This is a genomic window from Streptomyces apocyni, from assembly GCF_009739465.1.
Lineage (GTDB): Bacteria > Actinomycetota > Actinomycetes > Streptomycetales > Streptomycetaceae > Streptomyces > Streptomyces apocyni.
In genome coordinates this window covers 54872-96677 of sequence record NZ_WHOM01000061.1, presented here as the reverse complement: position 1 = coordinate 96677, position 41806 = coordinate 54872, and the positions used below count along the sequence as shown (strand labels likewise).

Genomic DNA, 41806 nt, shown 5'->3' with positions numbered 1-41806 from the left:
ACCGATCCCCGGCCCCCGGTGCCTGATGCGTCTCTTGCGCCTCGCGCCTGGCGTACGGAAACACCGCGGCACCCGCGGGAAGATCGGGGTCGGAAGTCATGCAGCACGGTAAGTACCGTTTCATCGCGGGGTTCTTGGTCGCCCCCCTGTCGCTTTACCTCCTCTTCGTCATCTGGCCGTTCATCCAGTCCATCTACTACTCGTTCACGGACTGGACCGGACTGAGCCCCGACTTCAAGATGGTCGGCGTCGACAACTACACCAAGATGCTCGACGACGACGTCTTCTGGAAGTCGCTCCAGCACAGCCTTACCTTCGCGCTGCTGCTCCCCCTGATCACGGTCAGCCTGGCGCTGTTCTTCGCGTTCATGATCAACGTCGGTGGGCGGCGCCGTAAGGGCGCGGCGATCGCCGGTGTGCGCGGGTCGGGGTTCTACAAGATCGTGTACTTCTTCCCGCAGGTGCTGTCGATCGCGATCGTGGCGCTGCTGTTCCAGTTCGCGTACAACCCCAACAGCGGCGCGCTCAACTCCGCACTGCAGGCAGTGGGGTTGGATAGCATTCAGCCCGACTGGCTTGGTGACCCGGACCTCGCGCTGTGGTGCGTGATGGCGGTGCTGATCTGGTCCACCGTCGGCTTCTTCGTGGTGCTGTTCTCGGCGGGCATGGCGTCCATCCCCAAGGACTTCTACGAGGCCGCGCTACTGGACGGCGCGAGCCGCTTCACCACGTTCTTCAAGATCACCCTGCCGCTGCTCTGGGACACCGTGCAGTCCGGCTGGATCTATATGGGCATCCTGGCGCTGGGCGCCGAGTCGTTCGCGGTCGTTCAGATCATGACCGTGGGGCCGAGCGGGGGCGGACCCGACTACTCCACCATCGTGATGCCGCTGTACGTCTACCAAAAGGCCTTCCGGGACGGTCAGGCCGCCTACGCGACAACGATCGGCGTCGCCCTGCTCCTCGTGACGCTGCTCTTCGCGGCGATCGTGATGCGGCTGGGTCGGCGCGAGCGGCTGGAGTACTGATGAAGACCACCAACATCGAGCCCACCGACGCTGACTCGGACGCCGACGCTGACGCCGGTGCCACCAGGGGTGATGATCCGATGGGGAAGCAGGGAGCCGACGCGTCGCCCAAGCCGGTGAAGAGCAGGGAAGGCACGGTCCTCAACGTCTTCTCGCACGGCGTCCTCATCCTCTGGGCGTTCATGGTGGTGATGCCGCTGCTCTGGGCGGTGATGACCTCCTTCAAGACCGACCGGGACATCTTCATCTCGCCCTGGTCGCTGCCGGACAAGCTGCACTTCGAGAACTGGTCGCGCGCCTGGAGCTCGGCGCACATGAGCGACTACTTCGCCAACACGCTCATCGTGGTGGGCTTCTCGCTGGTCGGGACGCTGCTGCTCGGCTCGATGGCGGCCTATGTGCTGGCCCGGTTTGAGTTCCCGGGCAACCGCTTCATCTACTTTCTCTTCATCGGCGGAATGAGCTTCCCGATCATCCTGGCGCTGGTGCCGCTGTTCTACGTGATGCAGAACCTCAGCCTGCTGAACACGCTGCCTGGACTGATCCTCGTCTACATCGCGTACTCGCTGCCCTTCACCGTCTTCTTCCTCACCGGCTTCTTCCGTACGTTGCCCACCTCCATCGCCGAGGCGGCCTTCGTGGACGGCGCCTCGCACACCCGGACGTTCTTCCAGGTGATGCTGCCGATGGCGAAGCCGGGCCTGGTCAGCGTCGCGATCTTCAACTTCCTGGGGCAGTGGAACCAGTACCTGCTGCCCACCGTGCTCAACACCGAGCAGGACAACAAGGTGCTCTCCCAGGGCCTGGTCCAACTCGCCGTCAGTCAGGGGTACAAGGGCGACTGGTCCGGGCTCTTCGCCGGTCTGGTGATGGCGATGCTGCCGGTGCTCGCCGCGTACATCATCTTCCAGCGGCAGGTCGTCACCGGTCTCACCGCGGGGGCGCTGAAGTAGCGACCAAGGCGGCGGCAGCCCCTACGACAGCCGCAGCGCGATCCCCGTATGCGGCCGCTTCCCGAGCCGTACGAGTGCGGCTGGCCAGTCCACAAGCCGGAACTGCCAGCCGTACTTACGCGCCAAAAGCTTGCGCAGCCGCGGCAGCTCCGTCGCGTCGAGCAGCCGACCTGTGCCCTCCGCACTCGGTGCGCCTTCCCTCACCCGGCCGCGTACGTCGCAGGCGGTGACGGCGATCCGGTTGTCCCGCCGTAGCCGCTTGACCTTCCAGGAGTCGCTCTTGGTCCATACGTAGAGCTCGTCGCCCTCGCGCACGACCCACACCGGGGTGGCGACCCCCGTACCGTCCCTGCGGTACGTGGTGAGGCTGACGTACCGGGAACGGCCGAGCTCGTCAAGGATCATGGGTAGTGATCCTAGGTGGTGATCCTGCGCGCGTGCTTTCTCTCAAGGACTTGACTGCGCTCGCCCCGCCAGCTCTGCTTGGACTTCATAACTTGTATGGTCCATAACGGCAGAGGTGGATGGGTCAATGGAGACTCCAGGGTCGCAGTCGTCGCTGCATCGGGCCAATCTCGAGCGCGTGGTCCGCGCGGTGCGGATGGCCGGGTCGCTCACCCAGGCGGAGATCGCCCGGACGACGGGCCTGTCGGCGGCCACCGTCTCGAACATCGTGCGTGAGCTGAAGGACGGCGGCACGGTCGAGGTCACCCCCACGTCCGCGGGCGGGCGCCGGGCGCGCAGTGTGTCGCTCAGCGGGGACGCGGGGCTGGTCGTGGGCGTTGACTTCGGGCACACGCACCTGCGCGTCGCGATCGGCAACCTGGCGCACCAGGTGCTCGCCGAAGAGGCCGAGCCGCTGGATGTGGACGCCTCCGCGGCACAGGGCCTGGACCGGGCCCAGGAACTGGTCGGCAGGCTGATCGACGCGTCGGGGGCGGACCGTTCCAAGATCGCCGGGGTGGGGCTCGGGGTGCCGGGGCCGATCGACGTGGAGTCCGGCACGCTGGGGTCGACGGCGATTCTGCCCGGCTGGTCGGGGACGAACCCGGCCGAGGAGTTGACGGCGCGGCTCGGGGTGCCGGTGTACGTCGACAACGACGCCAACCTGGGCGCGCTCGGTGAGCTGGTGTGGGGCGGCGGACGGGGCGTGAAGGACCTCGCGTACATCAAGGTCGCCAGCGGTGTCGGCGCGGGCCTCGTGATCAACGGCCGGATCTATCGTGGGCCCGGTGGCACCGCGGGGGAGATCGGGCACATCACCCTGGACGAGTCGGGGCCGGTGTGCCGCTGTGGCAATCGCGGCTGCCTGGAGACCTTCACCGCCGCGCGCTATGTGCTGCCGCTGCTGGAGTCCAGCCACGGGGCGGGGCTGACCATGGAGAAGGTGGTCCGGCTCGCGCGTGAGGGCGATCCGGGCTGTCGCCGGGTGATCGCCGACGTCGGACGCCATATCGGCAGCGGTGTCGCCAACCTCTGCAACCTCCTCAACCCCAGTTGTGTGGTGCTCGGCGGCGATCTCGCCGAGTCGGGTGAGCTGGTGCTCGGACCGATCCGGGAGTCGGTGTCCCGGTACGCGATTCCCAGTGCGGCACGGCGGTTGTCGGTGCTGCCGGGGGCACTCGGCGGGCGCGCGGAGGTGCTGGGCGCGCTGGCCCTGGCGCTGAGCGAGATGGGCGATTCGACACTTCTTGACGGCACACTCACCACCGCAACTCCTGTCTTCACTTAGCTAACGGATGGCACCGTTGTCATCTCGTTAAGTTTTTACTCCTTGACGGCAATGGTGCGGCCGAGTTGACTTCGAGCCACCTCGGCCGCAACGACGCGGCCACGTCAGGGAGGCTCCCCACATGAACGTAGTGACGCGTCGCGTCGTGATAGGTACGGCCGCGGTTTCCATGGCGCTGGCCATGACCGCCTGTGGCAAGGCGGGCGGTGACGACGACGGCGACAAGGGCAGCGGCAACGGCAGCGGCAGCAAGTCCATCGGCCTGTTGCTCCCGGAGAGCAAGACGACCCGGTACGAGTCCTTCGACCGGCCGCTGATCGAGAAGAAGGTCAAGGAGCTCTGCTCCGACTGCAAGGTCGACTACAAGAACGCCAGTGAAGACGTCGCGGTCCAGAAGCAGCAGTTCGACGACCTGGTCGCCTCCGGCACCAAGGTGATCATCCTGGACCCGGTGGACTCCGGCGCCACCAAGACCTGGGTGAACGCGGCCGTTGACAAGGGCATCAAGGTCATCGCGTACGACCGGCTCGCCGAGGGCAAGGTCTCGGCCTACGTCTCGTTCGACAACGAGAAGGTCGGCCAGCTCCAGGGCGAGGGCATCGTCTCCGCGCTCGGCGACAAGGCCGCCGACGCCAACGTCGTGATGATCAACGGCAAGGAGAGCGACCCCAACGCCGCGCTGTTCAAGAAGGGCGCGCACTCCGTCCTGGACAAGCAGGTCGGCAAGATCGTCTACGAGCAGACCGGCGAGTGGGACCCGAAGATCGCCGGTGAGAAGATGGGCGGCGCCATCACCTCGCTCGGCAAGGACGGCTTCGACGCGGTCTACTCCGCCAACGACGGCATGGCGGGCGGCATCGTCGCGGCCCTGCAGTCGGCCGGTGTCAAGGGCGTGCCGGTCGGCGGCCAGGACGCCGAACTCGCGGGCATCCAGCGCATCCTGAAGGGCACTCAGGCCTTCAGCATCTACAAGCCGTACAAGCCTGAGGCCGACCTCACCGCCGAGATCGCGGTCAAGCTGCTGAACGGCGAGAAGATCGACTCGCTGACCACCGGCACCATCGACAGCCCCAGCGACAAGGGCATCCCGGCGGCGCTGATCGAGGCGAAGGTCGTCACCAAGGACGACATCAAGGACACGGTCGTCGCGGACAAGCTCTACAAGGTCAGCGAGATCTGCACCAAGGAGTTCGCCAAGGCCTGCGCGGACGCCGGTATCAAGTAGCCAGCGTCCCGTAACGGACCCGCACGGCGCCCCGGCCGGGGGCTCAAGCCCCCGCCGTCCCCGGCCGGGGCGCCGTGCGCCACGTACTTGGCGATGCCCCCCGGCGTCGGCCACCCGCGTGTACGACCCCTGTGCACGCCCTCCGTGCACGACCCCGCACGACCGTGCACGCCCCCTATGCACGCCCCTCATCGCTCGATTCATCCGACCGTACGGCGTCCCGCACGACGTTCCACGTACGCGTCGAAGGAGATGGTTCACATGTCCGCTGCGCCCGTACTGGCGTTGCGCGGCGTCTCCAAGCGCTTCGGTGCTGTTCAGGCGCTCACCGATGTCGACCTGGAGGTGCACGCCGGTCAGGTCGTCGCCCTGGTCGGCGACAACGGAGCCGGTAAGTCCACCCTCGTCAAGACGATCGCCGGGGTCCACCCCGTCGACGACGGCGTCATCGAGTGGAGCGGCGCCCCCGTCTCCATCAGCCGCCCGCACGACGCCCAGGACCTCGGCATCGCCACCGTCTACCAGGACCTCGCGCTCTGCGACAACCTGGACGTGGTGGCCAACCTGTTCCTCGGCCGCGAGCTCGGCAAGGCCACCGTCCTGGACGAGGTCGCGATGGAGAAGCGCGCCAAGGAACTCCTCGACACGCTGTCCATTCGCATCCCCAGCGTCCGCATCCCGATCGCCTCGCTCTCCGGCGGGCAGCGCCAGGTCGTGGCGATCGCCCGCGCCCTGGTCGGCGACCCCAAGCTGGTGATCCTCGACGAGCCCACCGCGGCCCTCGGCGTCGAGCAGACCGCCCAGGTGCTCGACCTGGTCGAACGGCTGCGGGAGCGCGGCCACGCGGTCATCCTCATCAGCCACAACATGGCGGACGTCAAGGCCGTGGCCGACGAGGTGGCCGTCCTGCGCCTCGGCCGCAACAACGGCGTCTTCAGCGTCCGTGACACCAGCCACGAAGAGATCATCGCCGCGATCACCGGAGCCACGGAGAACGCCGTGACCCGACGCCAGGCGCGCAACGGGGAGGTCGCGAAGTGAGCGACATGCAGAAGGCGGCCGAGAACGCCGAGACGGTCGACGCGCAGAAGACGATCGGCGCCCAGAAGACCGCCGGTCTTGTCGACGCCGAAGGCCCCGCTGCCGAAGCCCCCGCGGCCGACGCGGGCCCCGCCGTCGACCCCCGCCTGCTCGTGCGCGAGCAGGGCTTCGCCGGTTACCTCACCGAGTTCAAGCGGAAGATCAAGGGCGGCGAGCTCGGCTCGATCCCCGTGGTGCTCGGCCTGATCGTCATCTGGGCGATCTTCGAGATCACCACCGGGCGGTTCCTCGACCCGGCGAACCTGTCCAACATCGCGCAGTACATCGTCGGGCCCGGCCTGATCGCCACCGGCATCGTCTTCGTCCTGCTGCTCGGCGAGATCGACCTCTCGGTCGGCTCGGTGGCCGGACTCACGGCCGCGCTCACCTCCGTACTCGCCATCAAGCAGGACGTGAACGAGGCCCTCGCGGTCCTCATCGGGCTCCTCGCGGCCGCTGCCATCGGCGCCCTGCACGGCTTCTTCTTCGCGAAGATCGGCGTGCCCGCGTTCGTGGTGACGCTGGCGGGCTTCCTCGGCTGGAGCGGCCTCCAGCTGTCCGTACTCGGCAACACGCTCAGCCTCAACAACATCTCCGACGGTGTCGTCTACTCCCTGAACAACACCTACTTCGACGACATCGCGGCCGCCTACGGACTCGCGACCGTCTGCGTCGTGGGCTACGCGCTCGCCCAGCTCGCCGAGCGTCGCCGTCGCCAGGCCGTGGACCTGCCGCACCGCCCGATCAGTGAGCTGTCCCTGCGCACCGGAGCTGTGGCGGCGCTGGCCTTCACCGCCGCGTACGTCCTGAACCAGTCGCGCGGTCTGCCACTCGGCCTGACGATCTTCCTCGGTACGGTGATGCTGGCCAGCTTCGTCCTGCGCCGCACCCGGTACGGGCGCACGGTCTTCGCGGTCGGCGGCAACGCCGAGGCGGCCCGCCGGGCCGGTATCAGCGTGGTGACCGTCCGGATCTCGGTGTTCGCGATCTCCGGGTTCCTCGGCGGCCTCGGCGGACTGTTCATCGCCTCGCAGTCGGGCGTCGCCGACTCCAACCTCGGCGGCGGCAACATGCTGATGATCGCGATCGCCGCCGCGGTGATCGGCGGCACCAGCCTCTTCGGCGGCCGCGGCACGCCGTGGTCGGCGCTGCTCGGCATCCTGGTGATCCAGTCGATCATGACCGGTCTGTACATGCAGGGCAGCTCCAGCCAGGCCGCGCAGTACATGATCACCGGCGCGGTACTGCTGGCCGCAGTGGTGCTCGACTCGGTCTCCCGCCGCACGCAGAAGTCCGCGGGTCGCACGTAACCCCGGCGCCTGAGGCGCCACCCCGTGCCCGGCACCGGCCACCCGCCCGGTGCCGGGCACCGGTGTGCGCGGGGGCGTGCGCGCCCTACGTTCCGCCGATCGAGTGACGTACCCGGCGTCCACCGCTCCGCGCGGAACATTAGACTCGACAGACCCGGCAAGGCTTGAACAGCTCTACCGCTGATAGAAACGCTAGGAGGCACGGGTGGGCTTGCTGACCCGCATCAAGGGGCCGCGCGATCTGGACCGGCTCAGCCATGAGCAGCTGGACCAGCTGGCCGCTGAGATCCGGACCTTCCTCGTCGACGCCGTCTCCAAGACCGGCGGCCACCTCGGGCCCAACCTCGGAGTGGTCGAGCTCACCATCGCCCTGCACCGGGTCTTCGAGTCACCGAAGGACAAGGTGCTCCTGGACACCGGCCACCAGAGCTATGTGCACAAGCTGCTCACCGGACGCCAGGACTTCTCCCGGCTGCGCGCCAAGGACGGCCTGTCCGGCTACCCCTCGCGCGCCGAGTCCGACCACGACGTGATCGAGAACTCCCACGCCTCCACGGTCCTCGGCTGGGCCGACGGCCTCGCCAAGGCCAACGAAGTCCTGAACAAGGAAGCGCATGTCGCCGCCGTCATCGGCGACGGCGCCCTCACCGGCGGCATGGCCTGGGAGGCGCTGAACAACATCGCCGCCGCCAAGGACCGCCCCCTGGTGATCGTCGTCAACGACAACGAGCGCTCCTACGCCCCCACCATCGGCGGCCTGGCGAACCACCTGGCCACCCTGCGCACCACCGACGGCTACGAGCGCTTCCTGACCCGCACCAAAGAGGTCCTGGAGAAGACCCCGGTCGTCGGCAGGCCCCTGTACGAGACCCTGCACGGCGCCAAGAAGGGCCTGAAGGACTTCATCACGCCGCAGGGCATGTTCGAGGACCTCGGCCTGAAGTACGTCGGCCCCATCGACGGCCACGACATCGAGGCCCTGGAGTCCGCGCTCACCCGGGCCAAGCGCTTCGGCGGCCCGGTCATCGTGCACTGCCTCACCGAGAAGGGCCGCGGCTACCAGCCCGCCGTCCAGGACGAGGCGGACCGCTTTCACGCAGTCGGCGTGATCCACCCGGACACGGGGCTGCCGGTCGCCGCCTCGGGCGCCGACTGGACCTCCGTCTTCGGCGACGAAATGGTCAAGCTGGGCAAGGACCGCGCGGACGTCGTCGCGATCACCGCCGCGATGCTCCAGCCGGTCGGCCTCAAGCGCTTCGCCGAGACCTTCCCGGACCGGGTGTACGACGTCGGGATCGCCGAACAGCACGCCGCGGTATCGGCGGCCGGGCTGGCCACCGGCGGCCTGCACCCGGTCTTCGCGGTCTACGCGACGTTCCTGAACCGCGCCTTCGACCAGCTCCTGATGGACGTGGCCCTGCACAAGTGCGGCGTCACCTTTGTGCTGGACCGCGCGGGTGTCACCGGCACCGACGGTGCCTCGCACAACGGCATGTGGGACATGTCGATCCTGCAGTGCGTGCCCGGGCTCCGGCTCGCCGCGCCGCGTGACGCCGAGCAGCTGCGGCTCCAGCTGCGCGAGGCGGTCGACGTGGACGACGCCCCGACCGTGGTGCGCTACTCCAAGGGCATGGTCGGCCCGGCCGTGCCCGCGGTGGGCAAGATCGGCGGCATGGACGTCCTGCGCAAGGCGGACGCCCCCCGGCCCGACGTCCTGCTGGTTTCGGTCGGCGCGCTCGCCCCGATGTGCCTGGAGATCGCCTCGCTCCTCGACAAGCAAGGCATCTCCACCACCGTGATCGACCCGCGCTGGGTCAAGCCGGTCGACGAGGCGCTCGCCCCGCTGGCCGAGCAGCACCGCGTCGTCGTCACCGTCGAGGACAACAGCCGCGCGGGCGGCGTGGGCAGCGCCATCGCCCAGGCGCTGCGGGACGCGGGCGTGGACGTCCCGCTGCGTGACTTCGGCATCCCGCCGCGCTTCCTGGACCACGCCTCCCGTAAGGAGGTCATGGCCGAGATCGGGCTGACCGCTCCGGACATCGCACGCCAGGTCACCGGTCTTGTCTCCAAGCTGGACGGCCGGTACGGGCGTGGCGCGGCCGATGCGGTCACCCTCGCGGACTCCGTGGAGCCCGCCCGCGACTGACCTCGCCCGTCTGCTTCACCCCGGCCCCACCCCGGCCCCACGGTCCCGCGTCAGCGCGGACCGCGGGGCCGGTTCTCGTTCACGGCTCCCCGCGTACCGTCCGCGGACCCACCGACTCCGCGCCCAACGCGCCTACCCGGCGCCGTAGTTCACGGTCGGCGGTGACCACGACACACGGCCCGTTCGCCGCCGCCGCCAGCTCCACGATGCGGTCATCCCCGCTCCCCGCCGCCGCCTCGACCCGTACGCCAGGCACGGACTCCACGCCCCGGGCGGCCCCCTCGACGACCAGGACGACCTCGCACGGACCCGGGTGACCCGGCAGCCCCTCGGCCGCGTACGCCACCAGCCGGTCCCGCAGCCGCTCGGCGGCCCCGTGGCGGTCCCGCCACCAGCCGTCCGGGACGGATCCGACGACGTTCGCACCGTCCACGATCACCAGCAAGGTGGCACCAACTTTCCTCTGAAGTTGCTTGAATATAGATCTAGTTAAGGTGTTGCTCCGATACTGATCCGGTTCCCCAACGCAATAGGTGGACTCAACGGATCCGTATCTGGAGGCAATTGATGAATCGTCAGGTCAAGAGAGGTCTCGGCGTGTCCGCCGTGGCCCTGACAGCCGTCGCCACCCTCGCGTCCCCCGCCAGCGCCGCTCCCGCGAACAAGAGCCAGGTGCTCGCCTCCTGGACCCAGACCAGCGCCAGCAGCTACAACGCGTACCTCTCCGCCCGCAACAACAAGGGTGCCTGGTCCGCCTACGGCTTCGACTGGTCCACGGACTACTGCTCGTACTCACCGGACAACCCGTTCGGCTTCAAGTTCAACCTCTCCTGCGCCCGCCATGACTTCGGCTACCGCAACTACAAGAAGGCCGGGACGTTCTCCGCCAACAAGGCCCGCCTCGACAACGCCTTCTACGCGGACATGAAGCGGGTCTGCGCCCCACTGAGCAGCGCGAATAAGTCCGCGTGCAACGCGACGGCGTGGACGTACTACCAGGCGGTCAAGGCCTTCGGCTAGCCGCCCCCGACCAGCCGCCCGACCAGCCGGACGACTAGTCGGACACCAGCAGGCCCAGGCACTACAGGGCCAGGGCGGTGCGCGCCTCGTCGGCGCGCACCGTACCGCTGAACTCAAGGTGCAGGAACGGCACTCGGGCAGCGGCCGCGGCGCGGCCCCGCACATTGGTGCGGCCCGCGAGGGGACATCCCTCCGCAGCGCCAAGCGGCTCTAACCCTCAAGCTCTCCGAGCGCCCCCCGAGTTCCCCACACGTCAGTGGCCCCGGCACACAAAGTGCCGGGGCCACTGACGGTTCAGTTCTGCGCAGGTGTTACGCGGGCACGCTCGCCACGCCCTGCTCCAGGAACTTCTTCCCGTTCACGCGCTCCGAGACGCCCTCGCGGTCCAGGTACGGCGTGATGCCGCCCAGGTGGAAGGGCCAGCCCGCGCCCGTGATCAGGCAGAGGTCGATGTCCTGTGCCTCGGCGACGACACCCTCGTCGAGCATCAGGCCGATCTCCTGGGCGACCGCGTCCAGGACGCGGTCGCGCACCTGCTCCTCCGTCAGGACGCTGTCGCCCTGCTTCAGCAGCGCCGCGACCTCCGGGTCCAGCTCGGGCTTGCCCGAGTCGTACACGTAGAAGCCGCGCTTGCCCGCCTCGACGACGGCCTTCAGGTTCGGGGACACCTTGAAGCGGTCCGGGAAGGAGCGGTTCAGGGTCTCCGAGACGTGCAGACCGATGGCCGGGCCGACCAGCTCGAGGAGGACCAGCGGGGACATCGGCAGGCCGAGCGGCTCGATGCCCTTCTCGGCGACGGCGACCGGGGTGCCCTCGTCGATGATGTTCTGGATCTCGCCCATGAAGCGGGTCAGGATGCGGTTCACGACGAACGCCGGGGCGTCCTTCACCAGGACCGCGGTCTTCTTCAGCTTCTTGGCGACACCGAACGCGGTGGCCAGCGAGGCGTCGTCGGTCTGCTCGCCGCGCACGATCTCCAGGAGCGGCAGCACGGCGACCGGGTTGAAGAAGTGGAAGCCGACGACCCGCTCGGGGTTCTTCAGCTTCGACGCCATCTCGGTGACCGAGAGCGAGGAGGTGTTGGTGGCGAGGATCGCGTGTGCCGGGGCGACGGCCTCGACCTCGGCGAACACCTGCTGCTTGACGCCCATCTCCTCGAAGACGGCCTCGATGACGAAGTCCGCGTCCGAGAAGCCCGCGGCCTTGTCCAGGCTGCCGGTCACCAGGGCCTTGAGGCGGTTGGCCTTGTCCTGGTTGATACGGCCCTTGCCGAGCAGCTTCTCGATCTCGGCGTGGACATAGCCGACGCCCTTGTCGATGCGCTCCTGGTCGATGTCGGTCAGTACGACCGGCACCTCGAGGCGGCGCAGGAACAGCAGCGCCAGCTGCGAGGCCATCAGACCGGCGCCGACCACACCGACCTTGGTGACCGGGCGCGCCAGGTCCTTGGACGGGGCGCCCGCGGGGCGCTTGCCGCGCTTCTGGACCAGGTTGAACGCGTAGATGCCGGAGCGCAGTTCGCCACCCATGATGAGGTCGGCGAGCGCGGTGTCCTCGGCGTCGAAGCCCGCCTGCAGGTCACCGCTCTTGGCGGCGGCGATGATGTCCAGCGCGCGGTAGGCGGCCGGGGCGGCGCCGTGCACCTTGCTGTCGGCGATCGTACGGCCGCGCTCGACGGCCGCGTCCCAGGCCTCGCCGCGGTCGACGTCGGCGCGGGTGACCGTGGTCTCGCCGCGCAGCACCGACGACGTCCAGATGAGCGACTGCTCCAGGAAGTCGGCGCCCTCGAAGATCGCGTCGGCGATGCCGAGCTCGAAGACCTGCTTGCCCTTGAGCTGACGGTTCTGGTTCAGCGAGTTCTCGATGATGACCGAGACCGCGCGGTCCGCGCCGATCAGGTTCGGCAACAGCGCGCAGCCGCCCCAGCCGGGAACCAGACCGAGGAAGACCTCAGGCAGCGAGAAGGCCGGGATGGCCTGCGAGACGGTGCGGTAGGAGCAGTGCAGACCGACCTCGACACCGCCGCCCATCGCCGCGCCGTTGTAGTACGCGAAGGTGGGGACGGCCAGCGCGGCGAGGCGCTTGAAGACGTCGTGACCGCCCTTGCCGATGGCGAGCGCGTCGGAGTGCTGCTTCAGCAGCTCCACGCCCTTGAGGTCGGCGCCGACCGCGAAGATGAACGGCTTACCGGTGAGGCCCACACCGACGATGGAGCCCTCGGACGCCTCCTTCTCGACCTGGTCGATGGCGGCGTTCAGGTTCGCCAGCGACTGCGGTCCGAAGGTGGTCGGCTTGGTGTGGTCCAGGCCGTTGTCCAGGGTGATCAGCGCGAACCGGCCACCGCCCGACGGCAGGTCGAGATGGCGTACGTGCGCCTGGGTGACGACCTCACCCGGGAACAGCTCGGCCGCGCCCTTCAGAAGCTCTGTGGTGGTGGTGCTCACTTGGTGCCTCCGGCGTTCTCGGCGCTTGCGAAGTGGGGGTTCTCCCAGATGGTCGTGGCACCCATACCGAAGCCGACGCACATGGTGGTCAGGCCGTAGCGGACCTCGGGCTGCTCCTCGAACTGCCGCGCCAGCTGCGTCATCAGGCGTACGCCGGAGGAGGCCAGCGGGTGGCCGTAGGCGATCGCGCCGCCGTACTGGTTGACGCGCGCGTCGTCGTCCGCGATGCCGTAGTGCTCCAGGAAGGCCAGCACCTGCACGGCGAAGGCCTCGTTGATCTCGAACAGGCCGATGTCGGAGATCGACAGGCCCGCCTGGGCGAGGGCCTTCTCGGTCGCCGGGATCGGGCCGTAGCCCATCACCTCGGGCTCGACGCCCGCGAAGGCATAGGAGACCAGGCGCATCTTGACCGGCAGGCCGTTCTCGCGCGCGAAGTCCTCGGAGGCGATGATCGCGGCGGTGGCGCCGTCGTTCAGACCGGCGGCGTTGCCCGCCGTCACCCGGCCGTGGGTACGGAACGGGGTCTTCAGACCCGCGAGGTTCTCCAGCGTGGTGCCGGGACGCATCGGCTCGTCGGCGGTGGCCAGGCCCCAGCCCGTCTCGCCCGCCTCAGCGTTCGTCCGGCGTACCGAGACCGGCACCAGGTCCTGCTGGATCTTGCCGTCGGCGTACGCCTTGGCGGCCTTCTCCTGCGAGCGCACCGCGTACTCGTCGGCGCGCAGCTTGGTGATCGTGGGGTAGCGGTCGTGCAGGTTCTCCGCGGTCATGCCCATGAACAGGGCGGACTCGTCGACCAGCTTCTCGCTCACGAAGCGCGGGTTCGGGTCCACGCCCTCACCCATGGGGTGGCGGCCCATGTGCTCGACACCACCCGCGATGACGGCGTCGTACGCGCCGAACGCGATGGAACCGGCGGTGGAGGTCACGGCGGTCAGCGCGCCCGCGCACATCCGGTCGATCGAGTAACCGGGGACGGACTGCGGCAGCCCGGCCAGAATCCCGGCGGTACGGCCCAGGGTGAGGCCCTGGTCACCGATCTGCGTGGTGGCGGCGATGGCCACCTCGTCGATCTTGGCGGGGTCAAGCTTCGGGTTGCGGCGGAGCAGCTCCCGGATGGCCTTCACCACGAGATCGTCGGCGCGGGTCTCGTGGTAGATGCCCTTCGGGCCCGCCTTGCCGAACGGGGTGCGGACGCCGTCGACGAAGACGACGTCCTTGACGGTACGAGGCACGATGGCTCTCCTCCAAGGGTGCGGGATCGCTGCCGCTGGGCGTGCTCCGGCGGCTACTCCGTTCATGCTACTTGCCGGTAACCAAGTCCGACAGGCCCCCCGCCCAAGGCGGCGAAGGTCACACTCCACGACGCCCCTGAGCAGCGGAAAACCCCCGGCCACCGGACCGGGGGTTTCTCGTACGGCGCACGCCACTCGCACGCGGACACCTCTCGTACGCGCACGCCACGCGTACGGCTCAGTCCTCGGCGGGGACCAGCGCTCCAGCCAGGGCGGGGGCGACCTGCTCGATCTGCCACCGCCGCGCGCCATACCCGGCGAGCGCCGTGGCGACCGCGTCCACGCTGGCCTCGGCGGGCGGCTCCCAGCACAGGCGGCGCACCGTGTCCGGAGTGATCAGGTTCTCCTGCGGCATGTTCAGCCGCTCGGCGATCGCGGAGACGGCCGTACGGGCCGCGGCGAGCCGCGCGGCCGCCTGCGGATCGCGGTCCGCCCAGGCGCGCGGCGGGGGCGGTCCGGCCACCGCCTGGCCCGGCTGCGGCAGCTCCGCCTCCGGCAGCGCCTTGGCGCGGTCCACCGCGGCCTGCCACTGCTCCAGCTGGCGCTTGCTCGTACGGTGGCCGAAGCCGTTCAGCGCGGACAGCGCCTCCACGCCCGGCGGCAGGGCCAGGGCCGCCTCCACGATCGCGGCGTCACCGAGCACCTTGCCGGGGGAAACGTCACGCCGCTGCGCGATCCGGTCCCGGGCGGTCCACAGCTCCCGTACGACCGCCATCTGACGGCGGCGGCGCACCTTGTGCATCCCGGAGGTGCGTCGCCAGGGGTCCTTGCGCGGCGGCGCGGGCGGCGCCGCGGCGATCGCGTCGAACTCCTCGCGGGCCCACTCCAGCTTGCCCTGCCGGTCGAGCTCCTTCTCCAGCGCGTCCCGCAGGTCGACCAGGAGCTCCACGTCGAGCGTGGCGTAACGCAACCAGGGCTCAGGGAGTGGCCGGGTCGACCAGTCCACCGCGGAGTGCCCCTTCTCCAGTACGTAACCGAGCACCGACTCGACCATGGCGCCGAGCCCGACACGCGGGAACCCGGCGAGGCGCCCGGCGAGCTCCGTGTCGAAGATCCGGGTCGGCACCATGCCTATGTCGCGCAGGCAGGGAAGGTCCTGGGTCGCGGCGTGCAGCACCCACTCCGCGTCGCCGATGGCCGCCTGGAGACCTGACAGGTCAGGGCAGGCGATGGGGTCGATCAGGGCCGATCCGGCACCTTCGCGGCGCAGCTGCACCAGGTAGGCGCGCTGTCCGTAGCGGTAGCCGGAGGCACGCTCGGCATCGACGGCGACGGGCCCGGTGCCCGCGGCGAAGGCGGCGACCACGTCGGCGAGCGCGGTCGCGTCGGAGATGACCTCCGGAATGCCGTCCTGCGGCTCAAGCAAAGGGATCGGCGCCGATGCGACATCATCCGGAGGGGTGGACACCGGCGGTTGCTGCCGCGGGGCTCCGGCGGTTCGCAGTGAGCTGTCTGCTGCGGTCTCTTGGGCGTCGGTCACCTGTAAAGGGTATCTGTGTATGAGCCGCGCCCGTCGACGGAACGTTACGTCGACGGGCGCCGGGGGGTGTGTCAGCGGTCAGTGGATGATGCCGGTACGCAGCGCGACGGCGACCATTCCGGCCCGGTCGCCCGTGCCCAGCTTGCGCGCGATCCGGGCGAGGTGGCTCTTGACGGTGAGTGCGGACAGGCCCATCGAGACGCCGATGGCCTTGTTCGACTGGCCTTCGGCGACCAGTCGCAGTACTTCTACCTCACGCCCCGACAGTTCGCGGTAGCCGCCCGGGTGGCTCGGGGAGCCCGGGGGGCGGCGGTGCATGCGGTGACCGGCGCCGATGGGTGCGGCGCCGGGGCGGCCGGGGAGTCCGACGTTGTTCCGGGTGCCGGTGACGACGTAGCCCTTGACGCCGCCCGCGAGGGCGTTGCGTACGGCGCCGATGTCATCGGCGGCGGAGAGCGCCAGGCCGTTCGGCCAGCCCGCGGCACGGGTCTCGGACAGCAGGGTGAGACCCGAGCCGTCGGGGAGGTGGACATCGGCGATGCAGATGTCGCGCGGGTTGCCGATGCGGGGACGGGCCTCGGCGATGGAGGACGCCTCGATGACGTCGCGTACGCCGAGCGCCCAGAGGTGGCGGGTGACGGTGGAACGGACACGCGGGTCGGCCACGACGACCATGGCGGTCGGCTTGTTCGGGCGGTAGGCGACCAGGCTTGCGGGCTGCTCGAGGAGAACGGACACCAGGCCTCCTGGGGATGGCGGCGGGACGGAGCCGGCTCGGGGATAAAGCCGGGATGAACCGTACTTTCAAGGTCACAGACCTCTTCGGCACCAATCCCGCTCGCCTTTAGCGAATGATCACGATTTGATGAGTCAAAATCTGGGCAATTCGGACGCACGATCGATCATCCGAAGATCAACCCGAGTCGGGGAGTGTGTCTCTGTGATCGATTCAGACGCGCTCGGGGCCCGTACGGGCGTGTCAGGACGCGTACGGGCCGCGATCGGGACGGGCGGGGCGTGCCGGGGGACAGGTGGGGGTCACGTGGCCCGTGGGCCGCGGCGCTGCGGCAGCGAGACGACCGAGGCGTCCGTCGGCCCCGTCGGCCCGGTGGGCGGCAGACCGGCGACCTGGCAGAGCAGATCGCACCAGGCCGCCAGATGGGACGCCACGTCCGGCACCCCGCCGAGACCCTCCCGCGGCGTCCAGGACGCCCGGATCTCGATCTGCGACGCGGGCGGCCGCTCCGCCAGCCCGCCGAAGTAGTACGAACCCGCCCGCGTCACGGTGCCGCTCGGCTCCCCGTACGACAGACCACGCCCCTGGAGCGCCCCCGTCAGCCACGACCAGCAGACATCGGGCAGCAGCGGATCGGCCGCCATCTCCGGCTCCAGATCCGCCCGCACCAGCGTGACCAGGCGGAAGGTGCCCTTCCAGGCGTCGTGCCCGGCCGGGTCGTGCAGGAGGACCAGCCGCCCGTCCGCGAGGTCCTCGTCGTCCTCGACGACCGCCGCCTCCAGCGCGTACGCGTACGGGGCGAGCCGCTTCGGCGCCCGGGTCTGCTCCATCTCGATCCCGGGTCCTGGCCGGGCGGCCCGCAGCGCCTCCACGGCTGAGCGGAACGGGGGCGGAACGGCTTCCGCCGCCGCGTTCTCCTCCGTACCGTCCATCCCGTCCGAACCCTCCGCCAGTTGTCCCCGCACCGCAGCCATGCGGGGAAGATTAAGGGGAACGAGGCCTCCGCGAGGGCGCGACACCCGGGCAGCGGCGCGGAGTTCGGGCGCGGCGCCGCGCCGTGGACCCCGCGCGGCTCCGTGGCCGCCGAGCCGACGCGGATTCCCCCATGGGAGACTTCCCCCCGTGAGTGCCACAGACCGCCCCACGGGCCAGCCGACCGCAACGTACGACTCCGCCTTCCTCAAGGCCTGCCGACGCGAGCCCGTGCCGCACACACCCGTGTGGTTCATGCGACAGGCCGGGCGTTCGCTGCCGGAGTACCGCAAGGTGCGCGAGGGCACCACGATGCTCGACTCCTGCATGCGGCCCGACCTCGTCACCGAGATCACCCTGCAGCCGGTCCGCCGCCACAAGGTCGACGCCGCGATCTACTTCAGCGACATCGTTGTCCCGCTGAAGGCCATCGGTATCGACCTGGACATCAAGCCCGGGGTCGGCCCTGTCGTCGCCTCGCCGATCCGCTCGCGCGCGGACCTGGCCCAGCTGCGCGACCTGACGCCCGACGACGTCGCCTACGTCACCGAGGCGATCGGGATGCTGACGGGGGAGCTCGGCTCCACCCCGCTGATCGGCTTCGCGGGGGCGCCGTTCACCCTCGCGAGCTACCTCGTCGAGGGCGGGCCGTCCCGTAACCACGAGCACACCAAGGCCCTGATGTACGGCGACCCGCAGCTGTGGGCCGACCTCCTGGACCGCCTCGCGGAGATCACCAGCGCCTTCCTCAAGGTGCAGATCGAGGCGGGCGCCTCCGCGGTGCAGCTCTTCGACTCCTGGGTGGGCGCGCTGTCGCCCGCCGACTACCGGGCCTCGGTGATGCCCGCCTCCGCGAAGGTCTTCGACGCGGTCGCCTCGTACGGGGTGCCGCGCATCCACTTCGGTGTGGGGACCGGTGAGCTGCTGGGGCTGATGGGCGAGGCGGGCGCTGATGTCGTGGGCGTCGACTGGCGGGTGCCGATGGACGAGGCGGCGCGGCGGGTCGGTCCGGGCAAGGCGCTCCAGGGGAACCTGGACCCGGCGGTGCTGTTCTCTACGTCGGAGGCGGTGCGGGCGAAGGCTGACGAGGTGCTGGCGGCCGCGGCTGGGCTCGAGGGCCACGTCTTCAACCTGGGCCACGGTGTCCTGCCGACGACGGACCCGGACGCGCTGACCCGTCTGGTCGAGCACGTGCACGAGCGGACGGCGGGGCGTTAGGGCTTTTTCTTCCCCAAGCCCGCCCCTTCCCGAAACTGGGGGCAAGCCCCCAGACCCCCGGATCGACCTTCGGGCTCGTCCTCAATCGCCGGACGGGCTGAGATCTTCAGCCCGTCCGCACGGCCCTCGCCGCCTTCCGCGCAGCCACCAGCACCGGGTCCCACACCGGGGAGAACGGCGGGGCGTAGCCCAGGTCAAGGGATACGACCTGCTCCACGGTCATCCCCGCCGTCAGCGCGACCGCCGCGACGTCGACCCGCTTGGCTGCCCCCTCGCGCCCCACGATCTGGACCCCGAGCAGCCGCCCCGTGCGATATTCCGCGAGCATCTTGACCGTCATCACGGCCGCCCCCGGGTAGTAGCCCGCACTGTGCGTGGACTCGATCGTGGCGGTCACGTATCGCAGGCCCGCCGCACGCGCGTCCTTCTCCCGCAGTCCGGTGCGCGCGATCTCCAGGTCGCAGACCTTGCTGACCGCCGTACCGACCACCCCGGGGAATGTCGCGTAGCCGCCACCGGCCCCCGAACCGATGACCTGGCCGTGTTTGTTGGCGTGGGTGCCGAGCGCGATGTACCGCTCGCGGCCCGAGACCAGGTCGAGTACCTCGACGCAGTCGCCGCCCGCCCAGATGTTCTCGTACCCCCGTACGCGCATCGCGAGGTCGGTGAGCAGCCCGCCGTACTCCCCGAGCGGCAGGCCCGCCTCGCGGGCGAGCGTCGTCTCGGGCTGGACGCCCATGCCGAGCACCACCACGTCCGCCGGGTACTCCGCGTCCTTGGTGGCGACCGCGCGCACCTGGCCGTCGTCATGCGTGAGGATCTCGGTGACCTCGGCGTGGTTCACCATCTCCATGCCGAAGCCGGACATGGCGTCATGGACCAGCCGCCCCATGTCGGGGTCGAGCGTGGCCATCGGCTCGGCGCCGCGGTTGACGACGGTGACCCGGTAGCCGCGCTGGCACAGGGCCTCGGCCATCTCGACGCCGATATAGCCCGCGCCGACCACGACCGCCCGGCGGCCCTCGGTGGCGGTGAGGGTGTCCAGCAGAGCCTGGCCGTCGTCGAGGGTCTGTACGCCGTGCACCCCGGGGGCGTCGATGCCGGGCATCCGGGGGCGCACGGGCCGGGCGCCGGTCGCGATGACCAGTTTGTCGTAGCCGGTCCACGCCTCGGCGCCGGACTCCAGGTCGCGGGCGAGCACCCGCTGCCCGGGGACGTCGATCCGGGTCACCTCGGTGCGCATCCGCAGGTCGATGTCGCGTGCGCGGTGTTCCTCGGGTGTACGGGCGATCAGGTCGTCCCGGTGCGCGACATCACCGCCCACCCAGTACGGAATCCCGCACGCCGAGAACGAGGTGAAGTGCCCCCGCTCGAAGGCGACGATCTCCAGTTCGTCCGGGCCCTTGAGCCTGCGTGCCTGCGATGCGGCGGACATGCCCGCCGCATCGCCGCCGATGACCACCAGTCGTTCGCTCATACGAACACGCTACGGGGGGCGGCCAGTTCAGTCCCGCCCCGGGGTGTCCGGGGTGTCCGGGGTGTCCGGGGCGTCTGGGGTGTCTGGGGTGTCAGAACCGGCGGACGCGGGTTCGGACACCGGTCCCCGGATCAGCCGAGCGCGCACCAAGCGCCACAGCACCAGCAGCAGCGCCGCCGCCGCCGCGAACGGAAGCACCGCGCCGAGCGCGATGGTGATCCAGCGCAGACCGGTGACGAACGCGTTCCAGCCGCCCTTCAGCGCACTGACGAACGTGGGGTCGTCGTCCTTGTCCGCCTGCTGCTTCTGCCCGGTCTCGTTCAGTTGGAGCGTGATCGTCGCCAGGGTGACACGGTCCTTGAGCGAGGCCTGCCGGGCCAGCAGCGACTCCAGGTCGGCCTGCCGCGAGCTCAACTCGCCCTCCAGCGTCACCACATCACTGAGCTTGGTGGCCTGGTCCATCAGCTCCCGCACCCGGGCGACGCTGGCGCGCTGTGACTTGACGCGGCTCTCGACGTCCACCACCTGCTCGGTGACGTTCTCCTCCTTGAGCTTGCGTTCCACCACCTTGCCCGTGCCCGCCAGGGCCCGCAGGACGTCGTGGTACTTCGCCTGCGGAACCCGCAGCACCAGCCGCGAGCGCTCCCGGCCCTGCCGGTCGCGGTTGGTGGTCTCACTGCCGACGCCGCCGCCCGCGTCGAGGGTGGCGTCGCGGGCCGCGCCCAGGGCCTTCGGCACGTCCTTGACTCGTACGGTCAGCGTGGCGGTGCGGATGATGTGGGTTCCGACAGGGTCGGGCGCCTGCCGGTCGGCGGACTTGGAGCCGGAGCCAGAGGCTGCCTGGTCGCCACCCGCCGCGTCCTCCGCGGCCCCGGCTTTGCTGTCACTCCTCGACTTTGCTCCGTCTGAGCCGCGGTCGCCGCTGCACCCCCCGACCGCGACGGCCGCCGCGAGCAGCAAGGCGGTCAGGGCCCGGGTGGACTGGCGACGAGAACGGGAACGCGAGCGGAAACGGGAACGCGAACGGGTCGATGCGCGCATGGTGACGAGGCCCCCCAGGGAGATGTGGTGTCCGATACGGCTTTGACGCGCGCGACCCGCGGGTGGTTTGGTCCGCAGCGGTACCGAAGCGGTCACGGTGTGGACTCGGTACGGACTCCCGATCCGGGTCTGAGAGAGTGAAACCATGCGGAAAACGGACACGCGGACGAGCCATGTCGTCGTCATCGGAGGCGGGATCGCCGGTCTCGCCGCCGCCCACCGATTGCTCGGCACCGGCGCCCGGGTGACCGTCCTGGAGGCCGCCGACCGGCTCGGTGGCAAGCTGCACGCCGGTGAGATCGAGGGCGTACGCGTCGACCTCGGCGCCGAGTCGATGCTGGCCCGCCGCCCCGAAGCCGTCGAGCTGGCCCGCGCGGTGGGCCTGGGCGACCTGCTCCAGCCGCCCGCCACCGCGACCGCCGCACTCTGGACGCGCGGCGAGCTGCGCCCCATGCCCAAGGGACATGTGATGGGCGTACCCGGCGACGCCGGCGCGCTGGCCGGGGTGCTCTCCGACGAGGGGCTGCGTCGGATCGAGCAGGACCGGGAGTTGCCGCCGACCGAGGTCGGCGACGACATCGCGGTCGGCGAGTACGTCGCGTCCCGCGTCGGCCGTGAGGTCGTCGACCGCCTGGTGGAGCCGCTGCTCGGCGGGGTGTACGCGGGCGACGCGTACCGCCTCTCGATGCGGATGGCCGTACCCAAGCTCTACGAGGCCGCCCGCACCCACCGCTCCCTCCTGGACGGCGTGCGCGACATCCAGCGCCAGGCCGTCGAGGCTGGGGCCACCGGACCGGTGTTCATGGGCATCGCGGGCGGCGTCGGCGGACTCCCCCTCGCCGTCGCCGACGCGCTACGCGCGCGTGGCGCCGAGATCCGGCTCAACTGTCCGGTGCGCGGAGTGCGCCGGGTCGCGGACGGCTGGGAGGTCGACATCGAGAACGGCGAGGACGGGGGCATCAAGGCCGACGCCGTCGTCATCGCCGTCCCCGCCCCCCAGGCCGCCCGCCTCCTGGACGCCGACGTGCCCGCCGCAGCGGCCGAACTGCGCGCCGTCGAGTACGCCTCCATGGCGCTGATGACCCTCGCCTACCGCAGGACCGACGCGAATCTCCCGGCAGGCAGCGGCTTCCTGGTGCCGCCAGTCGACGGGCACACCATCAAGGCGTCCACCTTCGCTAGCCAGAAGTGGGGCTGGATCGCCGACGAGGACCCGGACGTGTTCGTGCTGCGCACCTCGGTCGGCCGGTATGGCGAGGAGCGCGATCTGCGCCGGGACGACGCCGAGCTCATCGACGTATCGCGGCGCGACCTGCGCGAGGCGACCGGACTGACCGCCACGCCCGTCGCCACCCGCGTGACCCGATGGAACGACGGGCTGCCCCAGTACCCCGTCGGGCACCACGCGCGCGTGGCGCGCATCCGCGAGCACGTCGCCAAGCTGCCCGGACTGGCGGTCTGCGGCGCCGCGTACGACGGGGTCGGCATCCCGGCCTGCATCGCCAGCGCGTACGCGGCCGTGGACCAGCTGGGCGGTGATTCCAGCGCTCTGGATCAGCTCACCGGGAACCCGGTCCAGAGTCTCCACGGCGGCGCGGCAGAATAGCCCCATGAGTGACGACGCCCCCGCCAAGAGCCCGAACGCAGGTAAGAAGGCCAAGGACCTCAACGAGGTCATCCGCTACACGCTGTGGTCCGTCTTCAAGCTGCGCGACGTACTGCCCGAAGACCGGACCGGCTACGCCGACGAGGTCCAGGAACTGTTCGACCAGCTCGCCGCCAAGGACATCACCGTCCGTGGCACCTACGACGTGTCAGGCCTGCGCGCCGACGCCGATCTGATGATCTGGTGGCACGCCGAGACCGCCGACGAGCTCCAGGAGGCGTACAACCTCTTCCGCCGCACCAAGCTGGGCCGCGCCCTGGAGCCGGTCTGGTCGAACATGGCGCTGCACCGCCCCGCGGAGTTCAACAAGTCGCACATCCCGGCCTTCCTGGCCGACGAGACGCCGCGTAACTACGTCAGCGTCTACCCGTTCGTGCGCTCCTACGACTGGTACCTGCTGCCCGACGAGGACCGCCGCAGGATGCTCGCGGACCACGGCAAGATGGCCCGCGGCTACCCGGACGTCCGCGCCAACACCGTGGCGTCCTTCTCGCTCGGCGACTACGAGTGGCTGCTCGCCTTCGAGGCCGACGAGCTGTACCGCATCGTGGACCTGATGCGGCACCTGCGCGCGTCCGAGGCACGGATGCACGTACGCGAGGAGGTGCCGTTCTACACCGGGCGCCGCAAGTCGGTGGCCGACCTGGTGGCGGGGCTGGCCTAAGAGGCCTGCCCTACGCGGTCTGTGCCGAAGCGGTCGATGCCCTATGCGGTCCGGGGCGTGCGGGTGGCCTCTCGGCTGCCCGCTGCCTCCGGCTCGCCCTCGGGCTTGGGCTCTGGGCGGGGTGCGCAGCCCGCCGCGCGCCGTGCCGGGAGGCGGCCGTCCAGCAGGTAGGCCTCCAGGTGCCCGTTGACGCACTGGTTGGGGCCGCCGACGAGGCCGTGCGTACCCGCCTTGCGCTCGGTGACCAGCGCGGAGTCCGGGAGCCTGCGATGCAGCTCCCACGCCCCCTGGTACGGGGTCGCGGCGTCCCGCTCGGCGGCCAGGATCAGGGTCGGGGGCAGGGCGCCGTCGGGGATGCGGAGGTCCAGGGGGCGCTGCCGGGGCACCGGCCAGTAGGCGCACGGCAGGTTCATCCAGGCGTTGTCCCAGGTCTCGAAGGGCGCCACGCGCGCGAGCCGGGAGTTGTCCTCGTCCCAGGTCTCGAAGTCCGTCGGCCAGGGCGCGTCGTTGCATTCGACGGCGGTGTAGACGGCGTTGCCGTTCTCGTTCTCGGCCGCCCGCTCCGAAGAGCGCGCGGCCTGCTGGACGAGCGGCTTCGGGTCGCCGTTCAGATACGCGGTCAGCGCGGCGGCCCGCTTGGGCCAGACGTCGTCGTGGTACCCGGTCTGCAGAAACGCCGCCTGGAGTTCACCGGTGCCGACCTTGCCGCCCGCCGGTTCGCGCGCCAGCGCGGCCCGCACCTTCTCGTAGGAGTGCGCCACCTGCTGCGGAGTGCGGCCCAGGCCGTACGTCGTGTGATGCGCCGCGACCCACGCGCGGAAGTCGGCCCAGCGGCGCTCGAACGCCAGCGACTGGTCGAGGTTGTTCTGGTACCAGATCTGCGACGGGTCGGGGTTGACCGCGGAGTCGAAGACCATCCGGCGCACATGGGAGGGGAACATCGCCGCGTACAGGGCACCGAAGTAGGTCCCGTACGAGGCGCCCAGGAAGTTCAGCTTCCGCTCGCCGAGCCCGGCGCGCAGCACGTCGAGGTCGCGCGCGTTGTTGAGCGAATGGTAGTGCCGCAGTGCCTCCCCGGTCCGGTTCAGGCAGCCTCGCGCGTACGTCTTCGCCCGCGCGACGCGCTCCTGTTTGTACGCCGCGTCGGGGTGGCGCGGTGACCGGGTCGGCGCGGGGTCGAACGTGGCCGGGTCCTTGCAGGACACCGGGGCGGAGCGGCCGACTCCGCGTGGCGCGTAGCCGACGACGTCGTACTCCCGCGCGATGCGCCGGAAAGCGGGCAGCCCGGCCGTCGAGACCACCGGGAAGTACATCCCGGAGCCGCCGGGGCCACCGGGGTTGAAGATCAGGGCGCCCTGGCGCTTGGCCGGGTCCTTGGCCTTCACCCGGCTGACCGTCAGTTTGATCTGCTTGCCGTCGGGGTCGGCGTAGTCGAGCGGTACGGTCACCGTGCCGCACTGTACGGCCGCGGGCAGCCTCTCGACCTCGGGGCAGCGGCCGAAGGAGATCCCGGCCGCCTCGGCGCGTGCGACGGCGACCCTGGTGCCACGGGCCTCGGGGGCCTCGGGCGTGCTGCTCGCGGAGGCCGCCGGGGACGCGGGCGACGCGGCCAGGCCGGTCAGAACCAGCGATCCGGTCACGGCGTACAGGAGAGGCGCTCTTCCGCGCTTTCCGTGCTTCGACATCGCTCGGCATCCCTTCGAACGGCAGCGGACTGCGGCTGTATAAAAAGGGATAGTTCGGGCGGTGAAGGGCGAAGTAAAGCACCGGGCGGCCGGTGTCGCCGCCATAACCCCGATGCTCGGTGTGGCGAGCCCGTCACCTCCGTAGCAACGCGTAGCGGGCCGTCCTGGCCAGCCGCGCCAGCGGGCGGCCGGTGAGCGGGGCCGGACCCGAGCGCTCCAGCCACCACCGGACCAACTCCCGCCGCGCGCGGGGCGAGCGGGGCTTGCGGGCGCGCAGCAGGTGCTCGGCGAAGGCCAGCGCGTCGCGCCGGTGCCCGGCGGTCAGTGGCCGGTTCCTGGCGTACGCCAGGAAGGCGGACCGGTACTCCGCGCCCAGGATCTCCGGCAGCTCGGGCGCCACCTTGGCCACCACGGAGGCCCGCTTCGCGGTCAGCGCCCGGCTCTGTACGCGCAGCCTCTGGCCGTCGAACCCTTCGGGCGGGGGCGTCCCCGCCACCAGCGCGGAGAGCAGCGACGCCTGGCGCAGCGCGACCCGCTGGCGCGCGGCGTCGCTCGCCTGGGCCGGTGCGTCCGGTGCGTCCGGTACGTCTCGTGTGGCGGCCGTGGCGGGGACCGCGGCCGGGGCCGTGCCCTGAACCGGCCGCCAAGCGGGGCCGGTGGCCAAGGCCAGCGGTGCGCCTGACGGTCGGCCGGTCGTGACGGTTGACGGCGGCCGTCGGGTTGTGTCGCCTGACGGTCGCTTGGACGTGACCCCCGGCCGTCGTCCGGCTGGGACGCCCGCCGACGGTCCCGCCGTGGCCAGCAGCCGGTCCCGGGACACGGCCGCGCGGAGGGTGTCGAGTTCGCGCTCCAGCTCGGCCTGGGCCGGGAAGTTCTCGTCGCGCTCCAGCAGTACGCCCGGTGGTGTCACCCGGGACGCGAGGTCGGCCAGAATGTCCAGGACGGGCTGGGGGACCGGGTGGCCGTGGCTGTCGTGCCAGACGCCGTCGCGGGTGGCCCCGCCCGCCACATGGACGTACGCGATGGCCTCTACCGGCAGCTCGTCGAGCGCGGCCGACGCGTCCTCGCCCCGGTTGACCTGATTGGTGTACAGGTTGGCGACGTCGATGAGGAGCCGTACGCCCGTGCGCTCGACCAGTTCGGACAGGAACCGCCCCTCGGTCATCTCCTCACCCGGCCAGCCGATCAGCGCGGCGATGTTCTCCAGGGCGAGCGGCACCGGCAGCGCGTCCTGCGCGATCCGTACGTTCTCGCACAGCACGTCCAGCGCGTCCCTGGTGCGCGGCACCGGCAGCAGGTGTCCGGCCTCCAGCCGCTGCGACGCGGTCAGCGCCCCACCCGCCCGTACGAACGCGATGTGCTCGCTGACCAGCGGCGAGCCCAGCGCCTCGGCCCGCTCGGCGAGCGCGGCGAGCCGCGCCGGGTCCGGCCGCTCCGCACCACCCAGGCCAAGACCGACGCCATGCGGCACCACGTTCACGCCGCGCTCGCGCAGCCGTAGCAGCGGTGGGGCGATATGCCCCGGACAGACGTTCTCCGCGACCACCTCGACCCAGTCCACCCCGGGCATCCGCTCCACCGCTTCGGCGATCTCCGGGCGCCAGCCGATCCCCGTACCCAGCCGCACTCGGCCGCTCATGCCATCTCTCATACCACCGCTCATGGTTTCCCCCTCCTGCACGGCGTGAGGTTCTTCTGGCCCGGACTGGGCCGCTGAACCCACCCAGGGGGACATTCAGAGCTCGATTTGAGGTTTCACCGCCGGTTTTCAGCCGTGGACGTGAAGCGTGTCAGCCCACCTCAGGGCGGTTGGTGTTGATGTCCGCCGTGCCGGGCGCCGAGGGGCGCGAGGTGGAGGACTGGTCGTCGCCGGTCGGCCCGGCCGCGGGCGGCGGCAGCGGGGTGTTGCCCGGGACGGGCGGCGGCGGTCCGCTCGGGCTGGCGGTCGACCTGCCCGCGGCGTCCCTGGCCAGCGCGTCGAAGTCCACGTCGCCGGTCCGCTCCAGCATCGTGATGTGGTCGAGTACCGTCTGGTTCGAGTCGGTCGCCAGTTGCCGTACGAGCGCGTTGCGGGTGGTGTGCCGCACGCTCGCGATCAGCGAGAAGACCTTGCCGTGTGAGTCGCGCAGAATGTTCGCGAACTTCCGCTCGTAGACCTCGCCTTGGGCTTCCGTCAGCTCCCGCAGCCAGCCCTGCTGCTGCTCGGTCGGCTGGCTCGGCAGCTCGACCCCGAGCTGCGCGGCCACCTGTCGTACCCGCCGGTCCAGGTCGGTGTGCCCGACCACCAGGTGGTCGCCCGCTTCCTTGATGGCCTCCGTCGGAGCCCGCTCCATGGCCTGCTGACCCGCGGGGATCTCCCACAGTCCGGCAAGCCTGACTTTCACCAGCAGATCCCGGTCGGTCGCGCTGAGCGGCCCCCACTGGGTGGCGACGGTACTGGCCTCCAGGTTGGCCTCGCCGGTGCCCGAGCGGTCGGCGTACGACCAGACGGGGTAGGCGAGCGCGGCGAGTGTCGCCACCAGCGCCGCGATGATGAGGGCCGTGCCGTTGATGCGTCGCAACAAGGTAACTCCTGGGGGTAGCGCGTTCTTCGCACGAACCAACCGGCAACCGGTCTGGTGTTCAAGCCGATTGACGGTATTGAGAGATACGCGATGCGAAGAGGGCGTGTTCAGCCCGCAATGGGCTGAGATTCCGCTCACGGGCGTACCGGCAGCCGACGGAACCGGTGTCGCTACAGCACCCCGGCTCCGGCCAGGGCCGCCACCGGAAGCAGCATCATCCACTGCGGCAGCCGCAGCAGGGGCCGTGACCAGCCCGCGCGGAGCGTGATCACCAAGAACACCGCGGCATACGCGAGGAAGTGGGCCGCGATGAAGAGGACGAGCGGCACATTCGGCGCGGGCCGGACCGCGAGGGCGATCAACGCGGCGCCGCTGAACAGGAGGTCCGCCGTGGCGAAGTGCCACACCGCGTGCAGGATGCGCAACGGCTCGGCCTCCAGGGAGCTGCCCAGCAGTGGGCGGACCACCTCGCGCCCGCCGGCGATGAGGTGGATCAGGGCCGTCACGGTTGCCAGGGCTCCCGCGGCCAGCAGCCATCCGTTCACCGGGCCTCGATTCCCTTGGCGGCGATCCCGGCGACGCTTCGGGCGAGTCGGGGGCTGGCGGGCTCGCCGAGGATGCCCAGCCGGAACAGGACGGTGCCGACGAGGGAGTCGAGCACGAGGTCGGACTCCACACCCGGGACGGTCTCGCCCCGCGCCCGCGCCCGGTCGAAGACATCGGCCAGTCGCTGCTTGGCGGGCGCGAGGAAGGCGGAGCGGATGGTGGCGCGCAGTTCGGGGGCGGCGGCGAAGTCCGCCAGCAGGCCGGGCAGCGCCGCCGCGGCGGCCGGTGCGCTGAACTCGTCGATCAGCTGCTGGACGAGGACGGTGAGGTCGCCTTCGAGGGTGCCGGTGTCGGGCACGGGGGCGGTGTCGGTGGTGGTGAACACCGCCTCGTAGACCAGCTCGGCCTTGCCGGACCAGCGGCGGTAGATGGTGTCCTTGCCCACCCTGGCCCGGGCTGCCACGGCCCCGAGGGACATGGCGGCATAGCCAGTTTCAGTCACCAGCTCGGCGGCGGTGGTGAGGATCGCCGCATGCGCACGCGCATCTCGCGGGCGTCCGCGCGGAGTTGTCTTGGCAGTCACCATCCTTGTTTACCATACGGGTCGTCCCGTATGGAATATCGTCCACGCTGACTTCACCGAGGAAGCCGTTCTGCGCTTGGGGTGGCTGCTCAGCTGGCCTGGCTAGCCCGGGTTCAGCCGGAGCAGGCGGAGCGCTGAGCCTCTTGCCATGCGCAGACGGGGCACAGCGTCGCCCCCTTCGTCGACTCCGGGTACTCGGTCGGGTTCCGGCACAGCACGCACTCCGCGAACGGGGGCCCGTCGGCGGGCGGTGTGGCCTCGTCGGGGCCGGGCGTCCCCAGTGACGTACGCGCGCGGTGGTCCGTGGGGTCCATACCGCCAGCGTAGCCGCCGCCCTAACCGGCGCCTTGGCCGCGCCCGCCCTGGTCCGATGCCCTGATCAGCTCGGAGACCCGGACGAACCGGTATCCGCGCTCGCGGAGTTCCGGCACCACCGTACGGAGCGCGCGCTCGGTGGCCGGGGCCGCGCTGCGGGTGCAGTGCAGCACGACCACCGAGCCCGGCCGCACCCCGCGCAGTACCTCGCGGGCAACCGCGTCCGGGTCCGTCGCGAAGGCGTCGCCGCCCACCACGTCCCACTGCACCGCGGTGACCCCGCTCCCGGCGATCGCGCGCAGCGCCGTGCGGTCGTAGCAGCCGCCGGGGAAGCGGAAGTACGGCACGGTGCGCGCCACGCCCGCCGCGCGGAAGGCGGCGAAGGCGCGGTCCACGTCGGCTCGCATCCGCTGGGGAGCGAGGGTCGGCAGGCCGTAGCAGCGCGCTGTGTAGGCGTGGTGGCTGTAGGAGTGGTTGGCGACCTCGAAGAGCGGGTCGGCGCCGATCGACCTGGCCTGGTCGGGGTACTCCTCGGCCCAGCGGCCGGTCATGAAGACGGTGGAGGGGACCTTGAGGCGGCGCAGGGTCCCGATCAGCTCGGGGTTGTCGAAGCGCTCGCCGGATGCCGCGCGCGGGCCCTGGTCGGCGGTCATGTCGGTGTCAAAGGTGAGCGCTACGGTCTTGCCGCCGCCGCGCGGGCCGTGCTCGAACACGGGCGCCTGGCCTTCGGGGCCCGGGGCGAGCGTGGGGGGTGGCGGCTGGGCGTCAGCGGTGGCCGCGGGGGCCGCGGGGGATGCGGCAGGTGGCGCTGTGGGGGATTCCGCGCCGGTGGTGTGCGGGAGGCCGGGGCCGCCGCACCCGGCCAGCGCCGTCCCCAGCGCACAGCAGGCGGCGAGTCTCCGTACAGAGAGGATCACCAGGTGAACGTAACGGAAGAAAAGCCACTAATCGGAGAACTGGGCGATCGACCCGGCGTGCCCGTCGCCGAAGTCACCCACCTAGCACGCTCACCGGCCCGGCCCTACTGGACGCGGATCACGGGCTCAGGGCGGATGGGGAAGTTCACCGAGCGGGCGATAAAGCACACGGCATGGACCTCGCCGTGCAGCGCCCGGGCCTTGTCCACCATCGAGGCGTCGGCCACGGTCACCTCGGGACGCAGGACGACCTCGGTCAGCTGGCCGCCTCCACCGCTCGCGTCCATGGTCATGACGCCGTGCGCCCGGTCTTCGTATCCGACGACCGTCACCCCTCCCACGGTGCACAGGTGGAGGTACCAGAGCATGTGGCACTGAGCCACGGACGCCACGAGCAGTTCCTCGGGATTCCAGCGGGTGGGGTCGCCGCGGAAGGCCGGATCGGAGGAGGCGGCGATGGGCGCCTTGCCCGTCGCCAGGACTTCGTGGTCACGGCTGAAGGAACGGTAACTGTCCGTGCCTGAACCGAGGTTGCCGGTCCACTCGATCTCTACGTCATACGTGTGGGTGTCCGTCATGCGGCCAGGATAGGGAGGGTCATCCCTTCAGCGGCAGGTGATTTTCGAGGCTGTGCGGGGTCAGGTGTTCGTGAGGAGCCGCTCGCGGGCGTCCGCGAGGTCGAAGTCCGGCGTGGGGTACTGCGGGTCCAGCGCTTCGAGGTGGGCGAGCAGCAGGGTGCTGATCGCCCAGTTCCGGTACCACTTGCGGTCGGACGGGATGAGGTACCAGGGCGCGGTGCCCGTGGAGCAGCGTTCCAGGGCGATCGCGTAGGCCTCCTGGTAGGCGGGCCACAGCGCGCGGTCGTCGATGTCGCTGGGGTTGAACTTCCAGTGTTTGTCGGGGCGGTCGAGCCGCTTCAGGAGCCGGGCCCGCTGTTCCTCGTAGCTGATGTGCAGGAAACACTTCACGAGCGTCACGCCGTCGAGTGCCAGGGACTTCTCGAAGCGGTTGATCTGCCCGTAGCGGCGACCCAGATGGCGGTGCGGCACCAACTCCCTGACCCGGGTGATCAGTACGTCCTCGTAGTGCGAGCGGTCGAAGATGCCGATCTCGCCCGGCTGGGGCAGGGCCCGCATGACGCGCCACAGGAACGGGTGGTTTCGCTCTTCCGGTGTGGGGGTCTTGAAGGCCCTGATCCGGCAGCCGGACGGGTTGAAGAGGCCGATGACGTGCTTGACCGTGCCGCCCTTGCCGCTGGTGTCCATGCCTTGGAGCACCAGCAGGACCCGGCGCCGGTCGCCCGCCGTGGAGGCCGCGTACAGCCGCTCCTGGAGGTCGGCGAGTGGTTCGGCCAGTGCGGCGGTCGCCGCCAGGCCCGCGGCCTTGCTGGGCGGGCCGCCGGGTGTCGCCCTGGCGTCGTGGGACGCGAGGTCGAGGCGCTTCCCCCGGGGGACGCGGAGCAGCGCGCGCAGGTCGGCGGGGTTGGCCGGGCCGTCACTCTTCCTGCCCGTACGCCGCTGGTCCGCGCCCTGGCTGGCGCGCTGACCGGCGCCTTTCGCGCCCGCGCCCGCGCCCGTGCCTTTCGCGCCCGCGTCGCGCGCGCCTGTGCCAGCGTTGTTGTCGTCCCTCGCGTTCTTCTTGGCCACCGCGCTCCCCTTTGGGTCAGTCCCCTCGATCCTGCGCCGGAATGACGAGGGCCGCGACCTCTGGGGCCATGACCCCTAGGGCATGTCCGGGGTCGGGTCCGGCTCTGCCAGCTGGGCCGCGTCACGGGCCAGCGCGGTCAGTCGGGAGATCGCGCGGAAGTACTTCTTGCGGTAGCCGCCCTTCAGCATGTCCTCGCTGAACAGCTTGTCGAACGGCAGTCCGGAGGCGAGAACCGGCACCTCGCGGTCGTACAGCCGGTCGGCGAGTACGACCAGGCGCAGGGCCGTCGACTGATCGGGCACCGGATCGACGCCCGTGAGGCAGACCGCCGACACGCCGTCGGTCAGGGCGCCGTAGCGGCTGGGGTGGACCTCCGCGAGGTGGTCGAGCAGATGCGGGAAGTCGTCGAGCGAGGCACCGTCGGTGGCGTACGCCGCTCTGGTGACCTGTTCGTCGGAGTAGGGCGGGGGCGCCTCGGGCAGCCCCCGGTGGCGGTAGTCATCGCCGTCGATGCGCAGCGCGCGGAAGTGTGCCGAGAGCCCCTGGATCTCGCGCAGGAAGTCGGCCGCCGCGAACCGGCCCTCGCCCAGCTTGCCCGGCAGTGTGTTGGAGGTGGCGGCCAGCGCCACGCCCTGCTCCACCAGCCTGCTGAGCAGGCTCGACACGAGCACCGTGTCGCCCGGATCGTCCAGCTCGAACTCGTCGATGCAGAGCAGCCGGTGGCCGCTGAGCGTCCGTACGGTCTGCTGGAAGCCGAGGGCGCCGACCAGGTTGGTGAGCTCGACGAAGGTGCCGAAGGCCTTGAGCTCCGGGGCCGCGGGGGTGGCGTGCCAGAGGGACGCGAGCAGGTGGGTCTTGCCGACGCCGTAGCCGCCGTCCAGGTACACCCCGCGGGGGCCCGTCGGAGCAGCGGGCTTCCTGCCGACCCCGAACCAGCGGCGCTTGCCCGCACCGCTGGCGTGTGCGCCGCCCAGCGTTCCGGCGAAGCCGCTGAGCACGTCGACCGCCTCCGCCTGGCTGGGCTGCCGGGCGTCGGGCACGTACGTCTCGAAGCGCGCGGACTGGAAACGCGGCGGCGGCACCATCTCGGCGACCAGCTGGTCGGCCGGGACATGCGGTCGGCGCGCGCACAGCGACAGCGGGGCCGCTTCGGCTATCGGGTCGGCACCGGAAGCACCGGAAGCACCGGAAGCACCGGAAGCACCGGAAGCACCGGAAGCACCGGTGGGGGCAACGGCACCGGCGGTTGCGGAGGCCTGGGAGGCGGGGGAAGCGGGGGAAGGCGACACAGCTCTCCACTCTAAGGGGCGTGTAAGACTGCACGTCATGCGCAGCTTGTTCCCTGTGACCGAAGAGACAGCAGCCCCCGAACGGGGCGCCCCGGGCGCGTGGGAGCTCGACGCGCTCGCCGACTACTACGCCTATCCAGAGAGCGCGGGCGCGGAGGCGGGCGCTGAGGGTGTCTGGCTGCGCGGCAACATGGTCGCCACGCTCGATGGCGCGGCCCAGCACGAAGGCCGCTCACAGCCCATCTCCTGCCCCGCCGACATGCGGATCTTCGGCACCCTGCGGGGGCTCGCGGACGCGGTGGTGGTCGGTGCGGAAACGGTACGCCAGGAGGGTTACCGGCCGCCGCGTGCACGGGAGGCCTTCGCCGCGCGCCGGGCGGCGGCAGGCCAGGGGCCCGCGCCCGCGATCGCCGTGGTCAGCGCGAGCCTGAACCTGGACTTCTCGCTTCCGCTTTTCACCTCGCCGCTCGTGCCGACCGTGGTGCTGACCGGCGCCCAGGCCTCCGCCGAACGGGCGCGGGCCGCGGAGAAGGCGGGCGTCGATGTGGTGGTCGCCGGAGACGGCAGGGGTGTGGACCCCGCCAGGGCCGTCCGCGCGCTGGGGAAGCGGGGGCTCACCCGGCTGCTGACCGAGGGCGGCCCGCGGCTGCTCGGCCAGTTCGTCACGGCGGGAGTGCTGGACGAGCTGTGTCTGACGGTGTCGCCGATGCTGGCGGCGGGCGATGCCCAGCGGATCGCCCATGGACCCGCCATGACGGTGCCTGACCGGTTCGTGCTCGTCTCGGTACTGGAAGAGGACGGGTTCCTGTTCACCCGCTACCGTCGAACCTGAGAGCAGCGGAATTACTCGTTCCGTTTAGCCCGCGCTGGGCACACTATGACTCGGGGACCCCGTGCGGGTACGGGGCAGGATGGTTTCCGCAGGGGCCGGTGACGGCCCCCGAAGGAGAAGGGCGCCCGTCGTGTTCACGAGCGTATTGATGATCGAGAAGGCACTGTCGGCGGTAGACGTGGAGTTCGTCACCACACTGCACGGCGACCAGCAGGTCTCCTTCGTCGTCCTCATGCAGCCGCGTGGCGACCAGGACCGGCTGTTGCGTGCCGTGGACGATGTCGCGCTCGGTGAGCTGGACAAGGCCGTACGCGAGGCGGCGGAGGGCAAGGACGACTCCGAGGCCCCCGCCGAGCTGGCTCTCCAGCACTCGCTCGCGGAGCTGCGCAAGGCGGGCAGTGAGGCGGTGGGCCGGCTCGTGGAGGACCATCCGCTGGACGTGCTCACCTCGGTCACCGAGGAGACCAACGCCGACGAGGTGATCGTGCTGACCGCGCCGCACTACGTCGAGGAGTTCTTCCACCGCGACTGGGCGTCCCGGGCCCGCCACAAGGTCGGCGTACCGGTGCTCAAGCTCTACGCGCACAGCGAATAGGCTAGGGGGCGTCTCCCCGGCCTTCGCGGGCCCGCGGCGTCTGGCACGGCGCCTCGACGCACGGCCGAATCACCCGAGTACGTCCAGTACGAGGGCGATCCGGCCGCACGCCGATGCACCGCACCAGGTGCCGCAGGCTGATCCGCGAAGATCGGAGAGACGCCCCCTAGGGGCGGGCGGCCCCCGCGCGCTGACGCGGTCGGCCGCCCTCACCGACGTACCGCCGCGCCCGCCCAGGAGACGTACATGACCCCCGGCATTCCCGGTCTGCCCCCCGCCATGGACCGACCGCACTTCATCGGGATCGGCGGAGCCGGAATGTCGGGCATCGCCAAGATCCTCACCCAGCGCGGCGCCAAGGTCGCGGGCAGCGACTCGCGTGACTCGGCCACGGCCGACGCGCTGCGCGTGCTCGGCGCCACGGTGCACATCGGGCACGCCACCGAGCACCTCGCCGCCGACGCCAGCTGCGTCGTCGTCTCCTCGGCCATCCGCGAGGACAACCCGGAGCTGGCCGCCGCCCGCGAGCGCGGCATCGCGGTCGTCCACCGCTCCGACGCGCTGGCCGCGCTGATGAACGGTCTGCGCCCGATCGCCGTAGCGGGCACCCACGGCAAGACGACCACCACCTCGATGCTGGCCGTGTCCCTCGCGGCCTTGGGCCTGAACCCCTCGTACGCGATCGGCGGCGACCTGGACGCCCCCGGCTCCAACGCCGAGCACGGCACCGGCCAGATCTTCGTTGCGGAGGCGGATGAATCAGACCGCAGCTTCCACAAGTACGCCCCCGAGGTCGCCATCGTCCTCAACGTCGAACTCGACCACCACGCCAACTACGCCTCGATGGACGAGATCTACGACTCCTTCGAGACCTTCGCGGGCAAGATCACCCCCGGCGGTACGCTCGTCATCGCCGCCGACCAGGCAGGCGCCGTGGAGCTCACCTCCCGCCTGCGCGACCTCTCCTCGCTCAAGGTCGTCACCTACGGCGAGTCGGAGTCCGCCGACGTACGCATCCACAAGATCACCCCGCGCGGTCTGACCAGCGAGGTCACCGTCCTCCTCGACGGCAAGCTGATCACCTTCACGGTCGCGGTGCCCGGCCGCCACTACGCGCACAACGCGGTCGCCGCACTCGCCGCGGGCGTCGCCCTCGGCATCCCGGCGCACAACCTCGCCTCCGCGCTCGGCAAGTACACCGGCGTCAAGCGCCGCCTCCAGCTCAAGGGGGAGGCCGCGGGCGTCCAGGTCATCGACGCGTACGCGCACCACCCCACGGAGATGACCGCCGACCTGGAAGCCATGCGCTCCGCCGCCGGTGACTCCCGCCTCCTGGTCGTCTTCCAGCCGCACCTCTACTCCCGCACCCAGGAGCTCGGCACCGAGATGGGCCAGGCCCTGGCCCTCGCCGACGCCTCGGTCGTCCTGGACATCTACCCGGCCCGCGAGGACCCGATCCCCGGCGTCACCAGCACCCTCATCCTCGACGCGGCGCGCGCCGCCGGAGCCGACGTCACCCCCGTCTCCGACAAGGAGAGCGTGCCGGACGCGGTGGCGGGAATGGCCCGGCCCGGCGATCTCGTTCTCACCATGGGCGCGGGCGACGTCACGGACCTCGGCCCGAAGATCCTGGCCCGCCTGTCGCGCTGACGCCCGAACCGGCTGACGCCCGAACGAGCTGACGCCCGAACCAACGGAACGAGGGGACCCGGCCATGGCCTACGAGGTCGAGAAGCCAGACGAGCAGTGGCGCGAGGAGCTGACCCCGGCGGAGTACGCGGTACTCCGCGACGCGGGCACCGAACCCGCCTTCGTCGGCGAGTACACGGACACCAAGACCCGCGGGGTATACGCCTGCCGCGCCTGCGGAGCCGAACTCTTCACCTCCGAGACCAAGTTCGCCTCCCACTGCGGCTGGCCCAGCTTCTACGACCCGAAGGACAGCGACGCCGTCGAACTGCTCCAGGACAACTCCCACGGCATGCGACGCACCGAGGTGCGCTGTGCGAAGTGCGGGTCCCATCTGGGACACGTCTTCGAGGGCGAGGGCTACGCCACCCCGACGGACCAGCGGTACTGCATCAACAGCATCTCGATGCGGCTGATCCCCGACGAGGGCTGAGTCCCGCTGTCACCGCAGGGGACCCGCCTGATCAGCCTGCGGTGACCTTCGCGGCGAAGGCGTCCAGGTTGCGCGACATGCGGGCGATACGTTCGTCCAGGGTGAGGGACTCCGTATAGCGGAGCGAGCGCAGCTTGGGCTGGCGCTTGCCGCGGAGGTACTGCGGGCAGGCGAGGTCGGCGCAGATGTACGTGCCGACGGTGTTGCCCTCGCGGCCGCGGGCGCCCGCCAGTCTGGCGGCGAGCAGGGTGACGCCGGAGGAGGCGTGGCCCGTCAGGCAGATCTGGCACAGGCTGGACTTCACCGCGCTGCCGCGGGTCACGGCGGGCACGCGCAGGGTGATCCCCAGCGGGCCGTCGGCGCGGGGCAGCACGAGATGGGCGCGCAGGGGTGCGCCCGGGTCGACCCAGCCCAGGAAGTCCAGGTCCTCCCAGGGCAGTTCGGCGAAGTCGAGCGGCAACTTGACGCGGGCCGCGTCGCCTTTGGTGCAGTTCACGAAGGACGAGCGGATCTGTTTCTCATTGAGCGGTTCCACGGGCGTCGACCCTACGGACCTGGCGATCCTTTCGCATCGCAATAATTCCCATCGCAATATTCGGCATTCGGCGTGATCCAGCGGACTCCCGTCGTGCGGCGGCCGCGCCGCCTCCGGGGAAGGAGGCGGCGCGGCGCGGGCGCGGTCGGGAGGGGGATCGGTCAGGAGCCGGAGCCGGAGCCGGTGCCTGCGCCTGCCAGGATGCGGGGCTCGGCGGCCTCGTACTGGCGCTCCTGGTCGTCCTGGTCACGCCGGGTGCTGCGGATCGTGCCCAGCCAGCCGAGGAAGAAGCCCAGCGGGATGGTGACCAGACCGGTGGTGTGCATCGGGAACCAGCTGAAGTTCCGGTCGGTGATCAGGGCGTGCTCGCCGCCGGAGACCACCTCCGAGAACGCGAGAAGCACGAGTACGGAGAGGGTGCCGCCGATCATCGTGTAGAGCAGCCCGGTGTTGGTGTAGCGGCGCCAGAACAGGCGGTAGACCAGCGCCGGGGCGATGGCCGACGCTCCGATGCACAGGGAGAGCGTGATCAGGGCCTGGAGGCCCCAGTCCTGTACGGCGATCGCCAGCGCGATGGCGGGTACGCCCACCGCGACGGCGGCGGCGCGCGCGGCCCGTAGCTCCCGCACCGCCGGGAGGGACGTACGCCGCAGGCCCAGCGCGTAGAAGTCGTGCGCCAGCGAGGAGGCGCAGGCCATGATCATGCCCGAGACCGAGGAGAGCAGGGTCAGGAACACCGCGGCGGCCACGGCGGTGAACAGCAACGTCGCGACCATCGACGAGCCTTCGGCGACGCCCTGACTGACCTGGAGGATCGCGAGGGTGCCCTGCGGACCGCCAGCGGCCAGCGCGTCCCGGCCGATGATCGCCGCCGCGCCGAAGCCGATGATCGCGAGCAGGAAGCAGACGACACTGACCGTGCCGACGGCCCAGGACATCGAGCGCCGGATGTGCCGGGCGCTGTGCGCGGTGTACATACGCATGGTCACATGCGGTAGGCACGCGGCGCCGAGCACTACGGTCACCATGGCGCTGACGGTGTCCAGTTTGCCCATTCCGTCGCTCCCGAAGCGCATCCCGGACGTGAGGTAGGCGTCGCCGACGCGGCTGCCCGTCTTGGCGTCGGACAGGAGCTGCGAGGGGTTCCAGCCGACCTTGTTCATGATCAGGAAGGCGAGGGCGGCGGACGCGCCGACCAGCACCACGATCTTGATGATCTGGATCAGGGCCGTGCCCTTCATCCCGCCGATCGCGGCGTAGGCGATCATCAGGATGCCCAGGACCACGATGCACCCGGTGCGGATGGCGTCGCCGTCGAACCCGAGGATGAGCGAGACCAGATAGCCACTCGCCGCGAGCTGCACGATCATCATCGGCACCAGGGCGAGCAACGTGACCGCGGAGGACACGATCCGCACCTTGCGGTCCGACGCGTGCCGGGCCAGCGCGTCGCCCATGGTGAAGCGGCCCGCGTTACGCAGCGGCTCGGCCAGCAGGAACATCAGCAGCACCAGGGAGAGCGCGCTGCTCAGCGCGAGGGTGAGTCCGTCGAAGCCGGTGAGGGCGATAAAGCCGACGGTGTTGAGGATGGTGGCCGCCGAGATGTAGTCACCGGCGATGGCCAGGCCGTTCGGGATCGACGACATACCGCGGTAGCCGGTGTAGTAGTCGCTCAGGTCATCCCGCTCCGCGCTGTTGATGATGCAGAGCAGCAGAGTGAAGGAGGCGATCGCGCTGAACGCGACCAGCGAGAACGTCTGGGCCGACGAGCTGAAGGTGTTCACCGGGCGCCTCCCCGCGCGCCGCGCTCTTCCACCGCGCGCCGGATGTCACGGGCGAGCGGGTCCACGGTGCGTACGGCGGACCGTTCATAGCCGATGATCGCGGCGAACGTGACCGGGAACTGCAGCAGCCCCATGACAAGCCCGAAGGTGAAGCCGCCGACCAGCTCGGTCTCCATCAGCCCCGGGGCGTACCCGGTGAGCAGGAGGAACACGACGAAGTAGCCCAGCGCCGCGAGCGTCATGACGCGACGCAGCCGACGGTACGAGGAGCGCAGCCGGGGCAGTCCTGGCGGAGGCCCCACCGGTGTGGGTGCGGCGGCGGCCGGACTTCCGTACGCCTGGGGGCGGTAGCCCGGACCCTGAGGGGTGAACAGGCCCGCTGGCTGGGCGGGTGGTGGGGGGAACGGGTCGGGTCCGTATGACATGCGGGGGACAGCTCCTGTGCGATGAGGGTGCGGCGGCGCGGCGGCCCGTCGCCCTGGCCGCTGGCACGCCGGAGGGCGCGGGCAGCGGGTGGGGGGTGGCGGCGGGGCCGGTGGCGGTACATTACTGGTCGGTAGGGAGCGTTGGCGCTATCGGGCCGATAATGTTCTCAACCTGAAACTTCCACCTAGTGAAATAGCAATCGCCGCCCACCCTGAGGGCGGACGGCGGAGGTTCGAAGGCGGGCTCTTAGGCGGGCTTAGGCGGCTCTCAGTCGGGGCTCTCAGCGGTCTACGCGCTTGGTGTGCGGGCCGACGTCAGGGACCTCCCCCACCTCGGCCGCGGCCGGATCGAGCACCCGCGCCAGGAACGTGCGGGTCCGCTCATGCTGGGGGTCGCCGACCACCCGGTCCGGCGTGCCCTGCTCGACGATGACGCCGCCGTCCATGAAGACGACCCGATCGGCGACCTCACGGGCGAAGCTCATCTCATGGGTGACGACGAGCATCGTCATCCCCTCCCGCGCGAGCGAGCGCATCACGGCGAGCACGTCACCGACCAGCTCCGGGTCCAGGGCCGAGGTCGGCTCGTCGAACAGCATCAGCTCAGGGTCCATGGACAGGGCGCGCGCGATGGCGACCCGCTGCTGCTGGCCGCCGGAGAGCTGCGCCGGATACGCGGCCTCCTTCTCGCTCAGGCCGACGCGCCGGAGGTTGCGCCGGGCGACCCGGTTCGCCTCCTCCTTGCCGCGCCGCAGCACCCGGCGCTGGGCGATGGTGAGGTTCTCCAGCGCGGTGAGGTGCGGGAAGAGGTTGAAGGACTGGAAGACCATGCCGATCCGGCGGCGTACCCGGTCGATGTCCACGTCCGGGTCGGTGACCTCCGTACCGGCCACGGTGACCGTGCCGGACGTCGGCTCCTCGAGGAGGTTGACGCACCGCAGCAGCGTCGACTTGCCGGACCCGGAAGGCCCGATGACACAGACCACCTCGCCCCGCCCGACCGAGAAGTCGATGCCCTTGAGCACCTCCAGGTCACCGAACGCCTTGTGCAGGTCCTGGACCTCGATCGCCTGACCCGCCTGACCCGCCTGACCCGCCTGACCCGACTGACCCGACTGTCCCGACTGACCCGACTGTCCCGACTGACACGCCTGCTCGGGCGACGCGGGCTCCTTGCCTGCCTTCATGGTGCTCACCTGGCTTTCGCGGTACGGGCCTCGAGCCGCCGTACCAGATGGCCGAGCGGCAGGGTGATGACGAGATACAGCAGTCCCGCGATCAGGATCGGGGTGAGGCTCTTGTGCTCGTTGAGCGCGTCCCGGCCGAAGTTGGCCAGCTCGAACTGGCCGAGCGAGAGGCCGAGCAGATAGACCAGCGACGAGTCCTTGGTGAGCAGGATCAACTCGTTGGTCAATGGCGGCAGGACGATCCGGAAGGCCTGCGGCATCACGATCGACACCATCGCCCGGCCCGGCGACATCCCCAGCGAACGGGCCGCCTCCCACTGGCCCTTGGGGACCGCCTGGATGCCCGCCCGGATCGTCTCCGCCATATACGCGGCGCCGACCAGACCGAGCGAGAGCATCACGGTCACGTTCATGTCGAGCGCGACCTCGAAGGCCAGCGGCACGCCAAAACCCAGCGAGATGAACACCAGCAGGGCCGGGATGCCACGGAAGAACTCGATATACGCGATCGCCAGCCAGCGGTACGGCGGCACCGACGACAGCCGCATCATGGCCAGCACGAGGCCGAGCCCCAGGCCGAAACCGAAGCCGAGCAGGGCGTAGAAGGCCGTGTTGACCAGCGCGGTGGTGATGATCTCGGGGAACAGGGCCCTGGCGACATCGACGTCGAAGAACGCCTCGCGTAGCGTTCCCCAGTCGGCCACCAGGGCGAAGGCGGCGATGGCGAGCAGCAGCACCGCGTACTGGACGCCGCGGAACACTCGCGCCCGCTGCCGTCGGGACAGGGCCAGGGACAGGGGCATGCGTGCGGAACTCCCTTGCTGGGTGGGGAGCGTCAACGTCGCGGCGTCAGCTCTGGGGAGTGGTGCCGAACCACTTCTTGTAGATCTCGTCGTAACGCCCGTCGTCCCGGGCCGCCTTGAGAACCTCGTTGACCTTCTCGCGCAGCGCGTCGTTGCCGGTGCGGAAGCCGATCCCGTACTGCTCGCCGGTGTCGAACTCCGCGGTCACCTCAGTGCCCGGGTTCTGCTTGACGTACTCGAAGAGCACGCCGTTGTCGTTGATCGCCGCCTCGACCTGTCCCGACTTCACTGCGGCGAGCAGCAGCCCCACGTCCTCGAACTCCGTGAGCTCGACGCCGTCACCGTTCTCCTTGGCGTAGATGCCGCCGGTGGTGGCCTTCTGGTAGCCGAGCTTCTTCCCCTTGAGATCGGCGATCGTCTTGTACGCCTTGCCCTTCTTGGTGATCAGCGCCTGGGTGGCGTTGAAGTACGGGTCCGAGAAGTCCATGACCTT

Annotated in this window: 40 protein-coding genes (1 of these 40 only partly in view); 15 read left to right on the top strand and 25 right to left on the bottom strand. The window is 70.4% G+C overall.

Features of this window, described 5'->3' with window-relative positions:
• Positions 1 to 98: 98 nt before the first annotated feature.
• Both GCN81_RS16995 and GCN81_RS16990 read left to right on the top strand, forming a co-directional pair.
• The gene (locus GCN81_RS16995; RefSeq protein WP_156725481.1) at positions 99 to 1028 is read left to right on the top strand and encodes a carbohydrate ABC transporter permease; all 930 of its coding nucleotides are present in this window, start codon (positions 99 to 101) and stop codon (positions 1026 to 1028) included.
• An 80-nt stretch (positions 1029 to 1108) separates the two neighbouring features.
• Entirely contained in the window at positions 1109 to 1981 is an 873-nt protein-coding gene (locus tag GCN81_RS16990) for a carbohydrate ABC transporter permease (RefSeq protein ID WP_231626788.1), read from the top strand.
• A gap of 21 nt (positions 1982 to 2002) precedes the next feature.
• Here the strand turns inward: GCN81_RS16990 and GCN81_RS16985 are convergent, their stop codons facing one another.
• Positions 2003 to 2386, bottom strand: a complete 384-nt coding sequence (locus GCN81_RS16985; protein ID WP_156725479.1) for a PPOX class F420-dependent oxidoreductase — start codon at positions 2384 to 2386, stop codon at positions 2003 to 2005.
• 127 nt (positions 2387 to 2513) lie between these two features.
• On the opposite strand from GCN81_RS16985, the gene GCN81_RS16980 reads away from it, so the two are divergent.
• The 5 genes from GCN81_RS16980 (at position 2514) to dxs (ending at position 9474) form a co-directional block, all read left to right on the top strand.
• Entirely contained in the window at positions 2514 to 3713 is a 1200-nt protein-coding gene (locus GCN81_RS16980) for an ROK family transcriptional regulator (RefSeq protein WP_156725478.1), read from the top strand.
• 121 nt (positions 3714 to 3834) lie between these two features.
• On the top strand, positions 3835 to 4938 hold the full coding sequence (locus GCN81_RS16975; protein ID WP_231626777.1) for a substrate-binding domain-containing protein: 1104 nt from the start codon (positions 3835 to 3837) through the stop codon (positions 4936 to 4938).
• Positions 4939 to 5190: 252 nt separating this feature from the next.
• Positions 5191 to 5979, top strand: coding sequence for an ATP-binding cassette domain-containing protein (locus GCN81_RS16970; RefSeq protein ID WP_156725477.1), 789 nt, complete (start codon positions 5191 to 5193; stop codon positions 5977 to 5979).
• 5 nt (positions 5980 to 5984) lie between these two features.
• A complete protein-coding gene (locus GCN81_RS16965; RefSeq protein WP_156725585.1) occupies positions 5985 to 7328 on the top strand; it encodes a sugar ABC transporter permease in 1344 nt (447 codons plus the stop codon).
• 205 nt (positions 7329 to 7533) lie between these two features.
• Positions 7534 to 9474 carry a 1-deoxy-D-xylulose-5-phosphate synthase gene (gene dxs, locus GCN81_RS16960; RefSeq protein ID WP_156725476.1) on the top strand — a complete coding sequence of 647 codons (1941 nt, stop codon included), beginning with the start codon at positions 7534 to 7536 and terminating at the stop codon, positions 9472 to 9474.
• Between the two features lie 79 nt (positions 9475 to 9553).
• On the opposite strand, the gene GCN81_RS16955 is transcribed toward dxs, so the two are convergent.
• Positions 9554 to 9913 (bottom strand): PIN domain-containing protein, encoded by a 360-nt coding sequence (locus GCN81_RS16955; RefSeq protein ID WP_231626787.1) that lies wholly within the window; start codon positions 9911 to 9913, stop codon positions 9554 to 9556.
• A 128-nt stretch (positions 9914 to 10041) separates the two neighbouring features.
• On the opposite strand from GCN81_RS16955, the gene GCN81_RS16950 reads away from it, so the two are divergent.
• Positions 10042 to 10494 (top strand): phospholipase, encoded by a 453-nt coding sequence (locus tag GCN81_RS16950; RefSeq protein WP_156725474.1) that lies wholly within the window; start codon positions 10042 to 10044, stop codon positions 10492 to 10494.
• Between the two features lie 311 nt (positions 10495 to 10805).
• On the opposite strand, the gene GCN81_RS16945 is transcribed toward GCN81_RS16950, so the two are convergent.
• The 5 genes from GCN81_RS16945 to GCN81_RS16925 form a co-directional block, all read right to left on the bottom strand.
• A complete protein-coding gene (locus GCN81_RS16945) occupies positions 10806 to 12938 on the bottom strand; it encodes a 3-hydroxyacyl-CoA dehydrogenase NAD-binding domain-containing protein (protein WP_156725473.1) in 2133 nt (710 codons plus the stop codon).
• The gene (locus GCN81_RS16940) at positions 12935 to 14170 is read right to left on the bottom strand and encodes a thiolase family protein (RefSeq protein ID WP_156725472.1); all 1236 of its coding nucleotides are present in this window, start codon (positions 14168 to 14170) and stop codon (positions 12935 to 12937) included. The genes GCN81_RS16945 and GCN81_RS16940 overlap by 4 nt, the downstream gene beginning before the upstream one ends.
• A gap of 238 nt (positions 14171 to 14408) precedes the next feature.
• Positions 14409 to 15710 (bottom strand): HRDC domain-containing protein, encoded by a 1302-nt coding sequence (locus tag GCN81_RS16935; RefSeq protein ID WP_156725471.1) that lies wholly within the window; start codon positions 15708 to 15710, stop codon positions 14409 to 14411.
• Positions 15711 to 15788: 78 nt separating this feature from the next.
• The gene (locus GCN81_RS16930) at positions 15789 to 16448 is read right to left on the bottom strand and encodes a response regulator transcription factor (protein ID WP_156725470.1); all 660 of its coding nucleotides are present in this window, start codon (positions 16446 to 16448) and stop codon (positions 15789 to 15791) included.
• A gap of 300 nt (positions 16449 to 16748) precedes the next feature.
• Positions 16749 to 17420, bottom strand: a complete 672-nt coding sequence (locus GCN81_RS16925) for a DUF3000 domain-containing protein (RefSeq protein ID WP_156725469.1) — start codon at positions 17418 to 17420, stop codon at positions 16749 to 16751.
• A gap of 148 nt (positions 17421 to 17568) precedes the next feature.
• On the opposite strand from GCN81_RS16925, the gene hemE reads away from it, so the two are divergent.
• Positions 17569 to 18636, top strand: coding sequence for a uroporphyrinogen decarboxylase (hemE, locus tag GCN81_RS16920; RefSeq protein ID WP_156725468.1), 1068 nt, complete (start codon positions 17569 to 17571; stop codon positions 18634 to 18636).
• 106 nt (positions 18637 to 18742) lie between these two features.
• Here the strand turns inward: hemE and GCN81_RS16915 are convergent, their stop codons facing one another.
• Together GCN81_RS16915 and GCN81_RS16910 are read right to left on the bottom strand one after the other, a co-directional pair.
• Positions 18743 to 20113, bottom strand: a complete 1371-nt coding sequence (locus GCN81_RS16915; RefSeq protein WP_156725467.1) for an FAD-dependent oxidoreductase — start codon at positions 20111 to 20113, stop codon at positions 18743 to 18745.
• A gap of 27 nt (positions 20114 to 20140) precedes the next feature.
• Positions 20141 to 21154 carry a DUF4349 domain-containing protein gene (locus GCN81_RS16910; protein WP_156725466.1) on the bottom strand — a complete coding sequence of 338 codons (1014 nt, stop codon included), beginning with the start codon at positions 21152 to 21154 and terminating at the stop codon, positions 20141 to 20143.
• A 145-nt stretch (positions 21155 to 21299) separates the two neighbouring features.
• Here GCN81_RS16910 and hemG point away from each other — a divergent pair, with 145 nt between their 5' ends.
• Together hemG and hemQ are read left to right on the top strand one after the other, a co-directional pair.
• Complete coding sequence (gene hemG, locus GCN81_RS16905) at positions 21300 to 22760, top strand: protoporphyrinogen oxidase (protein ID WP_156725465.1); 1461 nt, start codon at positions 21300 to 21302, stop codon at positions 22758 to 22760.
• Between the two features lie 4 nt (positions 22761 to 22764).
• Complete coding sequence (gene hemQ, locus GCN81_RS16900) at positions 22765 to 23484, top strand: hydrogen peroxide-dependent heme synthase (protein ID WP_156725464.1); 720 nt, start codon at positions 22765 to 22767, stop codon at positions 23482 to 23484.
• 41 nt (positions 23485 to 23525) lie between these two features.
• On the opposite strand, the gene GCN81_RS16895 is transcribed toward hemQ, so the two are convergent.
• The 10 genes from GCN81_RS16895 to zapE form a co-directional block, all read right to left on the bottom strand.
• Positions 23526 to 25169: an alpha/beta hydrolase gene (locus tag GCN81_RS16895; RefSeq protein WP_156725463.1), complete on the bottom strand. Its 1644-nt coding sequence runs from the start codon at positions 25167 to 25169 to the stop codon at positions 23526 to 23528.
• Positions 25170 to 25302: 133 nt separating this feature from the next.
• A complete protein-coding gene (locus GCN81_RS16890; RefSeq protein WP_156725462.1) occupies positions 25303 to 26808 on the bottom strand; it encodes a DUF692 domain-containing protein in 1506 nt (501 codons plus the stop codon).
• A 151-nt stretch (positions 26809 to 26959) separates the two neighbouring features.
• Complete coding sequence (locus GCN81_RS16885) at positions 26960 to 27730, bottom strand: DUF4142 domain-containing protein (protein WP_197287683.1); 771 nt, start codon at positions 27728 to 27730, stop codon at positions 26960 to 26962.
• Between the two features lie 173 nt (positions 27731 to 27903).
• A complete protein-coding gene (locus GCN81_RS16880; RefSeq protein WP_156725460.1) occupies positions 27904 to 28278 on the bottom strand; it encodes a hypothetical protein in 375 nt (124 codons plus the stop codon).
• On the bottom strand, positions 28275 to 28865 hold the full coding sequence (locus GCN81_RS16875; RefSeq protein ID WP_156725459.1) for a TetR/AcrR family transcriptional regulator: 591 nt from the start codon (positions 28863 to 28865) through the stop codon (positions 28275 to 28277). Before GCN81_RS16875 ends, GCN81_RS16880 begins: the two co-directional genes overlap by 4 nt.
• Positions 28866 to 28975: 110 nt before the next feature.
• On the bottom strand, positions 28976 to 29176 hold the full coding sequence (locus GCN81_RS16870; RefSeq protein WP_156725458.1) for a hypothetical protein: 201 nt from the start codon (positions 29174 to 29176) through the stop codon (positions 28976 to 28978).
• A gap of 21 nt (positions 29177 to 29197) precedes the next feature.
• On the bottom strand, positions 29198 to 30094 hold the full coding sequence (locus GCN81_RS16865; RefSeq protein WP_156725457.1) for a polysaccharide deacetylase family protein: 897 nt from the start codon (positions 30092 to 30094) through the stop codon (positions 29198 to 29200).
• Positions 30095 to 30198: 104 nt separating this feature from the next.
• A complete protein-coding gene (locus tag GCN81_RS16860) occupies positions 30199 to 30672 on the bottom strand; it encodes an OsmC family protein (RefSeq protein ID WP_156725456.1) in 474 nt (157 codons plus the stop codon).
• A gap of 60 nt (positions 30673 to 30732) precedes the next feature.
• On the bottom strand, positions 30733 to 31566 hold the full coding sequence (locus tag GCN81_RS16855; protein ID WP_156725584.1) for a PPK2 family polyphosphate kinase: 834 nt from the start codon (positions 31564 to 31566) through the stop codon (positions 30733 to 30735).
• Between the two features lie 249 nt (positions 31567 to 31815).
• Positions 31816 to 33069, bottom strand: coding sequence for a cell division protein ZapE (zapE, locus tag GCN81_RS16850; RefSeq protein ID WP_156725455.1), 1254 nt, complete (start codon positions 33067 to 33069; stop codon positions 31816 to 31818).
• On the opposite strand from zapE, the gene GCN81_RS16845 reads away from it, so the two are divergent.
• The 4 genes from GCN81_RS16845 (at position 33068) to msrB (ending at position 36579) form a co-directional block, all read left to right on the top strand.
• Positions 33068 to 33862, top strand: coding sequence for a pyrimidine reductase family protein (locus tag GCN81_RS16845; protein ID WP_156725454.1), 795 nt, complete (start codon positions 33068 to 33070; stop codon positions 33860 to 33862). The genes zapE and GCN81_RS16845 overlap by 2 nt on opposite strands.
• Before the next feature lie 130 nt (positions 33863 to 33992).
• Entirely contained in the window at positions 33993 to 34457 is a 465-nt protein-coding gene (locus tag GCN81_RS16840; protein WP_197287676.1) for an indole-3-glycerol phosphate synthase, read from the top strand.
• A gap of 246 nt (positions 34458 to 34703) precedes the next feature.
• Positions 34704 to 36107 carry a UDP-N-acetylmuramate--L-alanine ligase gene (murC, locus tag GCN81_RS16835; RefSeq protein WP_156725452.1) on the top strand — a complete coding sequence of 468 codons (1404 nt, stop codon included), beginning with the start codon at positions 34704 to 34706 and terminating at the stop codon, positions 36105 to 36107.
• A gap of 64 nt (positions 36108 to 36171) precedes the next feature.
• A complete protein-coding gene (gene msrB, locus GCN81_RS16830) occupies positions 36172 to 36579 on the top strand; it encodes a peptide-methionine (R)-S-oxide reductase MsrB (protein ID WP_156725451.1) in 408 nt (135 codons plus the stop codon).
• A gap of 31 nt (positions 36580 to 36610) precedes the next feature.
• Here the strand turns inward: msrB and GCN81_RS16825 are convergent, their stop codons facing one another.
• From GCN81_RS16825 to GCN81_RS16800, 6 genes are all read right to left on the bottom strand, one after another.
• Entirely contained in the window at positions 36611 to 37114 is a 504-nt protein-coding gene (locus tag GCN81_RS16825; RefSeq protein WP_156725450.1) for an FBP domain-containing protein, read from the bottom strand.
• Between the two features lie 161 nt (positions 37115 to 37275).
• Complete coding sequence (locus tag GCN81_RS16820; protein WP_156725449.1) at positions 37276 to 38898, bottom strand: sodium/solute symporter; 1623 nt, start codon at positions 38896 to 38898, stop codon at positions 37276 to 37278.
• Positions 38895 to 39323, bottom strand: a complete 429-nt coding sequence (locus GCN81_RS16815) for a DUF485 domain-containing protein (protein WP_156725448.1) — start codon at positions 39321 to 39323, stop codon at positions 38895 to 38897. The genes GCN81_RS16820 and GCN81_RS16815 overlap by 4 nt, the downstream gene beginning before the upstream one ends.
• A gap of 281 nt (positions 39324 to 39604) precedes the next feature.
• The gene (locus tag GCN81_RS16810) at positions 39605 to 40510 is read right to left on the bottom strand and encodes an amino acid ABC transporter ATP-binding protein (RefSeq protein WP_156725447.1); all 906 of its coding nucleotides are present in this window, start codon (positions 40508 to 40510) and stop codon (positions 39605 to 39607) included.
• Between the two features lie 5 nt (positions 40511 to 40515).
• Positions 40516 to 41313, bottom strand: a complete 798-nt coding sequence (locus tag GCN81_RS16805; protein ID WP_197287675.1) for an amino acid ABC transporter permease — start codon at positions 41311 to 41313, stop codon at positions 40516 to 40518.
• Positions 41314 to 41359: 46 nt separating this feature from the next.
• On the bottom strand, positions 41360 to 41806 hold the 3' portion of the coding sequence (locus GCN81_RS16800) for a basic amino acid ABC transporter substrate-binding protein (protein ID WP_156725582.1). It continues 342 nt past the right edge of the window; the window shows 447 of its 789 coding nt (coding positions 343-789); the start codon falls outside the window, past its right edge; the stop codon is at positions 41360 to 41362.

Coding starts and splice junctions, on each gene's coding strand:
- GCN81_RS16995 (WP_156725481.1), top strand. CDS start 99: ATGCAGCACGGTAAGTACCGTTTCATCGCGGGGTTCTTGGTCGCCCCC.
- GCN81_RS16990 (WP_231626788.1), top strand. CDS start 1,109: ATGGGGAAGCAGGGAGCCGACGCGTCGCCCAAGCCGGTGAAGAGCAGG.
- GCN81_RS16985 (WP_156725479.1), bottom strand. CDS start 2,386: ATGATCCTTGACGAGCTCGGCCGTTCCCGGTACGTCAGCCTCACCACG.
- GCN81_RS16980 (WP_156725478.1), top strand. CDS start 2,514: ATGGAGACTCCAGGGTCGCAGTCGTCGCTGCATCGGGCCAATCTCGAG.
- GCN81_RS16975 (WP_231626777.1), top strand. CDS start 3,835: ATGAACGTAGTGACGCGTCGCGTCGTGATAGGTACGGCCGCGGTTTCC.
- GCN81_RS16970 (WP_156725477.1), top strand. CDS start 5,191: ATGGTTCACATGTCCGCTGCGCCCGTACTGGCGTTGCGCGGCGTCTCC.
- GCN81_RS16965 (WP_156725585.1), top strand. CDS start 5,985: ATGCAGAAGGCGGCCGAGAACGCCGAGACGGTCGACGCGCAGAAGACG.
- GCN81_RS16950 (WP_156725474.1), top strand. CDS start 10,042: ATGAATCGTCAGGTCAAGAGAGGTCTCGGCGTGTCCGCCGTGGCCCTG.
- GCN81_RS16925 (WP_156725469.1), bottom strand. CDS start 17,420: ATGGCTGCGGTGCGGGGACAACTGGCGGAGGGTTCGGACGGGATGGAC.
- GCN81_RS16915 (WP_156725467.1), bottom strand. CDS start 20,113: ATGAGCGAACGACTGGTGGTCATCGGCGGCGATGCGGCGGGCATGTCC.
- GCN81_RS16910 (WP_156725466.1), bottom strand. CDS start 21,154: ATGCGCGCATCGACCCGTTCGCGTTCCCGTTTCCGCTCGCGTTCCCGT.
- hemG (WP_156725465.1), top strand. CDS start 21,300: ATGCGGAAAACGGACACGCGGACGAGCCATGTCGTCGTCATCGGAGGC.
- hemQ (WP_156725464.1), top strand. CDS start 22,765: ATGAGTGACGACGCCCCCGCCAAGAGCCCGAACGCAGGTAAGAAGGCC.
- GCN81_RS16895 (WP_156725463.1), bottom strand. CDS start 25,169: ATGTCGAAGCACGGAAAGCGCGGAAGAGCGCCTCTCCTGTACGCCGTG.
- GCN81_RS16890 (WP_156725462.1), bottom strand. CDS start 26,808: ATGAGCGGCCGAGTGCGGCTGGGTACGGGGATCGGCTGGCGCCCGGAG.
- GCN81_RS16875 (WP_156725459.1), bottom strand. CDS start 28,865: ATGGTGACTGCCAAGACAACTCCGCGCGGACGCCCGCGAGATGCGCGT.
- GCN81_RS16870 (WP_156725458.1), bottom strand. CDS start 29,176: ATGGACCCCACGGACCACCGCGCGCGTACGTCACTGGGGACGCCCGGC.
- GCN81_RS16860 (WP_156725456.1), bottom strand. CDS start 30,672: ATGACGGACACCCACACGTATGACGTAGAGATCGAGTGGACCGGCAAC.
- GCN81_RS16845 (WP_156725454.1), top strand. CDS start 33,068: ATGCGCAGCTTGTTCCCTGTGACCGAAGAGACAGCAGCCCCCGAACGG.
- zapE (WP_156725455.1), bottom strand. CDS start 33,069: ATGACGTGCAGTCTTACACGCCCCTTAGAGTGGAGAGCTGTGTCGCCT.
- murC (WP_156725452.1), top strand. CDS start 34,704: ATGACCCCCGGCATTCCCGGTCTGCCCCCCGCCATGGACCGACCGCAC.
- msrB (WP_156725451.1), top strand. CDS start 36,172: ATGGCCTACGAGGTCGAGAAGCCAGACGAGCAGTGGCGCGAGGAGCTG.
- GCN81_RS16815 (WP_156725448.1), bottom strand. CDS start 39,323: ATGTCATACGGACCCGACCCGTTCCCCCCACCACCCGCCCAGCCAGCG.
- GCN81_RS16810 (WP_156725447.1), bottom strand. CDS start 40,510: ATGAAGGCAGGCAAGGAGCCCGCGTCGCCCGAGCAGGCGTGTCAGTCG.
- GCN81_RS16805 (WP_197287675.1), bottom strand. CDS start 41,313: ATGCCCCTGTCCCTGGCCCTGTCCCGACGGCAGCGGGCGCGAGTGTTC.